At 63.8% G+C, this 55,419-nt stretch carries 55 protein-coding genes and 2 tRNA genes (2 of these 57 cut by a window edge); 20 read left to right on the top strand and 37 right to left on the bottom strand.

Going from position 1 to position 55,419, the window contains the following annotated elements; all coding sequences use genetic code 11:
• The 8 genes from sctU to sctN all read right to left on the bottom strand — a co-directional run.
• A protein-coding gene (sctU, locus tag DMX06_RS00255) for a type III secretion system export apparatus subunit SctU (protein ID WP_110733395.1) crosses the window boundary here: on the bottom strand, positions 1-1,015 show its 5' portion. Its footprint begins 32 nt before the window's first position; 1,015 of the gene's 1,047 nt are visible here — the first part of the coding sequence; it begins with the start codon at positions 1,013-1,015; the stop codon falls past the left edge of the window.
• On the bottom strand, positions 1,012-1,800 hold the full coding sequence (gene sctT / locus DMX06_RS00260; protein WP_110733397.1) for a type III secretion system export apparatus subunit SctT: 789 nt from the start codon (positions 1,798-1,800) through the stop codon (positions 1,012-1,014). Before sctT ends, sctU begins: the two co-directional genes overlap by 4 nt.
• A complete protein-coding gene (gene sctS, locus DMX06_RS00265) occupies positions 1,797-2,063 on the bottom strand; it encodes a type III secretion system export apparatus subunit SctS (RefSeq protein WP_110733399.1) in 267 nt (88 codons plus the stop codon). The genes sctT and sctS overlap by 4 nt, the downstream gene beginning before the upstream one ends.
• Position 2,064: 1 nt before the next feature.
• A complete protein-coding gene (gene sctR, locus DMX06_RS00270) occupies positions 2,065-2,718 on the bottom strand; it encodes a type III secretion system export apparatus subunit SctR (protein ID WP_110733402.1) in 654 nt (217 codons plus the stop codon).
• Positions 2,715-3,638 (bottom strand): type III secretion system cytoplasmic ring protein SctQ, encoded by a 924-nt coding sequence (sctQ, locus tag DMX06_RS00275; RefSeq protein WP_110733404.1) that lies wholly within the window; start codon positions 3,636-3,638, stop codon positions 2,715-2,717. The genes sctR and sctQ overlap by 4 nt, the downstream gene beginning before the upstream one ends.
• On the bottom strand, positions 3,635-4,390 hold the full coding sequence (locus DMX06_RS00280; RefSeq protein ID WP_181427752.1) for a type III secretion system needle length determinant: 756 nt from the start codon (positions 4,388-4,390) through the stop codon (positions 3,635-3,637). The genes sctQ and DMX06_RS00280 overlap by 4 nt, the downstream gene beginning before the upstream one ends.
• A gap of 80 nt (positions 4,391-4,470) precedes the next feature.
• A complete protein-coding gene (gene sctO, locus DMX06_RS00285; protein WP_181427753.1) occupies positions 4,471-4,941 on the bottom strand; it encodes a type III secretion system stalk subunit SctO in 471 nt (156 codons plus the stop codon).
• Entirely contained in the window at positions 4,932-6,260 is a 1,329-nt protein-coding gene (sctN, locus tag DMX06_RS00290; RefSeq protein WP_110733412.1) for a type III secretion system ATPase SctN, read from the bottom strand. Before sctN ends, sctO begins: the two co-directional genes overlap by 10 nt.
• 204 nt (positions 6,261-6,464) lie before the next feature.
• On the opposite strand from sctN, the gene DMX06_RS00295 reads away from it, so the two are divergent.
• The 11 genes from DMX06_RS00295 to DMX06_RS00345 all read left to right on the top strand — a co-directional run bounded on the left by DMX06_RS00295 (position 6,465) and on the right by DMX06_RS00345 (position 15,834).
• Positions 6,465-7,307 carry an HrpJ domain-containing protein gene (locus DMX06_RS00295; RefSeq protein ID WP_181427754.1) on the top strand — a complete coding sequence of 281 codons (843 nt, stop codon included), beginning with the start codon at positions 6,465-6,467 and terminating at the stop codon, positions 7,305-7,307.
• The gene (locus tag DMX06_RS00300; RefSeq protein WP_110733417.1) at positions 7,288-7,572 is read left to right on the top strand and encodes a TyeA family type III secretion system gatekeeper subunit; all 285 of its coding nucleotides are present in this window, start codon (positions 7,288-7,290) and stop codon (positions 7,570-7,572) included. The genes DMX06_RS00295 and DMX06_RS00300 overlap by 20 nt, the downstream gene beginning before the upstream one ends.
• Positions 7,573-7,574: 2 nt before the next feature.
• Positions 7,575-7,946 carry a type III secretion chaperone SycN gene (locus DMX06_RS00305; protein WP_110733419.1) on the top strand — a complete coding sequence of 124 codons (372 nt, stop codon included), beginning with the start codon at positions 7,575-7,577 and terminating at the stop codon, positions 7,944-7,946.
• Positions 7,943-8,308: a type III secretion apparatus assembly protein SctX gene (locus DMX06_RS00310; RefSeq protein WP_110733421.1), complete on the top strand. Its 366-nt coding sequence runs from the start codon at positions 7,943-7,945 to the stop codon at positions 8,306-8,308. Before DMX06_RS00305 ends, DMX06_RS00310 begins: the two co-directional genes overlap by 4 nt.
• A gap of 4 nt (positions 8,309-8,312) precedes the next feature.
• Entirely contained in the window at positions 8,313-8,642 is a 330-nt protein-coding gene (locus DMX06_RS00315) for a type III secretion apparatus assembly chaperone SctY (RefSeq protein WP_110733424.1), read from the top strand.
• Positions 8,639-10,738, top strand: a complete 2,100-nt coding sequence (gene sctV, locus DMX06_RS00320) for a type III secretion system export apparatus subunit SctV (RefSeq protein WP_110733427.1) — start codon at positions 8,639-8,641, stop codon at positions 10,736-10,738. The genes DMX06_RS00315 and sctV overlap by 4 nt, the downstream gene beginning before the upstream one ends.
• 257 nt (positions 10,739-10,995) lie before the next feature.
• A complete protein-coding gene (locus DMX06_RS00325; protein WP_181427755.1) occupies positions 10,996-11,844 on the top strand; it encodes a virulence-associated V antigen in 849 nt (282 codons plus the stop codon).
• An 8-nt stretch (positions 11,845-11,852) separates the two neighbouring features.
• The gene (locus DMX06_RS00330; RefSeq protein WP_110734036.1) at positions 11,853-12,359 is read left to right on the top strand and encodes a SycD/LcrH family type III secretion system chaperone; all 507 of its coding nucleotides are present in this window, start codon (positions 11,853-11,855) and stop codon (positions 12,357-12,359) included.
• Complete coding sequence (gene sctE / locus DMX06_RS00335; protein WP_181427756.1) at positions 12,349-13,509, top strand: type III secretion system translocon subunit SctE; 1,161 nt, start codon at positions 12,349-12,351, stop codon at positions 13,507-13,509. Before DMX06_RS00330 ends, sctE begins: the two co-directional genes overlap by 11 nt.
• Before the next feature lie 14 nt (positions 13,510-13,523).
• Positions 13,524-14,345 (top strand): hypothetical protein, encoded by an 822-nt coding sequence (locus DMX06_RS00340; RefSeq protein ID WP_110733435.1) that lies wholly within the window; start codon positions 13,524-13,526, stop codon positions 14,343-14,345.
• Between the two features lie 280 nt (positions 14,346-14,625).
• Positions 14,626-15,834 (top strand): hypothetical protein, encoded by a 1,209-nt coding sequence (locus DMX06_RS00345; protein WP_110733438.1) that lies wholly within the window; start codon positions 14,626-14,628, stop codon positions 15,832-15,834.
• Positions 15,835-15,890: 56 nt separating this feature from the next.
• On the opposite strand, the gene DMX06_RS00350 is transcribed toward DMX06_RS00345, so the two are convergent.
• From DMX06_RS00350 to trhP, 5 genes are all read right to left on the bottom strand, one after another.
• Positions 15,891-16,328 (bottom strand): YqaA family protein, encoded by a 438-nt coding sequence (locus tag DMX06_RS00350; protein ID WP_110733440.1) that lies wholly within the window; start codon positions 16,326-16,328, stop codon positions 15,891-15,893.
• On the bottom strand, positions 16,328-16,756 hold the full coding sequence (locus DMX06_RS00355) for a DUF411 domain-containing protein (protein ID WP_110733442.1): 429 nt from the start codon (positions 16,754-16,756) through the stop codon (positions 16,328-16,330). The genes DMX06_RS00350 and DMX06_RS00355 overlap by 1 nt, the downstream gene beginning before the upstream one ends.
• Before the next feature lie 238 nt (positions 16,757-16,994).
• Positions 16,995-17,864, bottom strand: coding sequence for a copper resistance protein B (locus DMX06_RS00360; protein WP_110733444.1), 870 nt, complete (start codon positions 17,862-17,864; stop codon positions 16,995-16,997).
• Positions 17,857-19,593, bottom strand: a complete 1,737-nt coding sequence (locus DMX06_RS00365) for a copper resistance system multicopper oxidase (protein ID WP_110733447.1) — start codon at positions 19,591-19,593, stop codon at positions 17,857-17,859. Before DMX06_RS00365 ends, DMX06_RS00360 begins: the two co-directional genes overlap by 8 nt.
• Positions 19,594-19,739: 146 nt before the next feature.
• On the bottom strand, positions 19,740-21,074 hold the full coding sequence (gene trhP / locus DMX06_RS00370; RefSeq protein WP_110733449.1) for a prephenate-dependent tRNA uridine(34) hydroxylase TrhP: 1,335 nt from the start codon (positions 21,072-21,074) through the stop codon (positions 19,740-19,742).
• A 124-nt stretch (positions 21,075-21,198) separates the two neighbouring features.
• On the opposite strand from trhP, the gene DMX06_RS00375 reads away from it, so the two are divergent.
• Positions 21,199-22,263 (top strand): AI-2E family transporter, encoded by a 1,065-nt coding sequence (locus DMX06_RS00375; protein ID WP_110733451.1) that lies wholly within the window; start codon positions 21,199-21,201, stop codon positions 22,261-22,263.
• A 99-nt stretch (positions 22,264-22,362) separates the two neighbouring features.
• Here the strand turns inward: DMX06_RS00375 and DMX06_RS00380 are convergent, their stop codons facing one another.
• The 17 genes from DMX06_RS00380 to DMX06_RS00465 all read right to left on the bottom strand — a co-directional run bounded on the left by DMX06_RS00380 (position 22,363) and on the right by DMX06_RS00465 (position 43,666).
• The gene (locus DMX06_RS00380) at positions 22,363-24,444 is read right to left on the bottom strand and encodes a TonB-dependent receptor family protein (RefSeq protein WP_110733453.1); all 2,082 of its coding nucleotides are present in this window, start codon (positions 24,442-24,444) and stop codon (positions 22,363-22,365) included.
• Between the two features lie 425 nt (positions 24,445-24,869).
• Positions 24,870-26,339, bottom strand: a complete 1,470-nt coding sequence (gene nuoN, locus DMX06_RS00390) for an NADH-quinone oxidoreductase subunit NuoN (RefSeq protein ID WP_038706426.1) — start codon at positions 26,337-26,339, stop codon at positions 24,870-24,872.
• A 7-nt stretch (positions 26,340-26,346) separates the two neighbouring features.
• Positions 26,347-27,879, bottom strand: a complete 1,533-nt coding sequence (nuoM, locus tag DMX06_RS00395) for an NADH-quinone oxidoreductase subunit M (RefSeq protein WP_110733457.1) — start codon at positions 27,877-27,879, stop codon at positions 26,347-26,349.
• 40 nt (positions 27,880-27,919) lie between these two features.
• A complete protein-coding gene (gene nuoL, locus DMX06_RS00400; RefSeq protein ID WP_062573488.1) occupies positions 27,920-29,773 on the bottom strand; it encodes an NADH-quinone oxidoreductase subunit L in 1,854 nt (617 codons plus the stop codon).
• A complete protein-coding gene (nuoK, locus tag DMX06_RS00405) occupies positions 29,770-30,078 on the bottom strand; it encodes an NADH-quinone oxidoreductase subunit NuoK (protein ID WP_008096201.1) in 309 nt (102 codons plus the stop codon). Before nuoK ends, nuoL begins: the two co-directional genes overlap by 4 nt.
• A 3-nt stretch (positions 30,079-30,081) precedes the next feature.
• Complete coding sequence (nuoJ, locus tag DMX06_RS00410; RefSeq protein ID WP_110733459.1) at positions 30,082-30,582, bottom strand: NADH-quinone oxidoreductase subunit J; 501 nt, start codon at positions 30,580-30,582, stop codon at positions 30,082-30,084.
• Between the two features lie 10 nt (positions 30,583-30,592).
• Entirely contained in the window at positions 30,593-31,141 is a 549-nt protein-coding gene (gene nuoI / locus DMX06_RS00415; protein ID WP_003251442.1) for an NADH-quinone oxidoreductase subunit NuoI, read from the bottom strand.
• A gap of 11 nt (positions 31,142-31,152) precedes the next feature.
• Positions 31,153-32,160, bottom strand: a complete 1,008-nt coding sequence (gene nuoH / locus DMX06_RS00420) for an NADH-quinone oxidoreductase subunit NuoH (RefSeq protein WP_050706494.1) — start codon at positions 32,158-32,160, stop codon at positions 31,153-31,155.
• Positions 32,157-34,871, bottom strand: coding sequence for an NADH-quinone oxidoreductase subunit NuoG (gene nuoG / locus DMX06_RS00425; protein WP_110733462.1), 2,715 nt, complete (start codon positions 34,869-34,871; stop codon positions 32,157-32,159). The genes nuoH and nuoG overlap by 4 nt, the downstream gene beginning before the upstream one ends.
• Positions 34,872-35,003: 132 nt before the next feature.
• Positions 35,004-36,371 (bottom strand): NADH-quinone oxidoreductase subunit NuoF, encoded by a 1,368-nt coding sequence (gene nuoF, locus DMX06_RS00430; protein ID WP_110733465.1) that lies wholly within the window; start codon positions 36,369-36,371, stop codon positions 35,004-35,006.
• Positions 36,368-36,865 (bottom strand): NADH-quinone oxidoreductase subunit NuoE, encoded by a 498-nt coding sequence (nuoE, locus tag DMX06_RS00435; protein ID WP_012313767.1) that lies wholly within the window; start codon positions 36,863-36,865, stop codon positions 36,368-36,370. Before nuoE ends, nuoF begins: the two co-directional genes overlap by 4 nt.
• 2 nt (positions 36,866-36,867) lie before the next feature.
• Positions 36,868-38,649, bottom strand: a complete 1,782-nt coding sequence (nuoC, locus tag DMX06_RS00440) for an NADH-quinone oxidoreductase subunit C/D (protein ID WP_110733467.1) — start codon at positions 38,647-38,649, stop codon at positions 36,868-36,870.
• Positions 38,650-38,728: 79 nt separating this feature from the next.
• Entirely contained in the window at positions 38,729-39,406 is a 678-nt protein-coding gene (locus DMX06_RS00445) for a NuoB/complex I 20 kDa subunit family protein (RefSeq protein ID WP_008096180.1), read from the bottom strand.
• Positions 39,407-39,415: 9 nt separating this feature from the next.
• Positions 39,416-39,829, bottom strand: a complete 414-nt coding sequence (locus DMX06_RS00450) for an NADH-quinone oxidoreductase subunit A (protein ID WP_028692461.1) — start codon at positions 39,827-39,829, stop codon at positions 39,416-39,418.
• Positions 39,830-40,211: 382 nt separating this feature from the next.
• On the bottom strand, positions 40,212-40,874 hold the full coding sequence (locus DMX06_RS00455) for a lysoplasmalogenase (RefSeq protein ID WP_110733469.1): 663 nt from the start codon (positions 40,872-40,874) through the stop codon (positions 40,212-40,214).
• Between the two features lie 207 nt (positions 40,875-41,081).
• On the bottom strand, positions 41,082-42,407 hold the full coding sequence (gene aceA / locus DMX06_RS00460; protein WP_110733471.1) for an isocitrate lyase: 1,326 nt from the start codon (positions 42,405-42,407) through the stop codon (positions 41,082-41,084).
• A gap of 494 nt (positions 42,408-42,901) precedes the next feature.
• The gene (locus DMX06_RS00465; RefSeq protein ID WP_258378755.1) at positions 42,902-43,666 is read right to left on the bottom strand and encodes a secretin N-terminal domain-containing protein; all 765 of its coding nucleotides are present in this window, start codon (positions 43,664-43,666) and stop codon (positions 42,902-42,904) included.
• A 227-nt stretch (positions 43,667-43,893) separates the two neighbouring features.
• On the opposite strand from DMX06_RS00465, the gene DMX06_RS00475 reads away from it, so the two are divergent.
• The 3 genes from DMX06_RS00475 (at position 43,894) to DMX06_RS00485 (ending at position 46,283) form a co-directional block, all read left to right on the top strand.
• Positions 43,894-45,336, top strand: coding sequence for a SulP family inorganic anion transporter (locus DMX06_RS00475; protein ID WP_110733477.1), 1,443 nt, complete (start codon positions 43,894-43,896; stop codon positions 45,334-45,336).
• A gap of 145 nt (positions 45,337-45,481) precedes the next feature.
• A tRNA-Val gene (locus tag DMX06_RS00480) sits at positions 45,482-45,558 on the top strand.
• 155 nt (positions 45,559-45,713) lie between these two features.
• Positions 45,714-46,283, top strand: a complete 570-nt coding sequence (locus DMX06_RS00485; RefSeq protein WP_110733479.1) for an SPOR domain-containing protein — start codon at positions 45,714-45,716, stop codon at positions 46,281-46,283.
• A gap of 29 nt (positions 46,284-46,312) precedes the next feature.
• On the opposite strand, the gene DMX06_RS00490 is transcribed toward DMX06_RS00485, so the two are convergent.
• Positions 46,313-47,365 (bottom strand): helix-turn-helix domain-containing protein, encoded by a 1,053-nt coding sequence (locus DMX06_RS00490; RefSeq protein ID WP_110733481.1) that lies wholly within the window; start codon positions 47,363-47,365, stop codon positions 46,313-46,315.
• Positions 47,366-47,501: 136 nt separating this feature from the next.
• Between DMX06_RS00490 and DMX06_RS00495 the strand changes: the two genes are divergently transcribed.
• The gene (locus DMX06_RS00495) at positions 47,502-48,323 is read left to right on the top strand and encodes a class I SAM-dependent methyltransferase (protein ID WP_110733484.1); all 822 of its coding nucleotides are present in this window, start codon (positions 47,502-47,504) and stop codon (positions 48,321-48,323) included.
• Between the two features lie 125 nt (positions 48,324-48,448).
• Here DMX06_RS00495 and DMX06_RS00500 read toward each other — a convergent pair whose 3' ends face one another.
• The 4 genes from DMX06_RS00500 to DMX06_RS00515 form a co-directional block, all read right to left on the bottom strand.
• Positions 48,449-49,216: an SDR family oxidoreductase gene (locus DMX06_RS00500; RefSeq protein ID WP_110733486.1), complete on the bottom strand. Its 768-nt coding sequence runs from the start codon at positions 49,214-49,216 to the stop codon at positions 48,449-48,451.
• A gap of 27 nt (positions 49,217-49,243) precedes the next feature.
• Positions 49,244-50,311 (bottom strand): phosphotransferase family protein, encoded by a 1,068-nt coding sequence (locus tag DMX06_RS00505; protein ID WP_110733487.1) that lies wholly within the window; start codon positions 50,309-50,311, stop codon positions 49,244-49,246.
• Positions 50,312-50,508: 197 nt separating this feature from the next.
• Positions 50,509-50,826, bottom strand: a complete 318-nt coding sequence (locus tag DMX06_RS00510; RefSeq protein WP_050706279.1) for an SCP2 sterol-binding domain-containing protein — start codon at positions 50,824-50,826, stop codon at positions 50,509-50,511.
• Positions 50,827-50,880: 54 nt separating this feature from the next.
• Positions 50,881-51,594: a histidine phosphatase family protein gene (locus tag DMX06_RS00515; RefSeq protein WP_110733488.1), complete on the bottom strand. Its 714-nt coding sequence runs from the start codon at positions 51,592-51,594 to the stop codon at positions 50,881-50,883.
• Positions 51,595-51,793: 199 nt separating this feature from the next.
• Here DMX06_RS00515 and sohB point away from each other — a divergent pair, with 199 nt between their 5' ends.
• From sohB to DMX06_RS26235, 3 genes are all read left to right on the top strand, one after another.
• Complete coding sequence (sohB, locus tag DMX06_RS00520; protein WP_110733489.1) at positions 51,794-52,810, top strand: protease SohB; 1,017 nt, start codon at positions 51,794-51,796, stop codon at positions 52,808-52,810.
• A gap of 144 nt (positions 52,811-52,954) precedes the next feature.
• Positions 52,955-53,028 (top strand) — tRNA-Cys (locus DMX06_RS00525).
• Between the two features lie 187 nt (positions 53,029-53,215).
• On the top strand, positions 53,216-53,620 hold the full coding sequence (locus tag DMX06_RS26235) for a hypothetical protein (RefSeq protein ID WP_181427757.1): 405 nt from the start codon (positions 53,216-53,218) through the stop codon (positions 53,618-53,620).
• 98 nt (positions 53,621-53,718) lie between these two features.
• Here the strand turns inward: DMX06_RS26235 and DMX06_RS00535 are convergent, their stop codons facing one another.
• Together DMX06_RS00535 and DMX06_RS00540 are read right to left on the bottom strand one after the other, a co-directional pair.
• Positions 53,719-53,925 carry a DUF6434 domain-containing protein gene (locus tag DMX06_RS00535; protein ID WP_110733492.1) on the bottom strand — a complete coding sequence of 69 codons (207 nt, stop codon included), beginning with the start codon at positions 53,923-53,925 and terminating at the stop codon, positions 53,719-53,721.
• Between the two features lie 91 nt (positions 53,926-54,016).
• The gene (locus DMX06_RS00540) at positions 54,017-54,910 is read right to left on the bottom strand and encodes a LysR family transcriptional regulator (protein WP_220037400.1); all 894 of its coding nucleotides are present in this window, start codon (positions 54,908-54,910) and stop codon (positions 54,017-54,019) included.
• A 112-nt stretch (positions 54,911-55,022) separates the two neighbouring features.
• On the opposite strand from DMX06_RS00540, the gene DMX06_RS00545 reads away from it, so the two are divergent.
• Positions 55,023-55,419 carry the 5' portion of a DsbA family protein gene (locus tag DMX06_RS00545; protein ID WP_110733498.1) on the top strand. The gene runs 254 nt beyond the window's last position, so only the first 397 of its 651 coding nucleotides appear in the window; it begins with the start codon at positions 55,023-55,025; the stop codon falls past the right edge of the window.

Consider the following 55,419-nt stretch of genomic DNA (forward strand, 5'->3'; position numbering starts at 1 on the left):
GGATCACCTCGGCGACCGGCTGGATCAGTTCGCCGGGAATGTACTGCTCCACCCGGCTACCCGCGAACAGCGCTCGGGCCAGGGGAATGCGCTCGAGTACCGGTATCCCTTCCTCTTCGGCAAGCCGCCGAACCAGCAGGGCCTGCTCGTCGGTGTATTTGAGGGTAACCAGCGGCAATGGTGTTTCCCCGGGGTTGTAGCGCAAGCCCACGGCGATATGGGTCGGATTGGCGATGATGACCGACGAGCGCCTGACGTCCGCGCGCAACGTGCCTTTCTGCATCTCGCGGTGACGCTTGCGACGCTCGCGCTTGAGCTCAGGGGCGCCTTCCATCTCCTTGTGTTCACGCTTGACCTCTTCCTTGCTCATGCGCAGCTGCTTGTGATGCTGCCAGCGCTCCAGGCCGTAGTCGGCCGCCGAGATCGCCAGGAAACCCACGGCGCAGACCCCGATCAGCTGGCCCATCAGGCTGCCCAGCAACGGCAGGATGCATTCGATGCCACATGACGACACCCGCAGCAGCGTGCCCAGGTGCTCGCTGAGCAGGCCAAGCACCAGGGCGCCGAGCAGCAGCACCTTGAGCGACGACTTGAAAAAATCGAGCAGGTTCCTGATCGAGAAGACCCGCGTCACGCCCTCCAGCGGGCTGACCTTCTTCAGGTCGGGTGCCAGCGATTGGCCGCTGAATACGAAACCGGTCTGCAGCAGATTGCCGACAATAGCGGCCAGCGCCGCGGTCAGCAGGAACGGCAGGGTGAGCCATAGCAACTCATGCAGCAGCTGTTCCAACATCAGTTCCAGTGCCTGGCGAAAGGGCAGGTGGAGCAGGGGGGCGGGAAGCATCATCAGCCCACGCAGATGCCCGAGAAAGTAGTCGGGAAATCCCATGGGCAACGCGACCAGGCTCAGGATGAGTACAGTGGAGACCAGCTCCTTGCTCCTGGCCACCTGGCCGTTGCGGCGCGCATCGCGCAATTTCGCCCGTGTGGGTTGTTCGGTCTTTTCGGTGCTCATGGCTGTTCCAGCAAAGGGCCGAGCAGGCGTACCTTGGCCAGTGCGATGAACACCTGGTCCTCGGCCTGGGTCATCAGCAGGAACAGGTACGGTACCAGCAGCGCACTGCAGACCAGGCTCTTGATCGGCATGGACAGGATGAACACGTTCAGCGTCGGCGCGAAGCGGCTGATCAGGGCCAGGCCGAATTCGGCGAGGAACATGGCGATCAGCAACGGCGCGGCGAACAGCACGCACAGGGCCAGCAGGTAATCGAACTGGGCCAGGAAGAACGCGTTCCACTGGCTGTCGATGTGCGGGTAGAAGCTTGCCACCGGCCAGCTGGCGTAGCTGCCCAGCAGTGCGCCCAACAGCCCCAGGAAGGCACCACCGGTGAAGAACAGGGTGACGAGCGTCTGGACCATCAGGGCACCGGTGGGGCTGGTCTGGCTGCCCAGCAGCGGGTTGAGGGTTGAAGCCAAGGTGGCCCCGCGCTGGTTGTCGATGAGAAAACCGCAGGCCTCCAGGGCCCAGAATGGAATGACCACCACGAAGCCCAGCAGCAGGCCGAGCAGCACTTCCTTGCCGATCAGCAGGCCCAGCTGCAACCCGTCCAGATCGGCGGGCAGGGTGTCGGCCACGCAGGGGTAGATGAACAGCGCCAGTGAACAGGCCACGCCGTTGCGCACCAGGGCGCCACCCAGCACTTGCTTGCCAAGAATCGGCAGGAGGAGGAAACAGCCGAACAGCCGGGGCAGGATCAGGCTGAAACTCAGCAGCACCTGTTCAAGCGTCTGGACCGTCATCGCACCGAAGGAATCCGATTGAGCACCAGGTCGGTGTAACGGTACAGCTCGCTGCCCATCCAGTCTGCGGTGACGAACAGGGTGACGATCACCGCCACCAGCTTGGCGACGAAGCCCAGGGTCTGCTCTTGCACCTGGGTCAACGCCTGTACCAGGGAGACCAGGGTGCCGACCAGCGCGGCTATCAATACCGTCGGCAGTGAAAGGACCAGCACCAGCCACAGCGACTGGCTGGCAAAGTGCAGGACTTCGGTACTGCCCATGTCAGCCTCCGTAGCTCAGCACCAGGCCATGGGAGAGTCGTCCCCAGCCGTCGAGCAGGACGAACAGCAGCAGCTTGAAGGGCAGTGAAATGGTTACGGGCGAGACCATCATCATGCCCATGGCCAGGAGGATGTTGGAGATGATCAGGTCGATGGCGATGAAGGGCAGGTAGATCAGAAAGCCGATCTCGAAGGCCCGGCTCAGCTCGCTGATGGTGAATGCCGGCAACAGCACCAGCAAGCTGTTGCCATCGACCCGCTCGGCGTACTTGCTGGGCCATAGCTGACGGGCGCTGTCGAGGAAGAAGGCGCGTTCACGCTCGTTGACCTGACGGTCGAGGAAGGCGCGAAACGGCGCCATGCCCTCGTCGAGAAAACGTTCGACCGAGCGGGCATCGCCGAGGGTGGTCTCATGGGCGTTCAGGTAGTCGTAGGTGGCCATGCCCACCGGGGCCATGACATAGATACTGAGGATGATCGCCAGGCCATACAGGGCCATGTTCGGCGGGATCTGTTGAACCCCCAGCGCATTGCGCAGCAACGAGAAGACCACGGCCATCTTCAGGAACGAGGTGGCCATGACCGCGATGAAGGGCGCCAGGGACAGCAGCGCCAGGCCGAGGATCAGGCTCAATTCGTCCGGCAGCTGGATCATGTCGATTGCTGCTCCAGCAGGCGGTTGACTCGCACCCCAAGGCGGCCGTCGATCTGCACCAGCAGACCGGTGCCGATACAACGCTGGTTGGCGAGGATGCGCACCTGGGCATCCAGCGGGCTGTGCAGCTCGATCAGCGCTCCAGGGTGCAGGGTCGACAGCGTGTGCAGGTCGAGGGTCTGGCGGCCGACTTCGAAACTGACCGGGATGGGTAGTTGCTCCAGAGCTTCCAGGGCGGTGTCGGTCACAGGTGGTGTTGCGTGCATGCGGACTAGCTCCAGATGTGTGTCGTCGAGTTGCAGTTCGGCCCAGGGGTGGCCATCGAGCATGCCCAGCAGCCTTGGGGAAACTGGCGTACCGGCGGGCAGCAGCAGGATATCGCCGGTGCCGAGGTCACACAGGTCGTGCAACGTCATTTCGAGGGGACGCCACTGCAGCGAGAGGTTCAGCAGTATGTTCAGGCGTTCACGCAGTGGGCGCCATGGCAAGGCTTCCAGCAGGCGCTCGCTGTCGCCTTGTACCCAGCAGGGCAGCAGGCTTTGTGCGTTTTTCAGCGTTACCTGCAGGCCAGGTGCGCGGTCGATGGCCCCTGCCGGCTCGATGCCCAGGCATTGCAGACCGGGTATGCGAGGGGTATCCCGTTGCAGCACCGCCAGCTGCAGCGCGGCGGGCAGGCTGGCAAAGTCGGCCTCCTGCAAATGCGGGGTCAGCCATTGCGCCAGGCGCTGCCGGCGGCACAGCAGGCGCGCCGGCACACCGCGCCAATCGATCAGCATGGCCAGATCCGGCTCATCGCCTGGAACGGTGATGCTCAGCGACGCTTGGCCTTCACCGTCGGCATAGTAACGTTGGCGATGGCTCAGTAACTGCTGCAAGCGCAGTTCCCAGGCATGGGCGGCAGGAAAGCTCGGTGCATTCATGGTTCAGGCCACCCCTCATCCTCTACATGACGCCTGTTGCGCGAGCCTTGCTGGTTGTCGCCATTTGCGCCAAAGCCGAGGCCGACCGGCTGCGCGGGATCGAGCCGCTGCAAGCGGTCAAGCAGGTCCATGCTGGCCATCTGCAATTGCCGCAGACTCGTCGGCGCGGCCTGGATCTCAACCTGCAGGCCAGCGCTTACATGATTCATGCGCACTTCCACATGACCCAACTGCGGCAGCTGCATTTGCAGCAAGGTCTGTTCGCGCGTACCAGTCCTGCTGCCGTACAGTTGCAATTGCAGGCGCTCCACAAGAGTCTGCAGATCCTGTGTGGGTCCAACGACCGTTGACGGCAATATCCTGTCAATCAGGGGGCGCTCACCCGATGTAGGGGAGGGCGCAGGTATTGGATCGGTATCGCTGGGTATCAGGCGAGACAGTTCGTTGCCGGTGCTGTCGTGGGCGGTTTGCGGACTTGCCTCGGTACGACTTGCCCCGGCTGATGGGGTTGGCTCTGCTTCATCCGGTAATGGTGACACGGACGCCGGAAGGGGGCGTTCAATGGCGTTCTCGATCCGCGCAGGCAGTTGCGGTGCGCAGGCGGCCGGGAATTGGCAGGTTGGAGCAGCCATGTTCAGGACCGCCTGGGCGACAGGGCGTCCTGGGTTGGCTGCGTCTTGAACGGGTCGATGTCCAGCATTCTGGGGGGCGCCGCGCTCGAGCTGCGGATTCTCCAGCAGCTGTTCGAACATCAGTCGTTGTTCATTGCGAGACACAAGGCCAGGCGTGTCAGGCGATGGAACTTCCGGCAGCGCAGGGACTGGCCGGGTGTTCAGCATTGCGGGCCTCCCTGGCCATGGCGCTCTTCCACTTCGAGTTCCTGGCTGTGCTCTGCCTGCTGAGCGGCTTGCCGGGAGGCCTGCTCGTGCAGCTGGTTCAAGTTGTCCAACTGTTGTCTGGCCTGAGTCAGTTTTGCTTGCGCCTGCTGGCACGCCGTATGCTGGCGTGCCAGCGCGTTTTCGCATGCCACGACTCGTTCACGCAGGCTCGCTTCTCGTTCACCGAGCAGGCCGACCTGTCGACGCCAATGCTCCAGGGCATGGAGGTTGGTCAGGCGGCCCACCTGCGTGTCGAACAGGCGCTGCTCTTGTTCGACGGACCAGCGTCGATACGCCAGATGCGCTTCGACCGACTGCTCCTTGTCTGCCTGTACCGCCTGCAGGTGAGCTTGTTGATTGCACGCTTCGCGTTCGGCCCGCTGCAGTCGGCGTCGCTTGATGGATATCAGGGCAGTCAGGGGCACCGGGCGATCTCCAGCAGTTGTTCGAGGCTCTGTTGCAGCGAACTGTGTTCGCGCGGGGCCTGGCACAGCCAATTGCGGATGGCGTCACGCTTGTCGATGGCCAGGTCAGCGGCCAGATCCTGGCCTCGGGTGTATTCGCCGACTCGCAGCAGCAACTCGACTTCCTCGTAGCGGGCCATCCATTCGCGCAACTGGCAGGCAGCGGCCCTGTGGGCAGGGCTGACTACCTGGTGCATGACCCGGCTGACCGAGCGCAGCACGTCGATGGCTGGGTAGTGGTTGGCTGCCCCCAACGCTTGTGACAGCACGATGTGGCCATCAAGGATAGAGCGGGTTTCCTCGGCGATCGGCTCGTTCAGGTCGTCGCCTTCCACCAGCACGGTGTAGATCGCGGTGATCGAGCCCTTGGCCGAGTGTCCGGCGCGTTCGAGCAGGCGTGGCAGCAGGGCGAACACCGAAGGCGGAAAGCCGCGTCGGGTCGGCGGCTCGCCCGCGGCCAGACCGATCTCCCGCTGGGCCCGGGCAAAGCGGGTCAGCGAGTCCGTCAGCATCAGGACCTTGCGGCCCTGGTCGCGGAAGTACTCGGCCACGGTGGTGGCGACGAAGGCCGCCCGGGCCCGCTCCATTGCGGGGCGGTCGGAGGTTGCGACCACCAGCACCGCTCGGCGCAGGCCGTGTTCGCCAAGCTCATGTTGAATGAACTCGCGCACCTCGCGGCCGCGCTCGCCGATCAGGGCGAGAACGATCACGTCCGCCTTCGCGTTGCGCAACAGCGAGGCCAGCAGCGTGCTCTTGCCACCACCGGCGGGCGCGAAGATGCCGACGCGTTGTCCTTCGGCGCAGGTGAGCAGGCCATCGATGCAACGGATGCCCAGGCTAAAGGGTGTATCGACCAGCTTGCGGCTCAAGGGCGCCGGCGCATCCCGATGCACCGGGTACCAGGCTTGTGGTGTGGCCGGCATGCTGCCGTCGAGCGGATTGCCGAGGCCGTCGAGCACCGTTCCCAGCAAGTGATCCCCTACGCCCACGCGATGCATGCTCCCGGTGGGGCAGACCTCGGTGCGCGTGCAGAGGCCTTGCATGTCGCCCAGCGGGGCGAGCAGAGCCTGGTCCTGCTGCAGGCCGATGACCTCTGCCAGCAGTACCTGCTCATGATTGGGCTTGCGCAGTCGGCACAGTTCGCCGACCTGTACTCCGGGTGCCAGTGCACGGATCAGGGTGCCGGAGACCTGGGTGACCTTGCCGTTGGCCTGGATCAGGGTGGCGTCGTTCACGGCAGACTTCAGGGCCTGGGGAATCTGGAGCAGCGATGGCGGCATGGGAACGATGCTGGTGCGTGAGTGAAGGGACCATTCTAGGAAGCCTGTCCGGGAACGGATTTCACTGTGGGTCGTATGTTTTTAGATTCCGGTCGCTGGGTGTTGGGCGCCGGTAGGCTAAAAAGAAGCGCCCGACGCTGACAGTACGGCTGTTGGCTTGCCTCTAGCATGCCGCCCATTCATGTATTTCGATGTGAGGTGGTGATGAGCGAAGGCATCGGCTTTGCCCCGGTTGACCCGATGGTGGCCATGGGGGGCGACTGGGAAGCACAGGCTACCCTCCAGGCGCGGCAGGTGACCCCGATGGGGCAGCAGGCCGAGATGGCGGAGGAGGTGTCGATGGCATTCTCGTCGTTGGCCAATGCCCGGCTCAGTGCCCGCAACCGAATTACCGATGCCCGCCAGCATGGGGTACAGGCGGGCCAGGCGGCCGAGGAGATGCTGGCCAAGGTGCCGGACATCCAGCGCCGTGCCCTGGATGAGCTGGCATCCTGGCTGCGTCAGCATCCCGATCTGACGCGGGGGGAGCTGGAGGCACGGCTGGATGGCTTCTCCAGCCAAGCCTGCCATCGTTACCTGGCCCTGGCATATGCCCGCGATGTGTTGGCCAGGACAGCAGATGACAGCGGTTTGCTCGGCAAGCTGGACCAGGCCATGGCGGGCATGGCGCAGGCGCAGGGCCAGGCGATCGAGTTGGGTATCGAGATCGGTCCGTTGGCCCAGGTGACCCAGGAACAAGGTGTCGCAGAGGTGGCCACGCTGCGCGAGGTCTATTGCGACTTCCTGTGCGGTTATCGCGGGCTCAGGCATGCCTGGGACGACTTGCGGTCGCGCTTCGGCGATGCAGCTATCAGCGAGGTTGCCCAGTTCATGCTCAACGGCCTGGCCAGCCATATCAGTGGGCCGTCCTCGCATCTGGACAGCAACCAACTGCAGCAGGTCATCAGCGACATGAAGCTGGTGCAGGCCCTCAAGAAACTGGAAAGCGATACCGCTGCGCTGTTCCGCCAGCTTGCCGGAGAGCCCAGTGGCGTACGGGCCTTCTGACCTGGTCAGCGACCTGTTGGCGCTGATCGACAAGCGCTGGGTCACCGAGCAGGACATCCTGCGCCTGCTTGCCGCGTTGCCGCTCGTACCGGGTGCTCAACGTGTGCATTGTCTGCGTGAACTGCAGCGGATCTTTCGCCTGCTGCCCGTGCAGGTGTTCAGCGAAGAGGCCCAGCGCGAACACCTGTTGGCGGTCTGTCAGTTGACCATGGACCAGCTCATCGACGATGAGGAAGCGTCGCTGCGTGGCGTGCGGGAGGAATGAGCATGGACGATTGTACCGAGGCCATCGTCCGGTTCTGTCGCGATCAGGGCGTGGTTCTGACGCATACGCCGGAAACGTTGCTACGCCTGGATCTCATGGATATCGGTGTCCTGCAGTTCGAGCGGCAGGGAGGGCAGTTGACGCTTTGGCTGAGCTTTACCGTGCAGGGCGCATTGTTCGAGCACGCCATGTCGAGTGCGCTCAGGCATGTCCATGACCAGCAGACGCCTGGCCTGCAATTGCGGTGTGGCCTGCTGCCTGACGAACGTCTGGTGTTGCTGGCCAGTCTCGATGAGCGCCGGGTGACCGAGCAGGTCCTGCATGAAGCTTTCCGGCTGCTGTCGCGGGTGCGCGCCGAAGTGCTCGCGGCATGAACGTGATCGAGCGAGCCGGGCAGTTCCATGACCTGTGGCTGTCATCATTGACAGCCGACACAGCGCTTGCTCGCTCGGCGGGCGAACCGTTGCCGATGCCGGGACAGCCCGTGCAGGCTCATCTGCGTGACCTCTACCCGCAGCAGCAGATGGCACGCCTGCGCCTGTCGTACGCCACTCCCGAACACGTGCTGCGAGCCCTGTATGACCCGCAGCGCTTCGCCACGACGCTGGGCTCCCTGGTGGAGCAACTCCTGAACACCCAGGTCTGCGAGGACCGCCAGGCGGCGGTACTGCTGCAAGCATTGCTGGCCGATCGGCGCACGCTGACGTGCTACGCGAACCTTCTGCTCAAGGTATGAATAGATGCAATTGACGATTGAACAGCGTGATGCCCTGCAGCTGTTGGCCTGGCTGCACCTGCGATGTGGCCGCCCCGAGGGTGCGCAAACGTTGCTGAAGGTGCTGTTGCGGGCTGACCCCGATCACCTCGCCGGGCGGCGAGCGTCGGTGGTGGCGGCGCTGGAACTGGGCGACTGGGCGCGAGCCGAACAGCAGTGCCTGGCACTGCGTGACGCTGGCGAACAGCGTGCGCCCCTGTGGCTGTGCCTGAGCCAGGCGCAGCAGATGGCGGGCCGGCTGGAGGTGGCGCAGGCCACCTTCGGCGAGTACCTGCAGCGCAAGGCCCGTCCATGAATGCCTTGACCCGCATGCTCGGCCATGTCGGTGCGCGCAAGGACCTGATGCTGGCCGTGATGCTGCTGGCGGTGGTGTTCATGATGATCCTGCCGTTGCCGACCCTGCTGCTTGACCTGCTGATCGCCATGAACATGGCGATCGCGGTGGTGCTGTTGATGATGTCGGTGTATGTCGTTTCGCCGTTGCACTTCTCGGTGTTCCCCTCGGTGCTGCTGGTCACCACGCTGTTTCGCCTGGCGCTGTCGATCAGCACCACGCGGATGATCCTGCTGGAAGCAGACGCCGGGCAGATCGTGCAGACCTTCGGCGACTTCGTGGTGGGCGGCAACCTGGTGGTGGGCTGCATCCTGTTCCTGATCATCACCATCGTGCAGTTCCTGGTCATCACCAAGGGCGCCGAGCGGGTGGCGGAAGTCAGCGCGCGGTTTTCCCTCGACGCCATGCCAGGCAAGCAGATGAGCATCGATGGCGACCTGCGCGCCGGGGTCATCGACGTCAACGAGGCCCGCGACCGCCGGGGCGAGGTGGAAAAGGCCAGCCAGATGTACGGGGCCATGGATGGGGCGATGAAATTCGTCAAGGGCGATGCCATTGCCGGGCTGGTGATCATCGTCGTCAACCTGCTGGCGGGCCTGGCCATCGGTGTGATGCAGAAGGGCATGTCGACGGCAGACGCCTTGCAGCTCTACGCGGTACTCACCGTGGGCGATGGCATGGTCAGCCAGGTGCCGGCGCTGCTGATCGCCATCACTGCGGGCATCATCGTCACCCGCGACGGCGAAGCTTCCCGCGACCTCGGGGCGAATATCGGCAACCAGGTGATGGCGCAACCCAAGGCCCTGATGATCGGCGGCGCATTGTTGGTGTTGTTCGGGCTTGTTCCTGGTTTCCCGACGGTCACTTTCCTTACCCTGGCGCTGCTGGTCGGGGGCGCAGGCTGGTGGGCGATCCGCCAACGGCGCATCGAGGAGGATGGCAGGCAGCAGAGTGGTGGCCTGCCGGCGTTGCTGGCCAATGGCGCTGGTGCACCCACGCTCAAGCCGTCCGGCAAGGTGAAGTCGGCCGTTGATGCGCAAGCCTTCGCCCTGACGGTGCCCTTGCTCATCGACGTGGACAGCGGCCTGCAAGCCGCCCTGGAGGCCGCCTCGCTGAACGACGAGTTGGCACAGGTACGCCAGGCGCTGTACCTGGACCATGGTGTGCCGTTTCCCGGCATCCGCCTGCGTTTCACCAGCGCGCTCGGTCCCGGCGAGTACCGCATCTTGTTGCAGGAAGTGCCGGTGGCGCGTGGCCGGCTGATGCCGGAGCGGCTGCTGGTCCATGAAAAACCCAGCCAGCTGGCGCTTGTCGGCGTGTCCTATGAGGAAGGTGAAGCCCTGCAGCCAGGGCGTGCGGCACTATGGGTGGAGCAGGCCCAGCGCGAGCGCCTGGAACGCGCCGGATGCGCCTTCCTGGCGATCGACCAGGTGCTTGCCTGGCACCTGTCCCAGGTGCTTTGCGAGTACGCCGGGGACTTCATTGGCATCCAGGAGACCCGCTACCTGCTGGAGCAGATGGAGCAGGGCTACGGGGAACTGGTCAAGGAGGTGCAGCGCATCCTGCCATTGCAGCGCATCACCGAGGTGTTCCAGCGGCTGGTGGGCGAGGGCATCTCGATCCGCAACATGCGCTCGATCCTCGAGGCCCTGGTGGAGTGGGGGCAGAAGGAAAAGGATGTGGTGCAGCTGGCCGAATACGTGCGCAGCAGCCTCAAGCGCTATATCTGCTACAAGTATGCCAGCGGCCATAACCTGCTGCCGGCCTATCTGCTGGATCCGGCGGTCGAGGAGATGATCCGCAACGGTATCCGCCAGACCAGCGCAGGCAGCTACCTGTCCCTGGACCCTGCGCAGAGCGATACCTTTCTCGCCCAGGTGAAAGCCGTGGTGGGCGACCTGCATGATGCCCAGGCCAGGCCCGTGCTGGTGGTGTCGATGGACATCCGCCGGTATGTGCGCAAGCTGGTCGAGGGCATCTATTTCGACCTGCCGGTGCTGTCGTTCCAGGAACTCACCACGCAGATCAATATCCAGCCATTGGGGCGCATCGGTTGACGCCGGCCAGGCGTCGGAAAGCGTACCCACAAACTACAAATTCGCGGCCGGATCTGACGGAGCGACCGCTTGCCCTTCAATAGACTTCATCTGCATGTACCCCAAGAGGGTACCTGGCCAACCGGATGCAGATGATGAGCAGTTCTATTGAAGCAAGTAGTCGCCCTGTCCCATTGCCGTACGTAGACCGTGTCGCACCGCCGGACACCTGGAGGGATATCAAGCGGCTGGAGGTGATCCAGGATGAGCACGGGATCGTGGCTGTGGACGGTCAAGGCCAGCCACTTAGCCCAGAGGCCCGGTCACAGGCCATCGAGACGTTGCTGGGTCCCGAGGGGCAGGTGCGTCTGGCACAGAGCCGGCCCTATTTCGAGGGCCTGCTGGGGCAACCGTTGCCCGAGCAGCATGTCGAGGCGCTATACCAATTGCTCGAGGCTTATGCCAGCTGGTTACCGGGTGCACCTTTGCAGCTGCACAACCTGGGCGAGCGCCTGCGCATGGACGAGTTGGTGATGGCAGCGATGGGCCTGCGCATGCGCAAGCAGAAGGCCGAGCGCACCGAGCTCAGCGAGCAGCTCAAGTGTCTCACGGCGGAGCTGAAGATCTTCAGCGTGATCCAGTCGAAGGTCAACGTGGTGATGGCCGACAAAGGCACCTTCAAGCTGGAAGACGGTGGTTTCAACCTCTTCGACCGCAAGCTCTACGATCTTGATGCGGACAGTTGGGAGAAGAGCTCCGAGCGCCGACTGCTCTCGAGCCTGGATACGTTCACGCCCGCCTTCAATGGCTCTGCGGTCGTCACGGTGCGGCATTTCCTCGAGGGCGTGCAGCCTGCCCCTACATCGGGTGAGAGCGAACGCCGCCTGCAAAAGGTCAGTGGACCGATGACCGACCTCAAAGCGCAGTACGCCTGGGACAAGGACAACAACCCGCTGGCCAATTTCTCCCAGGCCCTGAGTGATCGCACCCGCATCATCAACGACAAGGTGACCGAACAGACCACCCTGCTCAACGACGTGGGGTCGCGCTACACCACCTCCACCGAGGTGATGATGAAGTTCGTCGAGACCTGGTTCTCGATGCTGTCCAAGATTCTGCAGAACTGAGGTAGGTGATGACGACAGTACAACAGATGGCCGGCGACGATGCCGATGCCAACAACGTCGATGCGATCGAGCGCTTCTTTGGCGATGGTGGCACCTTCGCCATGCTGCGCGGGGTATGCGCGGCGCAACTGGAAACGCTTTACGCCCAGGCGTTCAACTTCTACCAGGCGGGACGGCTGGAGGATGCCTTGACAATGTTCAAGGGGCTCGCGGCACTTGACCATTACGATCCCCGGGCATTTCTGGGCGTGGCAGGTGCCTACCAAGCCCTTGAGCGCTATCAGGACGCGTTGCCGGCCTATGCCTATGGCGCGATGCTTGCGCCCCAGGATCCCCGTTTCAGCTTCCATGCCGCGCAATGCCACCAGCACCTGGGCGACCTGAAGTCGGCGCGAAGCGGCTACGAGCAGGCGCAGGTCCTGGCGATGGACAGCGAGCATGCCGGCCTGGCAGATCAGGCACAGGTGCTGCTTGAGGCCTTGCAGCAGAAGGAGGGGGCGGGTCATGCGAGCTGAACTTCTGTCCATGGAGCAGCCGCTCCTGATGCCCACTGACATCGAATCTGATACGTCACTTCCGGGCACGGCGATCCAGCTGCCAGGCGACTGCGCAACACCGGCAAGGGTCGCAACGGCCAGGCAGGACCTGAGTGTCCGGCTGGATCCGCCAGCGCTACTGGCGACGGGGCAGCAACAGGACCAGGTAATCGACAAGCTGATCGACCCTGAACGCCTCATGCAACCGGGGCTGGTTGTGATGCCTGATGTCGGTGCGTTGATACTCGGCCAACTCGCCGGGGACATCTCCGACGCCGAACTGGATATCCGCCTCACCGAACTGATGAGCCGGTTAGGTGCTCGCCAGACCGAGCTGAACCTGCAGCAGGTACGTCAGCTCACCGAGCAGAACCGCCAGCAGATGACGCTAAACGCGCAGAAGATGGAGGAGGTGGCCCAGCGACACCAGGACGCCGGCACCGCGAGCGTGTTCGCCAAGGTCTTTGGCTGGGCGGCGGCCATCGTGTCCATCGTGGTGGGAACCGTCATGGTCGCCACCGGCCTGGGCGCTGTCGCGGGCGCCTTGATGATCGCCGGGGGCGTCATGGGCGTGGTGTCCATGTCGCTGAACCAGGCGGCCGAAGACGGGCATATCTCCAAGGAGGTGATGAAGTACCTCGGGCCGGTGCTGATGGCGCTGGAAGTCGCCCTGGCGCTGGCCTCGGTGGTGCTGACCTGCGGTGGCAGCCTCACGGTGGTCGCCGCCAGGGTGGCCGGCAAGGTGAGTGGCAAGGTCGCGCAGACGGTCCTGTCGGTGGGCCAGAAGATCCAGGGCGTCGCCTCCACCAGTGTCACCTCGACTGCCAGCGCGGGCACCCGGGCCAACCTGCAGATGACCCTTGCCGGCGCCAGCATGGCGACCACCACGCTCTCCAGCGCCGGGCAGGCGGCCAGTTCGGTCATGCAGGGGCTGGCGCTGCGCAGCGAGGCCCAGCTGGCGGAAATGCGCCTGCTGCTGGACCAGGGACACAGCTATCTCGAACAGTTGGCCAGGGAGCTTGAACAGTTGCTTGCCAAGAAGCAGCAACGCTTCGAGCAAATGCTGGAGCTATTGAACAACCGCAGCAAAGCCTGCGCTGATATCGCCTGCCGAAACGTCATCGCTTGATCAAGGAGTCAATCATGAGTCTGTCCATTTCCAATATCGATCATTTGTCCCACGTGGATGCCCAGCTACCGGTCATCGAAGAGCAAAAGGCCGGGCAACCGCTGTGGGCGATGCTGGCCATGCCATGCGCAACAGCGAGCGCGGTATTTGCCGAGAAGCAAGGGCGGGTCAGCCTGGATTCGCCCCAGGCCACGCCCTGCAGCCAGGACCTGGAGAGTCTGCTGGCCATTCTCCGTGCCGCCATGCAGGTGCGTGACGGCCACGCGCAGGGGCGCAGGACCCAGGCCGAAGTCAGCGTGCTGGCGAGCAAGGAACAGATCAGTTGGATGAGAACGGCCAGCAACGCATTGTTCGCCTCGGCGGCCGTCAGTGGCGCACTGGGCATGTTCACCCTGGCCAGTGGCACCACCGGTATGCTCAAGAACCTGGGTGACGCGCGCACGATCAAGGGCCTGGAACAAGCCAGCCATGCTGCCGAATATGCCAAGCCCGGCGAGGTGGCGATGGCCTCGAAAAAACTGATCGCCGAGAACCGTATCGAGGTCAAGCACCTGCAGAATGCCATCGACACCCGCAATACCACGCTGCACACGCTCAATGGCGTGGCCCAGAGTGGCGCCGCCTTCGGCACGGGCATCGCCCATGCCATCAAGTCGCTGCAGGATGTGTGGGCAAAAGAACAGGAGCTCGAGGCAGCGGTTGCCGGCAACCAGAAGGAACTGTTCCAGCGCTACACCGACGACCTGGCGAAGATGATCGACCAGGTGCGTCAGCTCATCCAGGAGATCCTGCGCAACGACAACCAGGGCATCAGGGCTGCGGGCATCATGGCCTGAGCGCGTCTGTCTTCCTGACAGGATGTTCCAAGCCGCAAGGATCTGGGTTCTTGCGGCTTTTTCATGCTTGCGCATCCACGAACAGCGTGCCGGCCCAGCTATGCCGAAAAGTGCAAAAAAGGCGATAAGGGCTGATGGGGCCTGATGTGCAGCGTCGGTATCGTTCGCTCAGCTTCCACAATGTTGGAGGCAAGACACTTCGGAGAAGATCTCTGTTCTTGCTGGTGTGAGAGTGGTCTTTTCCCCAAGTCAAACGATGCTGCAAGAAGAGGTTTGCACAATGATCGAATCGGTTTCAACCAGTTGGGTGTGTGGCGCCGACCTGGACCCCGTCAACGAGAGCAGTGACTGCGCCCAGGTGAAAACCAGCGAGTCGGCGCAGCGCCTGGCGCGTCACGAGGAGCCGCAGAAGCATGGCATTCTGATGCGCCTGTTCATTACGATTGCCGAGTTCTTCGGCTTTCGTCCCTTTATGGCGGCGGGTGGTACACAGGCCGCGGCTTCGGCGCCGGACATGATGCGTACTTTGAACGAGCAGATGGCCAAGGGGCTGCCGGATGTCATGAGGTCACAGGCCAGTGGAATTCTGGCAAGGCAGAAAGACCTGCCAACCGAGCAGTTCATGGCCAGCTATACGGAACAGCTCACGGGCAGCAACATCATGCGTAACGCCAACTGCCTGTTGTCGAATGTCGTCAAGCTGGGCGATCTTGTGCCAGAGCTGAAGGTCGAGACGAGGATCAACGAGGTCGATATCGCCAAAGGATATTCTTTGAAGGAAGCCCAGTTCCCGAAAAATATCGAACTGATGCAGCAAGATCCGACGGCTGCCGCCAAGGTGCTCGATGCGGTGATTTTCCTGGCTTCGAGATTTGCCGAGTTTCCGGACCCCGAGCAAGTGGGACCTGAAGCGGTGGTGGAGTTTGTCAAAGAGGTCGATGCTGATTTCATTGAACTGTTCGCCCAGAAGCCTGATGCGGTGGTGGCGGTTGTCGTGGTGGATGCAAGCGACGATGCCCCTGCGCTGGTGAGTGGCACTTTGGCTGGAGCGAGCGCTGCACCGCCTGTGGAGCCTGAAGTGACCTACGACGCGACGACCTCCGGACAGCCTGATCCGGTAACGTCGCTGAAGACCGTCAAGCTCGGCTTTGTCAAGATTGACGACGAGGTCGCTATGCCGACGCGCAATGACTTCAACGCGACCGTGAGTTCGCTACAGCGGCCGACCAGTCCGCTCTCTCAGTCGTTCGAGCACCTGGAACGTCTTGCCGAACATGGCAGCACCGCCGAAAAGGCAATCGCCTCGATGGTGCTGGACCACACGGCGGTAGGTCAGACCCACTCCTACGGCGACCTCTTCGGTCAGCGTAAGTTGGAACCCTATCTGTTGCAGGCCCACTCCGCGCTCTCGTTCGTGGACACGCTGCAGAAGAAACTGGATATGGCCGGGCGTCTGCTCGGCAACCTGCAGGCTGCCGACGCGGCTTGAGCTTGAGACTGGCTGGGGCCTCAAGGCCCCCGGCCAGTTCTTCGCATTCTTTCAGCTCACCCGTTGTGAAACCAACCCAGGGTGATCATCGTCACCACGATGTAGCGCCCGCCCTTGGCCAGGGTGACCAGCAGCACGAAACGCCAGAACGGCTCGCGCATGATCCCGGCGATCAAGGTCAGCGGGTCGCCGATCACCGGCATCCAGCTCAGCAGCAATGACCACTGGCCCCAGCGCTGGTAGCGTTGCTGGGCGCGTTCCAGCTGGTTGGCGCTGAACGGGAACCAGCGGCGTTCGCGCAGGTGCTCGATTGCCCGGCCCAGCAGCCAGTTGACGATGGAGCCGAGCACGTTACCGAGCGTGGCCACCAGCAGCAGGGTCGCCCAGGCGCCTGGCTCGCGCAGCAGCAGCCCGACCAGCACGGCCTCGGACTGCAGCGGCAGCAGGGTGGCGGCGCCGAAGGCGCTGAGGAACAGCGCCCCAAGGCTGAGCATCAGTAGCTGGCGACCACGGTGTCCTGGCCATCCCGGGTCACACCGATGACCTGGTAGGCATCCTTGTGGTCACCCATTTCCATGCCCGGCGAGCCCATGGGCATGCCTGGCACCGCGAGGCCCTTGAGGTCGTCGCGCTTGGCCAGCAGGCGCACCTGTTCGGCCGGCACATGGCCTTCGACGAACTTGCCGTTGATCACCCCAGTGTGGCACGACGCCAGGCGTGGCTCGACGCCCAGGCGCTGCTTGACCGCGCTCATGTTCGGCTCAACGTGGTCATTGACGGTGAAGCCGTTGTCGCTCAGGTGCTTGATCCACTCCTTGCAGCAACCGCAGTTGGGGTCGCGGTAGACATCGATGGTCTCGGCGGCCTGAGCCAGGCCGGTGACGGCCAGCAGGCCGAGGGTGAGCAGGTGTTTGCGCAGCATGGTGGAGCTCCTGTGAAACAAAACACATTGAGTTGATCAGCGCCGGCTCTCAATGGAACATAGCGTAACTTATTGATTTAGCTTGACCCAGTGGGAGCGGCCTTGCGTCGCGAAAGGGGCGCGCAGCGGCCCCAGATTCCAAGTCACCATCGAAATTGCTGGGGGCTGCTGCGCAGCCCTTTCGCGACGCAAGGCCGCTCCCACAGGAGGGCAGCTCCTGCAGGGCCGGCAGCAAACGTCAGAATCGCAGGCGAACCCCGGCCACCAGCCGGGTCTGGCCGATGTCCTCGCCCTCTTCCCGGGCCTGGTCGGCGCGGCTGCCGTGCAGCCGATTGAAGCTGACCCCGACATAGGGCGCGAACGCACGGGTGATCTCGTAGCGCAGGCGCAGGCCCACTTCGCTTTCGGCCAGCCCCGAGCCCTGTTCGCGCCCGGCATCGTTGCGCCCGAAGAAGTTGGCTTCGACGGTCGGCTCGAGGATCCAGCGATTGGTCAGCAGCATAGCGTAACCGGCCTCCAGGCGCAGCGCGGTCTGCTGCCGCTCGCCGGCGTAGGCGGTGGCCTCCAGCTCCAGGCCGTAGAGCGGCGTGCCCTGGATGCCGAATGCGGCCCAGCTCTGGCCGCTGGCGGGCTTGAAGTCCTGGCGTACACCACCCACCAGCTCCCACCAGGGGCTGATGGCATGCCCCCAGAGGGCCTGCAGCTCGGCCTTGTGCGTCCTGCCCTGTTCGCGTTCACCCTCGGTGCGCAGCCACAGGCGATCAATATCGCCGCCGACCCAGGCCGTGGCGTTCCAGTTCAGGGCGCCGCTGCTTTCGAAGTTCTGATATTCCAGCTGGTCGACGATCACTGCCCAGTTGGTCGCCCGATCATGTACCTGATGCCCCGGCAGCGGAGGGAAGGCCGCGCGGCGGTCGGCGTCGGTGATCACCGGCAGCGGTGTGCGCGGCTGGCTGGGAGTTGCCGCCGCGTGGTTCATCTGGCTGTGGTCCATGGGCATGCTGCCATGGTTCATATGGTCCATACCCGCGGCCAGGACCCGTTCGCTGGCCAGCAAGGCCATCAGTGCGACACCGGTGACGATGTGGCGGTTGCGGTTCTCATTCATCGACCCGTACCTCGCGGAACATGCCGGTCTCCATGTGGTAGAGCAGGTGGCAGTGATAGGCCCAGCGGCCCAGGGCGTCGGCGGTGACGCGGTAGCTACGCCGGCTGCCGGGGGGCATGTCGATGGTGTGCTTGCGCACCAGGAAGCGCCCCTTTTCATCCTCCAGGTCGCTCCACATGCCGTGCAGGTGGATGGGATGGGTCATCATGGTGTCGTTGACCAGGGTGATGCGTACCCGCTCGCCGTACTTCAGGCGCAGCGGCTCGGCATCGCTGAACTTGATGCCGTCGAACGACCAGGCGAAGCGCTCCATGTGGCCGGTCAGGTGCAGTTCGATCTCCCGTGACGGCTCGCGCCCGTCCGGATCGGGGTAGGGACTGCGCAGGTCGGCGTAGGTCAGCACCCGGCGACCGTTGTCGCGCAGGCCGATGCCGGGGTCGGCCAGATTGGCGCGGGGGGCCATGGTCTGCATGTCCACCAACGGGTTGTCGGTCTCGCTGGCAGGGTGGTTTTGCATCATGGCCATGCCGGCCATGTTCGAGTGGTCCATGCCCGCCATGTTGCCGTGGTCCATCGCTGACATGTTCGAATGGTCCATCCCACCCATGCCGCCGTGGCCCATGTCGTCCATGCTCAGCACCGGACGCGGGTCCGGCTCGGGTACGGGGGCCTGCAAACCCGCCGCGCGGGCCAGGGTGCCACGGGCGAAGCCGGTGCGGTCCATGCTCTGGGCGTACAGCGTGTAGGCGGGCAGGTTGCCCATGGTGACCAGCACGTCATAGGTCTCGGCCACGGCGATGCGCAGCTCGTCCACGGTCACCGGGGTCACCGGCAGGCCGTCGGCGGCGATCACCGTGAGCTTCAGGCCCGGAATGCGGAAGTCGAAGTAGGTCATCGCCGAGGCGTTGATCAGGCGCAGGCGTACGGTCTCGCCGGGCTGGAACAGGCAGGTGAAGTTGCCGTCCGGGGGCTGGCCGTTGAGCAGGTAGGTGTAGCTGGCGGCGCTGATGTCGGCCAGGTCGGTGGGGCTCATGCGCATCTTCGCCCAGGCCCAGCGATTGTCGACGGCCTTGCCCCAGCCGTTCTCAGCAACATCATCGACGAAGTCGCCGACCGTGCGCTTGTGGTAGTTGAAGGCGTCTGACTGCTTCTTCAGGGTGGCCATCAGCGCTTCCGGCGCCTGGTCCGACCAGTCGCTGAACAACAGCACATGGTCGCGCTGGTACTTGTGCGGCTCGGGTTCGCGGGGCGCGATGACGATGGCGCCGTACACGCCGGCCTGCTCCTGCAGCCCTGAGTGGCTGTGGTACCAGTAGGTGCCGCTCTGGCGCAGGGTGAACTGATAGAGGTAGTCGCCGCCGGGCTCGATGCCGACGAAGCTCAGGCCCGGCACGCCGTCCATGTTGGCCGGCAGGATGATGCCATGCCAGTGGATCGAGGTGGGCTGGTCCAGGCGGTTGCGCACGCGCAGGGTCACGGTGTCGCCCTCGCGCCAGCGCAGCTGCGGGCCGGGCAGGCTGGCGTTGATGGTCTGCGCGGTACGTGGGCGCCCGGTGATGTTGACTGGGGTCTGGCCGATGAACAGGTCGAACTGCTGGCCGCTCAGGTCATGCAGCGGCAGGCGGCCCTCGGCGGCCTGGGCCAGCGGGCGCCAGAGGCCGAGGCCGGCCAGGGCGCTGGCGGCCCCCAGGCCCTTGACGAAGGTGCGGCGGGTTGGAGTCGGTGGCATGGGGTACTCTCGGTGCTGGCAAGGTCCATCCAATCGCGGGGCAAGCCCGCTCCCACAGTGGGAGTGGGTTTGCCCCGCGATCGGGAATGACACCGATGGTCGTCGCCAGCGCCTGTCAGCCACCTGAGGCGCGGATTACAGATTTGTCAGGCAACGGCCTCGCCACTCTCCAGGTCGCGCATCAGCAGGCCGAACTCCAGTGACACCTGCTCGGGAATCGGCAGGTACACCACATGGCCGTCGCCCGGCGCCACCTCGATGGCCTGCTGCTGGCGGTTGCACAGGCGGTGCAGGTCGAAGTGGTAGTTGCCGCGTGGGGTCATCAGCTCCAGGTGGTCGCCCACGGCGAAGCGGTTCTTCACCTTCACTTCGGCCAGGCCGTCCACGCGCACCCCGGTCAGCTCGCCGACGAACTGCTGGCGCTCGGACACCGAGTTGCCGCGCTGGTAGTTCTGGTACTCGTCGTGCACGTGGCGGCGCAGGAAACCTTCGGTGTAGCCGCGCTGGGCGAGGGACTCGAGGTTGCTCATCAGGCCACGGTCGAACGGCCGCCCGGCCGCGGCGTCGTCGATGGCCTGGCGGTAGGACTGCACGGCGCGGGCACAGTAGAAGTGCGACTTGGTACGGCCCTCGATCTTCAGCGAGTGCACGCCCATCCGGGCCAGGCGTTCGACATGCTGGATGGCGCGCAGGTCCTTGGCGTTCATGATGTAGGTGCCGTGCTCGTCCTCGAAGGCCGGCATCTCTTCGCCGGGGCGGTTGGACTCCTGAAGCAGGAACACCTGCTCGGTCGGCGCGCCGAGGCCCAGGGTCGGCTCGTATTCACGGACGATATCGCCGGTGGCGTTTTCGGTGGCCGGTGTGGCCTGGTACTTCCAGCGGCAGGCATTGGTGCAGGTGCCCTGGTTGGCGTCGCGCTTGTTCATGTAGCCCGACAGCAGGCAACGCCCGGAGTAGGCCATGCACAACGCGCCGTGCACGAAGACTTCCAGCTCCATCTCCGGCACCTGCTGGCGGATCTCTTCGATCTCTTCCAGCGAGAGCTCCCGCGACAGGATCACCCGGGTCAGCCCCATGCCTTGCCAGAACTGCACGCTGGCCCAGTTCACCGTGTTGGCCTGCACCGACAGGTGGATCGGCATCTGCGGGAAGTGTCGGCGCACCAGCATGATCAGCCCCGGGTCAGACATGATCAGCGCATCCGGGCCCATCTCGATCACCGGCGCCAGGTCCTTGAGGAAGGTCTTGAGCTTGGCGTTGTGCGGGGCGATGTTGACCACCACGTAGAAGCGCTTGCCCTGGCCCTGGGCCTCCTGGATGCCGAGGGCCAGGTTGGCGTGGTCGAACTCGTTGTTGCGCACCCGCAGGCTGTAGCGCGGCTGACCGGCGTAGACCGCGTCGGCGCCGTAGGCGAAGGCATAGCGCATGGTCTTGAGGGTGCCGGCGGGGGCGAGCAGTTCGGGCTTGGCAGGAGGGGTCATGGTGCGCACCGGGGACAAAAGGCGCGGATGCTAAGGCGGCGGCACTGCGCATGTATTGATCTGGATCAACGGCACTTTTGCCGATGCGCGAGGCACTAAATTGTTGAGCCCCCGAGGAATGCCCATGAACGAAGCCGTTTTGCAGAACAAAGCCCTGACCGTGCTGCTGGCACTGGTGACCATAGCCTTCATCTGGATCCTGCTGCCATATTCCGGCGCGATCTTCTGGGCGGTGATCCTCGGCATTCTTTTCTCTCCGCTGCAACGCCATCTGCTGCTGCGCCTGGGCGGGCGGCGCAACCTGGCCACGGCGACGGCGCTGGCTACCTGCCTGCTGGTCGCCGTGCTGCCGGTGATCATCATCAGCGCCTTGCTGGTGCAGGAGGGCGCGGCGCTGTACCAACGCATCGAAAGCGGCCAGCTGGACATTGCCGGCTATATCGAGCGTGGCAAGGATATGCTGCCTGTCTATGCCCAGCATTTCCTCGACCGCATGGGCATGGGCAACCTCGATGGCCTGCGCGACAAGATCACCAAGTGGGCCACCCAGGGCAGCCAGTTCCTCGCCGGCCAGGCGTTCAGCTTCGGCCAGGGCACCTTCGAGTTCCTGGTGAGCTTCGGCATCATGCTCTATCTGCTGTTCTTCTTCCTGCGCGAGGGCGCGGAGGTGGCGCGCAAGGTGCGCCAGGCGGTGCCGCTGCCCGAGCAGCAGAAGCGCCGCCTGCAGTTGAAGTTCAAGCGCGTGGTGCGGGCCACGGTCAAGGGCAACCTGCTGGTGGCGATCACTCAGGGGGCGCTGGGCGGGCTGATCTTCTGGGTGCTGGGCATTCCCAGCGTGCTGGTGTGGGCGGTGCTGATGGCGTTTTTGTCGTTGCTGCCGGCGGTGGGTGCGGGGATTGTCTGGGGGCCGGTGGCGCTGTACTTCCTGCTGACCGGGGCAATCTGGCAGGGGATCGTGCTGACCGCGTTCGGCGTGCTGGTGATCGGCCTGGTGGACAACCTGCTGCGGCCGATCCTGGTGGGCAAGGACACGCGGATGCCGGATTATCTGGTGCTGGTGTCGACTCTGGGCGGGCTGGCGGTGTTCGGGCTCAATGGCTTCGTGATCGGGCCGTTGATCGCGGCGTTGTTCATTTCCAGCTGGGCGATCTTTGCCTCGACCAAGCCGCAGGTGCAACTGCCATCCTGAAAGGGCCATTCGCGGGTAAACCCGCTCCCACAGGGCACTGCACGAAACCTGTGGGAGCGGGTTTACCCGCGAATGGGCTGCATAGCAGCCCCAAGCTGTTTATCGGAAGCTGTAGGAAACCCCCGCATACACCCCAAACCCTTCCCCCGGCGTCGAGCGGGCGATGTCCTGCCCGGCATCGTTGTACCCCGGCGTCACCGTCGCCGCATACCGCTTGTTGGTCAGGTTGCGAAGGTCCAGCCAGGTCTGCCAGTCCCGTGTCGGCGAATCCCAGCCCAGGCGCGCACCGAGCAGGGCATAGGCGTCGGCGTGGTAGCTGTTGGCGTAGTCCACCTGCACCTTGGAGGCCATCTGCGTGTTCACCCCTGCGTAGAAACCGCTCGGCCAGTCGTAGCGCAGTTCGGCCTGGTAGTAGTGCATGGGGATGCCGGGCAGGCGGTTGTCGCCGAACTTGTCGTCGTTGCGGTAGTGGAAGTCGCTGAAGGTGTAGGCCTGGCGCAGGCTGAGCTTGCCGGTGCCCGGTTGTTCCCAGAGCAGGCTGTCCAGGCCGGCCTCGATGCCCTGATGGATAGTCGGGCTGGCGTTGAACTCGCCCGTGACGGCCGGTTCGATTTCGACAGTCAGCAATTCATGTCGTACTTGCGAGTAGTACCAGGTCAAGTCCCAACGGCCGATCACCGAGTCGCCACGCGCGCCCAGCTCAAGCGTTGTGGCAGTCTGATTCTGCATTTCGATGGGCTGCGTCTGGAACTGTTGGCCTTTTACCTTTGGCGAGCTCCAGATAAGCGCCCAGGGATGAGGTGGTTCGACCGAACGACTCAGATTGCCGTAGACCTGCAAGTCAGGTCGGATGTCATAGCGCAGGCCGACCCGCGGCGCATAGTCCCAGTCATGCTGGCTGACCTTGCCGCCAACGGCAGGGTAGGTCACGTCGCTTTCGCGGCGGGTGTAGATCATTGCCAGACCGGTGGTCAACCAGAGATTTGGCACCAGTTCCAGATCGTTGCCCAGGTGCAGGACGGTATCGGAGCCCTGATAGCTGAAATCGCGGGTTCGTTCACCAACGACCAGTGGCGCGTTGCCGGCTTCCTGCACACGAACGAACTCCGATGCACCGCTGTTGGGAAGGTGCTTGGTGGTTCTCCAGCCAATGGTGGTTTTACTCTCGTGGCCGAACAACGTATCGCGGCGATGGTAATTGAGTGTGCCGCTCACATCGGTGTAGGCGACTTTAAGACGGTTGGCGCCTTCCCGAAGGTCCATGGGGTAGTCGTGATAGACCAAGCCGGATTCCAGGCGCGAGTCATCGTCCAGATAGAACGTGCTCTTGTTCGCCAGCCAGGTGCTGCCCGGCTGGGGGCGGCTGGCGTCGCGGCGCAGATACAGAGGATTGGCTGCGCGTGGATCGTGCTTGATCTGGTCCTTGGTCAGGCGCCCGGCCAGGTCGTTCTCGGTTTCCCGGTAGCGCAGGTAGAAGCGCGTCTCCAGGTTCGGGTTGAAGCGGTAGCCGACGTTGGCGGCGATGCCCTTGGCGCTGCCGCTGCTGTGGGCCTGGTAGCCGTCGTACTCGGCGTCGGTAAGGGCCACGTAGTAGTCGAGGTTGCCCAGCACCTGCCCGGAGCTGATGTGCCGACGCTGGTAGCCACGGCTGCCGACTTCGTAGCGCACCTGCAGGGGCGCGGCATCGTAGCCGGTGTGGGTCACGTAGTTGATCGCGCCGCCCAGGGCCAGCGAGCCCTGGTCGAAACCGTTGGCGCCGCGCTGCACTTCGGCGCGGCTCAGCCACAGCGGTTCGAACAGCTCGTAGGGCGTGCCGCCCGGGCCGGTCAGCGGCAGGCCGTCGAACATCGTGTACACACCCGAGCCATGGGCGCCCGGCGCGCGGTTGATGCCCGAACCGCGGATCGACAGCTTGATGCCGTCGTTGCCCGCCGACTGGGCGAATACGCCAGGCTGGTAGGCCAGCACGTCCTGGTTGCTGGCCACCCGGCCCTGGCCGACCTTGTCCATGTCCACCAGGTTGCTGGCGCCGGGGATCTCGCGCAGTCGGTCGGCGGCGGCTTCCAGTTCGGATTGCTGCCTGTCCTGGATCAGCACCTGGTCGAGTTCGACGCGGCCGGCGGCCTGGGCGGTGCCGGCGACGAACAGGGCCAGCAGGGAGTAGGGGAGGGTGGGGCGCATGGGGACGGGGTTCCAGATCGAGTGCGGGAGTCTGACGCTGCAAAGGGCAGACGAAGCACAGTGGTCGATCTGTAATACCGCAGTGGCTTCTTCGCGGGTAAACCCGCTCCCACAGGCATAGCGCGTGGCTTGAGGGCCGCGGGGTCGCTGTGGGAGCGGCTTCAGCCGCGAACACCGGCGCAGCCGGTGCCAGGCACCGCGTCGCCTGCTTCGCGGGTAAACCCGCTCCCACAGGGATCGCGCCAGATTCTAAAAATTGAGCAAGACAGTTGCTCCCACAGGTAAAGCGCTGACCGTTGGAAATGGTGGTGATCCTGTGGGAGCGGCGGTGCGCCGCTGCGATTTACCCGCGAAGAAGCCAGTGATTTCCTTCAGGCAAAAAGAAACCCCGCCGAGGCGGGGCTACTTTCACATCGTGCAGCCGATCAACCGATCAGTTGCAGGCCCGCCTGCTGCACCATCTCCAGCAACGGCTGCGGGTACACGCCGAGCACGAAGGCGAGGATGGCGATGGCCAGCAGCATCACGCCGCCGGTGCGCTGTTCCCACTTCAGCGGGGCGTCGTGGCGACGCAGGTTCGGCTCGACCAGGTACAGGGTGACCATGACGCGCAGGTAGTAGTACACGCCGATGGCGCTGCCGATCACCAGGGCGCCGACCAGCCACCACAGGTGCGACTCGACGCCGGTGGCGATGATGTAGAACTTGCCGATGAAGCCCGCGGTCAGCGGGATACCGGCCAGTGACAGCATCATCACGGTCAGTACCGCGGTCAGGTACGGACGGCGCCAGAACAGGCCGCGGTACTCGTACAGGGCGTCGGCGTCACGGCCGGCGTACGGCGAGGACATCAGGGTGATCACGCCGAAGGCACCGAGGCTGGTGATCACGTAGGTGACCAGGTACACGCCCATGGCTTCCAGGGCCAGGCCCTTGCTGGCGACCAGGGCGATGACCAGGTAGCCGAAGTGGGCGATGGACGAGTAACCAAGCAGACGCTTGAGGTTGCTCTGGGTCAGCGCCAGCAGGTTGCCGATGATGATCGAGGCAACCGCGATCACCGCCAGCACGGTGCTCAGCACGCCGCTGCTGGCGGCGGGGGAGAGCATGAACAGGCGTACCACGACGGCAAACACCGCGACCTTGCTGGCGGTGGCCAGGAACGCGGCGACCGGCGCCGGGGCGCCTTCGTACACGTCCGGGGTCCACAGGTGGAACGGCACCAGCGACAGCTTGAAGGCCAGGCCGACCAGCATCATGCCCAGGCCCAGCTGCGCCAGCAGGCTCGGCATGCTGGTGGCGGCCAGGGCCTTGCCCAGCTGGTCGAAGGTCAAGCTGCCTGCGTCAGCGTACAGCAGCGCCATGCCGAACAGCAGGAAGGCGGAGCCGGCAGCCGACAGCACCATGTACTTGATGCCGGCTTCCAGCGAGCGCTTGTTGAAGAAGGCGTACGCCACCAGGCCGTAGACCGGCACCGACAACAGCTCAAGGCCAATGAACAGGCCGGCCAGGTGGTTGGCGCTGACTAGCACCAGGCCACCCAGTGCCGACATCAGCAGCAGCAGGTACAGCTCTTCACGGTTGCCCGGGAAGCCCTTGGAGCCCTCGCCCAGATAGGCGTGGGCAAGGGTGACGCAGGCCAGGGTGGCCACCAGGATGATCGCCATGTACAGGCAGGCGAACTTGTCGATGGTCACAAGCGACGTGACCGCCAGCGGTGCGACTTTAAGTGCCGGCAGGATCGACAGCAGGGCCAGGTTCAGGCCCACGGTGGACAGCAGGAAGGTCTGCGAGTGGTTGCGCTTCCAGGCGATCGCCAGCATCACCACCACCGTGGTGATGGTGGTGATCAGCATCGGCGCCAATGCGATGAAGTGTTGAGTGGTGAATTCCATAGCGCTCTTACCGGGCCGAAGCGAGTTGAGTGAAAGCGGAACCGAGCCACTGCTGCACACCGCTCATGGTGGCGGCAGAGGTGTCCAGGAACGGCTGCGGATACACGCCCAGCAGGATCAAGAGGCCCGCCAGGCCCAGCACCATGATCAGCTCGCGACCGTCCATGCCGGCCAGCACGGTGTCGGCCTTGGCCGGACCGAAGTAGGCGCGGTGGATCATGATCAGCGAGTACACCGAACCGAAGACCAGGCCGGTGGTGGCGATCACGGTGATCCATGGGACGTGGGCGAAGCTGCCGATCAGGATCAGGAACTCGCCGACGAAGTTGCCGGTGCCCGGCAGGCCCAGCGACGCGGCGGCGAAGAACAGGCTGATGGCCGGAAGATAAGCGATGCGGTGCCACAGGCCACCCATCTCGCGCATGTCGCGGGTGTGCAGGCGCTCGTACAGCTGGCCGGCCAGGATGAACAGCGCGGCGGCCGACAGGCCGTGGGCCAGCATCTGGATCACCGCGCCCTGCAGGGCCTGCTGGCTGCCGGAGTAGATGCCGATCAGCACGAAGCCCATGTGCGAGACGCTGGAGAAGGCCACCAGGCGCTTGATGTCGGTTTGCGCGAAGGCCAGGAAGGCACCGTAGAAGATACCGATCAGGCCCAGGGTCATGGCGATCGGCGCGAACTCGGCCGAGGCGTTCGGGAACAGCGGCAAGGCGAAGCGCAGCAGGCCGTAGGCCGCGGTCTTCAGCAGGATGCCCGCCAGGTCCACGGAACCTGCGGTCGGCGCCTGGGCGTGAGCGTCAGGCAGCCAGGAGTGGAACGGCACCACCGGCAGCTTCACCGCGAAGGCGATGAAGAAGCCCAGCATCAGGATGTACTCGACGCCGGCCGGCAGCTCGGCCTTGAGCAGGTCGCTGTAGTTGAAGGTGATCACGCCGGTGCTGTTGTAGTTGACCAGCACCAGGCCGAGGATCGCCACCAGCATGATCAGGCCGCTGGCCTGGGTGAAGATGAAGAACTTGGTAGCCGCGTAGATCCGGGTCTTCTTGCCGTCGGAGGAGCTGTGACCCCAGAGCGCGATGAGGAAGTACATCGGCACCAGCATCATTTCCCAGAAGAAGAAGAACAGGAACAGGTCCAGGGCCAGGAACACGCCGACCACGCCGCCGAGGATCCACATCAGGTTGAGGTGGAAGAAGCCGACGTGGCGCTGGATCTCTTTCCACGAGCACAGCACCGACAGCACACCGAGCAGGCCGGTGAGCAGGATCATCAGCAGCGACAGGCCGTCGAGGGCCAGGTGGATGCTGATGCCGAAGCGCTTGATCCACTCGACTTTGTACTCGAGGGCCCAGGCGGGCTCCGCGCCAGGGGCGGGAGCCAGGGTGTAGTTGCCGTTCGCCCACAGCCACAGGCCGATGCCAAGCAGCAGGGACATGGTCAGCAGCGCGATCCAGCGCGGCAGGGTGGAGCCGAAGCGCTCACCCAGCCAGCACAGGAAGCCGCCGATGAAGGGGATCAGGATCAGCCAAGGCAAAATCATGACGGGTTGGTTTCCTTTGGCAAAGTCGCAAGATTCATAGTCATACCGCGGCCACTACCACGGCACCGAGCACCAGCACGGCGCCGACGGCGATCGAGGCGGTGTACCAGCGCAGCTGGCCGGTCTCGGTCTTGCTCATGGCGACGTGACCGCCGCGAGCCAGGCGAGGGATGAGGCCGATGCTGCGGTCAACCGGATCCTTGCGCAGGATGTGGCTGATCAGCAGGTAAGGTTTGACGAAGAGCTTGTCGTAGATCCAGTCGAAGCCCCAGGCGGCGAACCACCAGGCCGACAGGACGCGACCGATACCGCTGTTGGCGACCGCAGTGACGAAGCGACGCTTGCCCAGGAACAGCAGGGCCGACAGCAGGATACCGGCGATGGCGATGGCGCCCGAGGCGATCTCCAGCGAGTGCTTGGCTTCGCCACCGGCGTGGCCGGCGCTTTCAGGCAGCACGCCTGCCAGCGGCGGGTGGATCCAGGCGCCAATGAAGGTCGACAGCACGATCAGCACGCCCAGCGGCAGCCAGTGGCTGATGCCGTGGCCGGCGTGGGCTTCGGTCTTGGCTTCGCCGTGGAAGGCGATGAAGATCAGGCGGAAGGTGTACAGCGAGGTCATGAACGCGCCCACGAGGCCTGCGTACAGCAGGCCAGTGTTGCCGCTGGCGAAGGCTTCCCAGAGGATCTCGTCCTTGGAGTAGAAGCCCACGGTCAGGATCGGCAGGGCGGCCAGGGCGGCGCCACCGACCACGAAGCTGGCGTAGGCCAGCGGCAGTTTCTTCCACAGGCCGCCCATCTTGAAGATGTTCTGCTCGTGGTGGCAGGCGACGATCACCGCACCGGAGGCAAGGAACAGCAGGGCCTTGAAGAAGGCGTGGGTCATCAGGTGGAAGATCGCCGCGTCCCAGGCGCCGACGCCCAGGGCCAGGAACATGTAGCCGATCTGGCTCATGGTCGAGTAGGCGAGGATACGCTTGATGTCGGTCTGTACCAGGGCGGCGAAGCCGGCCAGGACCAGGGTCACGCCACCCACCACGCCGACCAGGTGCAGGACGTCCGGCGCCAGCAGGAACAGGCCGTTGGTACGGGCGATCAGGTACACGCCCGCGGTCACCATGGTAGCCGCGTGGATCAGCGCCGAAACCGGGGTCGGGCCGGCCATCGCGTCGGCCAGCCAGGTCTGCAGCGGCAGTTGGGCCGATTTACCGACCGCGCCACCCAGCAGCATCAGGGTCGCCAGGACCATCCAGGTGTCACCGGCCTGGAACTTCTGCGGTGCCAGCACCAGCAGTTCCTGCACGTTCAGGGTACCCAGCTGGACGAACAGGATGAACAGGCCGATGGCCATGAACACGTCGCCGATGCGGGTGACGATGAACGCCTTGAGCGCCGCGTTACCGTTGTTGCGGTTGCTGTAGTAGAAACCGATCAACAGGTACGAGCACAGGCCCACGCCTTCCCAGCCGAAGTAGATGAACAGCAGGTTGTCGCCCAGCACCAGGAACAGCATGCTGGCGATGAACAGGTTGGTGTACGAGAAGAAGCGCGAGTAACCGGCTTCGCCGCGCATGTACCAGGAGGCGAACAGGTGGATCAGGAAGCCGACGCCGGTGACCACGCCCAGCATGGTGACCGACAGGCCGTCCACGTACAGGGTGAAGTTCGGCGCGAAGCCGTCCACCGACATCCACTGCCACAGCAGCTGGCTGTACGCACCGCCCTCAGGCGGGGCGACGTTGAACTGCCAGATCACGTAGGCGGCGGTGGCCGCCGACAGACCGACCGAGCCGACACCGACCAGCGCCGACAGGTTCTCGGACCAGCGGCCGCGCGAGAACGACAGCAGCAGGAAGCCGATCAGGGGGAATACGAACGTCAGGAAGATAAGGTTCATCCGCGCATCTCACTGGCAGCATCGATGTCGAGAGTGTGGAAGCGGCGATACAGCTGCAGCAGGATCGCCAGGCCAATGCTGGCCTCGGCGGCTGCCAGGCTGATCACCAGGATGAACATCACCTGGCCGTCGGGCTGGACCCAACGGGCACCGGCGACGATGAACGCCAGGGCAGAGGCGTTCATCATGACTTCCAGGCTCATGAGCACGAAGAGAATGTTGCGGCGGACCATCAGGCCAACCAGACCTAAGCAGAACAGGATGCCGGCGACCGCCAGACCATGCTCGAGAGGGATAGCACCCATGATTTACTCCTTCGCCTCGTTGCGGCCCAGGTGGAAGGCGGTGACGGCTGCCGCGAGCAGCAGCATCGAGGCCAGTTCGACCACCAGCAGGTACGGCCCGAACAGGCTGATGCCGACGTCCTTGGCGCTGACGGTGGTACCGCTGATGGCGGCGCCCGACGGGGTGACGAACAGCACGTACAGCAGCTCCAGCAGCAGCAGGGCGGCGAGGATCACCGGCCCCGCCCAGATGCCGGGCTTGAGCCAGCCGCGCTCCTGGGCGACCGAGGCCGGCCCGAGGTTGAGCATCATCACCACGAACACGAACAGCACCATGATGGCGCCGGCGTAGGCGATCACTTCCAGGGCGCCGGCGAACGGCGCGCCGAGGGAGAAGAAGATCATCGCCACGGAAATCAGCGAGATGATCAGGTAGAGCAGGGCGTGCACCGGGTTGGTGCCGGTCACCACGCGAAGCGTGGAGACGACGGCGACACCGGATGCGAAGTAGAAAGCGAATTCCATCTTTCTGTCCTTATGGGAGCAAGCTCTTCACGTTGATCGGCTCGGCTTCGTTCTGCGCGGAGCCTTTCGGCTTGCCAGCGATCGCCATGCCCGCAACACGGTAGAAGTTGTAGTCAGGGTTCTTGCCGGGGCCGGAGATCAGCAGATCTTCTTTCTCGTACACCAGGTCCTGACGCTTGAACTCGGCCATTTCGAAATCCGGAGTCAGCTGGATCGCGGTGGTCGGGCACGCCTCTTCGCACAGGCCGCAGAAGATGCAGCGCGAGAAGTTGATGCGGAAGAACTCGGGGTACCAACGGCCGTCCTCGGTCTCGGCCTTCTGCAGCGAGATGCAGCCGACCGGGCAGGCCACCGCGCAGAGGTTGCACGCCACGCAGCGCTCCTCGCCATCGGGGTCGCGGGTGAGGACGATGCGGCCACGGTAGCGTGGCGGCAGGTACACGGGTTCTTCGGGGTACTGCAGGGTGTCGCGCTTGCGGAACCCGTGGGAGAACACCATGGCCAGGCTGCGCAGCTGTGTGCCGGTGCCCTTAACGATGTCGCCGATATACTTGAACATGGGTCAAATCCTCACTGGGCCGCGACGGCTGGCGTGTTGTAGAGCACGATCGCAGCGGTCACCAGCAAATTGATCAGGGTCAGCGGCAGGCAGAACTTCCAGCTGAAGTCCATCACCTGGTCATAGCGTGGGCGCGGGATCGAGGCGCGCAGCAGGATGAACAGCATGATGAAGAACGCGGTCTTCAGGGCGAACCACAGGAACGGTACTTGCGGCAGGATGCCGAACGGACCGTGCCAGCCACCGAAGAACAGGGTTACCAGCAGCGCCGAGATCAGGATGATGCCGATGTACTCACCGACGAAGAACATGCCCCATTTCATGCCGGCATATTCGATGTGGTAGCCGTCGGCCAGTTCCTGTTCCGCTTCCGGCTGGTCGAACGGGTGACGGTGAGTCACGGCGACGCCAGCGATGAAGAAGGTGCAGAAGCCGAAGAACTGCGGAATGATGAACCACAGGTTGTTGGCCTGGTATTCAACGATGTCGCGCATGTTGAACGAGCCCACCTGCACCACCACGCCCATCAGCGCCAGGCCCAGGAACACTTCGTACGACACGGTCTGCGCCGAGGCCCGCAGGCTGCCCAGCAGGGCGTACTTGTTGTTCGACGACCAGCCGGCGAACAGCACGGCGTAGACCGACAGGCCGGCCATGGCGAAGAAGAACAGCAGGCCGATGTTCAGGTCGGCCACGCCCCAGCCCGGGGTGATCGGGATGATCGAGAAGCCGATCAGCAGGGCGCTCATGGCCACTACCGGCGCCAGGGTGAAGATCATCTTGTCGACGAAGGGCGGGTTCCAGTCTTCCTTGAAGAACATCTTCAGCATGTCGGCGGCGATCTGGAACATACCGAACGGGCCGACCCGGTTCGGACCGTAGCGGTCCTGCCACCAGCCCAGCAGGCGACGCTCGACGAAGCTCAGCAGCGCGCCGCAGACCACCACGGCCAGCAGCACCACGATGGCCTTGACGACCTGAATGATCACATCGATCACTTCGGGGGTGAACCAGCTCATTGTGCTGCCTCCTGCAGGCCTTCGACGGCTGCACCGAAGATGGCGGGCGGAATGCCGGCCAGGCCTTTGGGCAACGCAACCAGGCCAGCGCCCAGTTCTTCATTGATACGCAGCGGCAGGCGCAGCGAAACACCGGCCACGTTCAGGCTCAGCAGCGCGCCGTCGTTGACGCCCAGGCGGTCGGCTTCGGACTTGGCCAGGCCCACGTAGGCAGCCGGGATACGCTCCTGCACCGGGGCAGCACGCGAAGAGGATTCTTCGCTGCCGAACAGGTGGAAGAACGGTACGGCGGTCCAGGTGCCGCGGGCCGGGTTGAACGCGCCCGGAATGGCGGTGAACCAGTTGAGCTTGTCGCCTTGCGACTCGATCAGGCGCACGCCCGGGTCACCGGCACGCAGGTGGCCACCCACTTCGTCCTGGAACTTGTTCCAGGCTTGCGGCGAGTTCCAGCCCGGCGACCAGGCGAACGGCACCTGCTGGCGCGGTTCGGCCGAGCCCGAGTAGCCTTCCATGGAGAAGGCGAACGCGGTGTCCTTGTCCTGCGGGGTACGTGGCTCGTGCACGCTGATGTTGGCGCGCATGGCGGTACGGCCCGAGTAGCGCAGCGGCTCGCGGGCCAGCTTCATGCCCTTGATGCGGAACGCGGCGGACGGCGCTGCGTTGACGATGCCGGCCAGTTGCGGCGCGGCTTCGGCGCAGGCGCTGGTGACGTGGTCCAGCTGGGTCCAGTCCACCGGCTTGTTGAGCAGGGTGGCACGCAGGGCGTGCATCCAGCGCCAGCCTTCGTGGATCTGGATGCTGCTGTCCAGGTACTGCGGGTCGAACACCTGGAAGAAGCGCTGGGCACGGCCTTCCTGGCTGACCAGGGTGCCGTCGCCTTCGGCGAAGGAGGCAGCCGGCAGCACCAGGTGGGCGCGGTCCAGGGTGGCGGTCTTGGAGTGGTCGGCGACGATCACCACCTTGGCCGCGGCCAGGGCAGCGTCGACCTTGGCGGCCGGTACGCGGGCGTACAGGTCGTTTTCCAGCACGACGATGGCGTCGGCCTTGCCGCTGATCACGGCGTCCAGGGCTGCATCGACGGACTCGCCGCCCAGCATCGCCATGCCGAGGCTGTTGGCCTCGGGCACGACCAGGCTCAGCGAACCGTTCTTCTCGCGCAGCTTGAGGGCCTTGGCGATGTTGGCGGCGGCTTCGATCAGCGCTGGATCCGCCAGGGAAGTGCCGGCGACCACCAGCGGGCGGTTGGCGGCGACCAGGGCGTCGGCGATGCGCTGGGCCAGAGCCTTGGCTTCATCGTCCAGGCCGGCGACGGCAGGCGCGCTCGGGTCGATGGCGTGGGCCACGGCGAAACCGATACGGGCGAGGTCAGCGGGAGCGGCGTGTACACACTCTTCGGCGACGTCGTCCAGCTTGGTTTCAGCCAAGGATGCGATGAACAGCGGGTACAGCGCGTGCTGGCCGATGTTCTTCACCGCGGCGTCCAGCCAAGGCTGCACGCGCATGGCGTCGGCCATGGCCTCGGCCTTGCCCTTGGTGGCCTGGCGCACGGCCAGGGCGACGCGGGCGGCGGTCTGGGTCAGGTCTTCACCGAGCACGAACACGGCGTCGTGGTCTTCGATGTCGCGCAGGGTCGGTACCGGCAGCGGGCTGTCGTTCAGCACGTTCAGCGCCAGGCGCACGCGGGCCAGTTCGCCAGCTTCCATACCGGAGTAGAAGTACTCGGCGCCGACCAGCTCACGCAGGCCATAGTTGCTCTCGAGGCTGGCGCGCGGCGAGCCGATGCCGACGATGGTGCGGCCGCGCAGCAGGTCGGCGGCCTTGTCCAGGGCGGCGTCCAGGCCTAGCTTGCTGCCATCGGCGAGGAACGGCTGGCGCGGACGGTCCTTGCGGTTGACGTAGCCATAGCCGAAGCGGCCACGGTCGCACAGGAAGTACTGGTTCACCGAGCCGTTGAAACGGTTCTCGATGCGGCGCAGTTCGCCGTAGCGCTCGCCGGGGCTGATGTTGCAGCCGCTGGAGCAGCCATGGCAGATGCTCGGGGCGAACTGCATGTCCCACTTGCGGTTGTAACGCTCGGAGTGGGTCTTGTCGGTGAACACACCGGTCGGGCAGACCTCGGTGAGGTTGCCGGAGAACTCGCTTTCCAGCACGCCGTCTTCGACGCGACCGAAGTACACGTTGTCGTGGGCGCCATACACGCCCAGGTCGGTGCCGCCGGCGTAGTCCTTGTAGTAGCGCACGCAGCGGTAGCAGGCGATGCAGCGGTTCATCTCATGGGCGATGAACGGGCCGAGGTCCTGGTTCTGGTGGGTACGCTTGGTGAAACGGTAGCGGCGCTCGTTGTGGCCGGTCATTACCGTCATGTCCTGCAGGTGGCAGTGACCGCCTTCCTCGCACACCGGGCAGTCGTGCGGGTGGTTGGTCATCAGCCATTCGACGACGCTGGCGCGGAACGCCTTGGACTCGTCATCGTCGATGGAGATCCAGGTGCCGTCGGAGGCAGGGGTCATGCAGGACATGACGATACGACCACGGGTGTCGTTCTCGTCGGTGTACTGCTTGACCGCGCACTGCCGGCAGGCGCCGACGCTACCGAGCGCCGGGTGCCAGCAGAAATAGGGGATGTCGAGGCCGAGCGACAGACAGGCCTGTAACAGGTTGTCCGCACCGTTGACTTCGAGCGCTTTGCCGTCTACGTGGATAGTGGCCATTGTTCAAAGTTCTTCGTTGGCCCGCGTGGGCGGGCGTGGCTAATGGAAATCGGTGAGCCTGCGGCCGGCCACGAATCGTTCGGGCCGGCCGGCGGGCTGGCGGATGGCACGGACCATCCGCTGTTCATCTTGTTATGCGCCGACCACGATCGGCTTCGCCAGGTTCGGGCGCAGGGCTTCGCTGCCAGCAGTGACTGGGGCTACACCGGCCTCGAACTCCGAGCGGAAATACTTGATGGCACTGCCCAGTGGCTCGACGGCACCCGGTGCGTGAGCACAGAAGGTGCGGCCTGGGCCGAGGAAGTTGACCAGACCCAGCAGGGTCTCGATGTCTTCGGCGCGGCCCTGGCCTTTCTCCAGGGCGCGCAGCATCTTCACGCTCCATGGCAGGCCGTCGCGGCACGGCGTGCACCAGCCGCAGGATTCGCGGGCGAAGAACTCTTCCATGTTGCGCAGCAGCGAGACCATGTTGACGCTGTCGTCGACCGCCATGGCCAGGCCCGTACCCATACGGGTGCCGACCTTGGCGATGCCACCGGCGTACATCTGCGCATCGAGGTGCTCGGGCAGCAGGAAGCCGGTACCGGCGCCGCCTGGCTGCCAGCACTTGAGCTTGAAGCCGTCGCGCATGCCACCGGCGTAGTCTTCGAACAGCTCGCGGGCGGTGACGCCGAACGGCAGCTCCCACAGGCCGGGGTTCTTCACCTTGCCGGAGAAGCCCATCAGCTTGGTGCCGTGGTCTTCGCTGCCTTCGCGGGCCAGCGACTTGTACCAGTCGTTGCCGTTGGCGACGATGGCCGGCACGTTGCACAGGGTCTCGACGTTGTTCACGCAGGTCGGCTTGCCCCACACGCCGACGGCGGCAGGGAAGGGCGGCTTGGAGCGAGGGTTGGCGCGGCGGCCTTCGAGCGAGTTGATCAGTGCGGTTTCTTCACCGCAGATGTAGCGCCCGGCACCGGTGTGGACGAACAGCTCGAAGTCGAAACCGGAACCGAGGATGTTCTTGCCCAAGAGGCCTGCGGCCTTGGCTTCGTCGATGGCGCGGTTGAGGTTCTTCGCCGCGGTGGTGTATTCGCCACGCAGGAAGATGTAGCCACGGTAGGCCTTCAGGGCGCGGGCGCTGATCAGCATGCCCTCGACCAGCAGATGGGGCTGTTGCTCCATCAGCATGCGGTCCTTCCAGGTGTTCGGCTCCATTTCGTCCGCATTGCACAGCAGGTAGCGGATGTTCATGGATTCGTCTTTGGGCATCAGGCCCCATTTCACACCCGTGGGGAAGCCTGCGCCGCCTCGGCCCTTGAGGCCGGAGTCCTTGACGGACTGGACGATATCGTCCTGGGACATCTCGGCCAGCGCCTTGCGGGCGGCGGCATAGCCGTTCTTGGCCTGGTACTCGGCCAGCCATACAGGCTCGCCGTCGTCGCGCAGGCGCCAGGTCAGCGGGTGGGTTTCAGCCGAACGCGCGATGCGGTTGGCCGGGCCGAAGGAAGTGATGGTCATACGTAACCCTCCAGCAGCTTGGAGACGCCGGCAGGCTGCACGTCGCCAAAGGTGTCGTCGTCGATCATCAGCGCCGGGGCCTTGTCACAGTTGCCCAGGCAGCACACCGGCAGCAGGGTGAAGCGCCCATCCGCGGTGGTCTGGCCCAGGCCGATGCCCAGCTCGCTCTGGATCTGGCTGACTACCGACTCATGACCGCCGATGTAGCAGACCATGCTGTCGCACACGCGGATGATGTGGCGGCCGACCGGCTGGCGGAAGATCTGGCTGTAGAAGGTGGCCACGCCCTCGACGTCGCTGGCGGGGATCCCCAGTACTTCGCCGATGGCGTAGATGGCGCCGTCCGGCACCCAGCCGCGCTCTTTCTGGACGATCTTCAGGGCTTCGATGGACGCCGCGCGCGGGTCCTCGTAGTGGTGCATCTCGTGCTCGATGGCCGAGCGCTCGGTTTCGCTCAGGGCGAAACGGTCGGTTTGGATAAGCGTGCTGTTCATGCTTAGCGGTCCACGTCAGCCATAACGAAGTCGATACTGCCCAGGTACGCGATGAGGTCCGCGACCATGCTGCCTTTGATCACCGAAGGGATCTGCTGCAGGTGCGGGTAGCTCGGGGTACGGATCCGGGTGCGGTAGCTCATGGTGCCGCCGTCGCTCGTCAGGTAGTAACTGTTGATGCCCTTGGTCGCCTCGATCATCTGGAACGACTCGTTGGCCGGCATGACCGGGCCCCACGAGACTTGCAGGAAGTGGGTGATCAAGGTCTCGATGTGCTGCAGGGTGCGCTCTTTCGGCGGCGGCGTGGTCAGCGGGTGATCCGCCTTGTACGGGCCTTCCGGCATGTTGCGCAGGCACTGGTCGATGATGCGGATACTCTGGCGCATCTCCTCGACGCGGACCATGCAGCGATCGTAGGCATCGCCGTTGTGGGCCAGCGGCACTTCGAACTCGAAGTTCTCGTAGCCGGAGTAAGGGCGCGCCTTACGCAGGTCGAAGTCGCAACCGGTGGAGCGCAGGCCGGCACCGGTGGTGCCCCACTCCAGCGCTTCCTTGGTGTTGTAGGCAGCGACGCCGATGGTCCGGCCCTTGAGGATGCTGTTCTGCAGGGCGGCCTTGGTGTACTCGTCGAGGCGCTTGGGCAGCCATTCGACGAAGTCCTTGACCAGCTTGTCCCAGCCGCGCGGCAGGTCGTGGGCGACACCACCGATGCGGTACCAGGCCGGGTGCAGGCGGAAACCGGTGATCGCCTCGATCACGGTGTAGGCGCGCTGGCGGTCGGTGAAGGTGAAGAACACCGGGGTCATGGCGCCGACGTCCTGGATGTAGGTGCCCAGGAACAGCAGGTGGCTGGTGATGCGGAAGAACTCGGCGAGCATGATGCGAATCACGTCGACTTTCTGCGGCACCTGGATGCCGGCCAGCTTTTCCACCGCCAGTACGTACGGCAGGTTGTTCATCACCCCGCCGAGGTAGTCGATACGGTCGGTGTAGGGAATGAAGCTGTGCCAGGACTGACGCTCGGCCATCTTCTCGGCGCCACGGTGGTGGTAGCCGATGTCCGGGACGCAGTCGACGATCTCTTCACCGTCCAGCTGCAGGACGATACGGAAGGCACCGTGGGCGGACGGGTGGTTCGGGCCGAGGTTGAGGAACATGTAGTCCTCGTTGGCGCCCTGGCGCTTCATGCCCCAGGCTTCCGGGTTGAAGCGCGCCGATTCCTCTTCAAGCTGCTGCTTGGCCAGGGTCAGGCTGTAGGGGTCGAACTCGGTGGCACGGGCCGGATAGTCCTTGCGCAGCGGATGACCTTCCCAGGTCGGCGGCATCATGATGCGGCTCAGGTGCGGGTGGCCGGCAAAGTCGATGCCGAACATGTCCCAGACTTCGCGCTCGTACCAGTTGGCGTTTGGCCAGATGCCGGTCACGGTCGGCAGGTTCAGGTCGCCTTCGCTGAGCGACACCTTGATCATCACGTCGCTGTTACGCTCGACCGACAGCAGGTGGTAGAACACGCTGAAATCGGCGGCCGGCAGGCCACGGCGCTGGGTGCGCAGGCGTTCGTCGACGCCGTGCAGGTCGTACAGCATGCTGTACGGTTTGGCGACGCCGCGCAGGAAGCTCAGCACTTCCTTGAGCTGGGCACGTTTTACCCACAGTACCGGCATGCCGGTGCGGGTTTCCTGGGCGACGAATGCGTCGGCGCCAAAACGGTTGTGCAGTTCGACGACCACATCCTGGTCGTCAGCCTTGTAGGGCGGAATATAAATAGCGTTGTCCGCTGTCATGGTCTCGGTCGCTTTGGGTCAGCGTTAAGAATGAAGCCAGGCCGCCGGCTCCTTCGGGAGCGGGCGGCAGGTCGCTGGATCAGACTTCGTCGGGGCTGCGCAGATTGGTTACCGCAATGCGCTGTTCGCGACGCAGGTCTTTCTGGGCGGGCATCTCGGCACGGTAGATGCCTTGATCACCAACCACCCAGGAAAGCGGGCGTCGTTCTTGGCCGATCGACTCCTGCAGCAGCATCAAGCCTTGCAGGAATGCCTCGGGGCGCGGCGGGCAGCCAGGCACATAGACGTCCACGGGGAGGAACTTGTCGACCCCCTGAACGACCGAGTAGATGTCGTACATGCCGCCGGAGTTGGCGCACGAACCCATGGAGATGACCCACTTGGGCTCGAGCATCTGCTCGTACAGGCGCTGGATGATCGGCGCCATCTTGACGAAGCAGGTACCGGCGATGACCATGAAGTCGGCCTGGCGCGGCGAGGCCCGGATGACTTCGGCGCCGAAGCGGGCGATGTCGTGGGGCGCCGTGAAGGCCGTGGTCATTTCCACGTAGCAGCAGGAAAGGCCGAAGTTGTACGGCCAGAGGGAGTTCTTGCGACCCCAGTTGACCGCGCCACGCAGCACATCTTCGAGTTTCCCCATGTAGATGTTCTTGTGGACCTGGTCTTCCAGCAGTTGATCGGTGACGGTTTCCCGCTCACCGACCGGATACTGCTCGTTGGGTGCGTCCGGATCGATTCTGGTGAGATTGTATTGCATGCCAAAGCCTCATTGTTTCAGCTTCGCTTGCCGCTTGCGGCGACCTTCGGGAGCCCAATCGAGCGCCCCGACGCGCCATAGGTAGACAAGACCTGCCAACAGAATTGCTATGAAAATGAGAGCTTCGACGAATCCGGTCCAGCCGCTTTCGCGGACGGACACAGACCATGCATACAGGAAGAGGGCTTCGATATCGAAGATCACGAACAGCATCGCGACCAGATAGAATTTGGCGGACAGGCGCAGGCGGGCGCTGCCGACGGGCAGCATGCCGGATTCGAAGGGTTCGTTCTTGGCGCGACCCCAGGCCTTGCTACCGAGCAGGCTGGACAGGCCGAGCATGAAGGCACACAGGCCGACGACACCCAGGAGGAAGATGGCAAAGCCCCAGTTGTGGGCGATGAGTCCTGCCGAATCGGACATGCTAGAAATCCTTATACAGAGACCCAGCTCTGCAGTCTGAAATAAAGTAGAGCGGCGACGTGGTGTCGCAGACGCAGTGACCAAATGTCGCAGCTGAATCAATCGCGCTGATTTTATGGGTAAACCCAGTGCAAGTAAAATTTCCGTTGCAAATTTATTCGTAGGTTTAAGAACAAAAATCTTTCGTAACTGGCTGAAAGCCTTGAGTTTCGGGCATTGCACGCGGATTTGTTAATTATGTTTCTTACCCCGCGTAACGACAGGCTAGTTGCGTAATGATAATTAATATCATTTAACCTGAGCTGTAATGTTTTAGCAGTTTTGGGCCTTGCAAAGTTCATCTGCCGAGCGCCCCCTCTTGCAAATGCGAAAAACTCTCGTTCTAGCAGCTTCTGGCATTGCTCGCACCGCTCTGGATCAATACTTTGTCGCTTGTGTCGCGGCTTACCGACGCAGCGATCAGCCACTGGCCGAGCCAGTAGAAGAGGATGATCAGGTACTCGGCGGTGGCGAACGGGCTGACGAAGCGGTCGATGCCGATCAGGCTGTCGGAGAATACAAATGCACAGGCGCCCAGCGCGGCCAGGCCACCACAGGCCAGGGCGCGCCAGAGCATGGCGCCGATGGTCAGGGCATACAGGGCCACCGGGATCAGCAGTGGGCCCAGGCCATGGCCGGCAAGCAGGCCGAACAGCGAACCGCCGATCAGTACGGCGCAGGCCAGGGCCGGGTAGGCCGGGCGTCGCGTGAGGCTGCAGTAGCCGCGCAGGTAGGCCAGGTGCGCGCAGAGGAATGCCCCAAGGCCGAACACGAACAGGTCTCGGGGGATCGCTAGGAGTATGTCGCCGAGCACCGAGAAGGCCAGGCCGAGGATGATCCAGCGGCGATAGGGTGTGGCGGGGGTGGTGCTCAGCCAGGCAATCAGTGCGAGCACCGGAATGGGTTTGACCAAAAGGCCAAGCAGGGCGTTGTCGCTGGCCAGCGCGTATAGATAGAAGGCGGCGGCTGCGACGGCGAGGGTGAGCAGGTGGCCAGGGCGGGGCATGGGCAGTCCTTGCTGTGGAGTAGCGACAAGCTTAGACCTGATCCCTGATTTTGCTCTGGCCTGTGCCGGCCCTTTCGCGGGTAAACCCGCTCCCACAGGTTTTGCGCTATGTCTGTGGGAGCGGGTTTACCCGCGAAGAGGTCGGTGCAGGCAAAAGAAAGCCCAGGCTCCTCACGGAACCTGGGCTTGCTGTTCAGCTCACCGAACTCAGTGGAACTGCTCTTCCTCGGTCGAGCCGGTCAGTGCGGTCACCGACGAGGCGCCACCCTGGATCACGGTGGTCATGTCGTCGAAGTAGCCAGTGCCCACTTCCTGCTGGTGCGCCACGAAGGTGTAGCCTTTGCTCGCATCGGCGAATTCCTGCTCCTGCAGCTTCACGTAGGCGGTCATGTCGTTGCGGGCGTAGTCGTGCGCCAGGTTGAACATGCCGTGCCACATGTTGTGGATGCCGGCCAGGGTGATGAACTGGTGCTTGTAGCCCATGGCCGACAGCTCGCGCTGGAACTTGGCGATGGTGGCGTCGTCCAGGTTCTTCTTCCAGTTGAAGGAAGGCGAGCAGTTGTACGACAGGATCTGGTCCGGGTATTCCTTCTTGATCGCCTCGGCGAAGCGGCGGGCCTCTTCCAGGTCCGGCTTGGCGGTTTCGCACCAGATCAGGTCGGCATACGGCGCGTAGGCCAGGCCGCGGGAGATGGCCTGGTCGAGGCCGGCACGGACTTTGTAGAAGCCTTCACGGGTGCGCTCGCCGATCACGAACGGCTGGTCGTACGGGTCGCAGTCGCTGGTGAGCAGGTCGGCGGCGTTGGCATCGGTACGGGCCAGGATGATGGTCGGTACACCGGCAACGTCGGCGGCCAGGCGGGCAGCCACCAGCTTCTGTACGGCTTCCTGGGTCGGTACCAGTACCTTGCCGCCCATGTGGCCGCATTTCTTGACCGAGGCCAGCTGGTCTTCGAAGTGCACGCCGGCGGCGCCTGCTTCGATCATGTTCTTCATCAGCTCGTAGGCGTTCAGCACGCCGCCGAAACCGGCTTCGGCGTCAGCCACGATCGGTGCGAAGTAGTCGATGTAGCCTTCGTCGCCTGGGTTCTTGCCGGCTTTCCACTGGATCTGGTCGGCGCGACGGAACGAGTTGTTGATGCGCTTGACCACGGTCGGTACCGAGTCGACCGGGTACAGCGACTGGTCGGGGTACATCGACTCGGCCGAGTTGTTGTCGGCGGCAACCTGCCAGCCGGACAGGTAGATGGCCTGGATGCCGGCTTTTACCTGCTGCACTGCCTGGCCACCGGTCAGGGCGCCCATGCAGTTGACGAAATCTTTTTCTGGGCGGAAGGACGGGTGGGCACCTTGGGTGACCAGCTTCCACAGTTTTTCTGCGCCTTGGCGAGCAAAGGTGTGCTCTGGCTGCAGCGAGCCACGCAGGCGAACGACATCAGCGGCGGTGTAGGTACGGGTCACGCCTTTCCAGCGCGGGTTTTCGGCCCAGTCTTTCTCGAGGGCTGCAATTTGCTGTTCGCGTGTCAGTGCCATGGAAATAAACCTCGTCGCATCGATCTTGAGTGTAATTGTGCTGATGCTCGGATACGCGGATCAGAAGCCGGGCGGCTGTCCTGTCCGGGGGAGTGCGGCGGCGAACGCAGAAGGCTCGAAGGGGAAGGGGTGTGCAGGCCAGGCGAAGGTGTGCCCTGCAGGTCGGCTCGTGGTTGCCTTGCTGCGGTGCGACGCGATTGCCAGAACTGCGGTGATGCGCTTCCGTCCCTCGGGACAACTTCTTCGTTGCAGTCGCAATCCCGTCGAACCGCCTTGTGGGCCGTATGGACACGAGGTGCCTCCACGGTGGGAGGAGCGCACCTCGAAGACCCTTGCCAGGGCCTCTGATTAGCGGGAGCGAGGCCATCATGCCCTTGCCGAAAAGAGCCTGTCAAATGTTTTGTAGTGCTTTTTTAGGCTTACTACATCCTTGGTCTAATGCGACTTGGCGGTCAGTTTCAAGGCCTTTGGTCGAGGCCTTGAATTGCCTGGGCTCAGTCGAGAAGGTCGACTTTGACCCGCAACGTCATGTTTTCACCGCGCTGGGTGCTGTAACTGAGGCTTGACGCGCTGCGTTCGGATTGGCTCTGCTGGTTGAACCCGGCCAGGGTGATCCACTCGCCGAGCTTGCCGGTGACGGTCGTGTCGGTGCTTTGCACTTTCACTACATCGGCACGTTCCTGGCTCATTCGATCATTATTGGTGCTGATTTGCAGGCGAACAGTGTCGCCGCTCAGGCGTGGCGTGACGTAGAAACCCTGGGTGACATTGCGGTATTCGGTGTTGCTCTGGATGCGCCCGTAACCGTCGGTGGCAGTGCTGGTGACGGGGATGCTCTGGCCCACCTGGATCAGTGCCGGCTGGCCGTCGCTGGCCTGTACCTGCTGCATGCCGCCTTCGCGGTTGGCGGTGCCGTAGCGGATCACGCGGGCGTTGCCGCGGTTATCCTGGAAGTTGCTGTCGTTGTTGTCGACGCTGATCAGCAGGCGCTTGGGTGCGGTGTCGAGCTGTTGCAGCAGGGCGCGCAGGTCGTCGATGCGTTCCTGGCTGGCGTTGACGATCAGCTTGTCCTCGAAGGTGCTGACGCTGCCGTCCTTGCCCAGGAACGACTGGGCGGCGGGCAGCAGCTCGGCGCTGCTGCGGTGTTGCAGGGGAATGACCTCGGTGGCGGCCTGGGCGGTGAGGCTGGCGGCCAGCAGCAGGGAGGCGAGCAGGGGGCGTAGCGGCATGTCCATGATCTCCGCGGGTGGAGTGGACATGATGGCAAATTTGTGTGCAACTTGCCCTGCGGATTGACGGTGGCTGCTGTCAGACAAATTCCGTACCATCGCGCCCCTCGATTTCCAGTCTCGCCCCCAAAAGGCAACGCATGTCCTGTGGGAGCGGGTTTACCCGCGAATGCGTCAGGGAATGCACCATCGCATTCGCGGGTAAACCCGCTCCCACAGGTAATGTGTGCTGCCATTGCTGTCTGTACAGGACCCTCATGAAACCCGCCCGACTTCGCGCCGACCTGCTCGCCGGCCTCACCACTTCCTTCGCCCTGGTGCCGGAGTGCATCGCCTTCGCCCTGGTGGCTCACCTCAACCCGCTCATGGGTCTGTATGGCGCCTTCATTATCTGTACCCTGACCGCCTTGTTCGGTGGCCGTCCCGGCATGATCTCCGGTGCCGCGGGTTCCATGGCGGTGGTGATCGTCGCCCTGGTGGTGCAGCACGGCGCCCAGTACCTGCTGGCCACGGTGCTGCTCGGCGGGGTGGTGATGATCCTGTTTGGCGCGCTACGCCTGGGCAAACTGGTACGCCTGGTGCCTTACCCGGTGATGCTCGGCTTCGTCAACGGCCTGGCCATCGTCATCGCCCTGGCCCAGTTGGAGCACTTCAAGGACGGCGAGCACTGGCTCGGCGGGATGCCCCTGTACCTGATGATCGGCCTGGTGGCGCTGACCATGCTGGTGGTCTACGTCCTGCCGAAGCTGACCCGGGCCGTGCCGCCGGCGCTTGTGGCAATCCTGGGCGTCGGCCTGCTGGTCTACCTGCTCGGCCTGCCGACCCGTACCCTCGGCGACATGGCTCATATCGCCGGCGGCCTACCGGCGCTGGCCCTGCCGCAGGTGCCCTGGAACCTGGAAACCCTGAAGATCATCGCCCCCTACGCGCTGCTGATGGCCATGGTCGGCCTGCTGGAAACCCTGCTGACCCTCAACCTCACCGACGAGATCACCGAGAGCCGCGGCTATCCGGACCGCGAATGCGTGGCCCTGGGCGCGGCCAACATGGTTTCGGGCCTGTGCGGCGGCATGGGCGGCTGCGCGATGATCGGCCAGACCGTGATCAACCTCAGCTCCAATGGCCGTGGACGCCTGTCGGGCGTGGTGGCCGGGGTGATGATCCTGCTGTTCATCCTGTTCCTGTCGCCGCTGATCGAGCGCATTCCGCTTGCGGCGCTGGTTGGGGTGATGTTCGTGGTGGCCCAGCAGACCTTCGCCTGGGCCTCCCTGCGGGTGCTGCACAAGGTGCCGGTCAGCGATGTGCTGGCGATCATCGCGGTGACCGTGGTCACGGTGTTCACCGATCTGGCCACGGCGGTACTGTTCGGCATCGTCATCGCCGCAATCAACTTCGCCTGGCAGCATGCGCGGGAGCTGTACGCCGACAGCCATGTGGACGATGAGGGCAGCAAGCATTACCAGGTGCATGGCACGCTGTTCTTCGCCTCGACCACGCCGTTTCTCAATCAGTTCGATGCGGCCAATGATCCGGCCAGGGTTATCCTGGATTGCCAGCACCTGAGCTTTGTCGACTATTCGGCGATTGCGGCGCTGAAGACGCTGCGCGAGCGTTACGCCAAGGCGGGCAAGCAGTTGCGCGTTGTGCATTTGTCAGGGCGGTGCAAGAAGCTGCTCAAGCGGGCGGGGGAGCAGCATTGAGTTCGTGCCTGTGAGCGCGATTGCTGCAGGAGGCCGTGTGCAGTCGGACAGAGGTCGCTCGAAGCTGTTTCGCAAAGTTTTTGATTTTTTTGAAAAAAAACCTTTACAGGTGCACATTCGATGACTAATATGCGCCCCACACGACAGGCACATAGCTCAGTTGGTTAGAGCACCACCTTGACATGGTGGGGGTCGTTGGTTCGAGTCCAATTGTGCCTACCAAACTTGAAAAGGGCGATCCGCAAGGATCGCCCTTTTTGCTTTGTGCCGTTCCACGGCTGCTGACACACGCTGCAACCTTCCACCTTCGCCTCATCCCTGCGGCCGAGCTGTCCGCTCATGCTAGAATCCGCCCCTTCGAATCTGGAGGTACAGGCGTGCGCAAACTGGCGGTGGTAATGGCGGTGTTGGCCCTGGCGGGCTGTAACAACGAGGTCGAAGGCGTGCACAAGCAGGTGGCCGAGCACCTGAACAACCCCAAGACGGCCAAGTTCGCCAACGTACGCTTCGACACCCAGGGCTCCATCTGCGGCCAGGTGCGCGGCAAGGATGACGCCGGGCAGTACGAGGCCTATCGCAGCTATGTGGCGATCAAGCATGACGGCCAGTACGAGATCCTCATCGACGAGACCGGCAACAACCTGCGCATCCGTGAAGTCTGCGGCGGCGCCGACCTGCAGCGCCGCGCCGAGGCCCTGGCCGACCAGCCGGCACCGGAGGGTTGGGATGTGGAGGTGATCCAGGGGCCGAACATGGGCGCCCTGACCGACATGACCGCGCGCCTGATCGAGAAGGGCATTCCGTCCTGGGTCGAATACCGTGACGGCAAGCCGGTGGTGCTGATGGGGCCGTTCCCGGCCAAGGCCGATGCCGATGCGCGCAAGGCCGAAGTGATGGCCAAGCTGGGCACTGACTCGATCGTCATCCAGCACGGCGTCAAACGCTGATTGTCGTCCGTGGGCTGAGGTGGCATTGATCACCCGGGGTGAGATGCTGCCCGCTTCGACTGCTGGCGATCAGCGCTGATGTCCTCGAACACGCTGATCAGATGCTGCGGTTGCCCATCCGCGCGCCGTTCCAGCGATGTGCGCGCCCGCACCCAGATATAGTGCCCGTCCTTGTGACGCACGCGCTTCTGCACCTCGTAACGGTCGATCTCGCCGGTCAGCATGCGCTGCAGTAGCGCCAGGTTGTCCGGCAGGTCGTCGGGATGGGTGATCTGCTGGAAGGTAGTGCCGTACAGTTCGTCCTCGCCGTAGCCCAGCAACTCGCAGAAACTGCCGTTGACCCGCTGCCAGCTGCCGTCCGGGTCGATGTAGGCCAGCGCGCCCCAGGCCAGTTCGAAGATGGTGCGAAAACGCGCCTCGCTCTGACGCAGCTCCTCTTCAGCCACCTTGCGTTCGGTGTTGTCCATGCTGATGCCGACCATCTTCACCGGGCGCCCGACGCTGTCGCGCAGCACCGTGGCGCGCGAGGCGATCCAGCGCTGGCCGCCGTCGGGGCGGGTGATGCGGAAATCGCACTCGCAACCGGTGCCGTCGGCCACCGCCTGGGCATACATGCCCTGCATGTGGCGGGCGTCATCGGCGTGGATGTGCTCCCAGAAGTCCTCGTTGCGGCGCAACGGCCAGCCGTACACCGCCTCGACGTTGGGCGAGTAGGTCACTTCGTCGGTGACCAGGTTCCATTCCCAGGTGACGATGCGCGCGCCTTCCTGGGCCAGCTTCATGCGCGTCTCGCTTTCCATGATCTCGGCGGTGTAGCGGCGGCGCACGTCGGTCATCGGCAGCTCGACCACCTCGGCCTGCTGCACGCTGTGCAGGGCCTCTTCCCCGTAGCGCAGCCAGATCCAGTTGACCTTGAGCAGGTCGGCCAGCCGACGCAGGTTGTCGTAGTCGATCTCGCCGCCGCGGGTCCACTTGTGCACCGCCGTGCGCGAGATCCCCAGCGCCGTGCCCACGGCCTGCAGGGTCAGCTTGTGGTGTTCGAGCAGTTCCTTGAGGCGAAAGGCGAAGCTGTTTTCGGTCATGGGCGCTGGATCCTTGGGCGGGCACGAAGGGGGCAGTATACCCGAGCTGTCAACTTGAGGTTGACGGGGTGGTTGCCGGGCCTGCCAGGGCCGGTTAACGTGGCGCCTGACTCACTCAGGACAGGGAAGCACCGCAATGAGCCGATCACTGGAACTCAACCGCGCCAGCTGGGACGAGCGCGCGCCACTGCACGCCGCCTCCGGGGATTACCAAGTCGAGCGCTTCGTCGCCGAGCCCGGGCACCTGTCCGAGGTGGTGCGCTTCGACCTGCCGCGCCTGGGTGATATCCACGGCCTGCGCGCGGTGCACCTGCAATGCCATATTGGCACCGACACCCTGTCGCTGGCGCGCCTGGGCGCTGAGGTCTGCGGCCTGGATTTCTCCGCGGCATCGCTGGCCCAGGCGCGGCAGTTGGCCGAGCGCTGTGGCGCGGGCATCGCCTATGTCGAGTCGGATGTCTATCAGGCCGCGCAGGTATTGCCGGCGGGGGCTTTCGACCTGGTCTACACCGGTATCGGCGCACTGTGCTGGCTGCCGAGCATCGAGCGCTGGGCGCAGACCGTGGCAACGTTGCTCAAGCCGGGCGGGCGGCTGTTCCTGCGCGACGGCCACCCGATGCTGATGGCCGTGAACGAGGATCATGAGGACTGCCTGCAACTGGAGTACCCGTACTTCGAGCGCGAGGCGCCGACGGTGTGGCACAGTGACGAGACTTATGTTGAAACCGACCAGGCACTGACCCAGACCGAAACCCATGAGTGGAACCACGGCCTGGGCGAGGTGATTACCGCGTTGCTGAACAACGGCCTGCGCATCACTGGCCTGGAGGAGCACCAGAGCATCCCCTGGGAAGCGCTGCCGGGGCAGATGAGGCTGGGCGATGACGGCGAGTGGCGCCTGATCGAGGCGCCGTGGAGGTTGCCGTTGAGCTATACGCTGCAGGCGGTGAAGGGGTAGAGGACGGGATTTGCGCGTACGCGATTCGTGGGAGCGGGCTTGCCCCGCGATAGGGCCGCCATTGCAATCGCGGGGCAAGCCCGCTCCCACGAAACCCGCGCCATTTCAGCCTGGGACCTGCTTCCTCAGGACAGGAACCCACCATCGACATTGAGCGCGGTGCCGGTGGTATAGCTGGAGGCATCGCTGGCCAGGTACAGCACCGCGCCGGCCATCTCGCTCGGGTCGGCCACACGCTTGAGCGGGATCTGCTGCAGCGCGGCGTTGCGGATGCTGTCGTTCTTCACCAGTGCCGAGGCGAACTTGGTGTCGGTAAGCCCCGGCAGCAGGGCGTTGCAGCGGATGCCGAACTGCGCGCACTCCTTGGCGAAGACCTTGGTCATGTTGATCACCGCCGCCTTGGTCACCGAGTAGATGCCCTGGAACAATCCGGGCGAGACGCCATTGATCGAGGCCACGTTGATGATGCTGCCGCCGCCGTGCACGCGCATTAGCTTGCCGGCTTCCACCGACATGAAGAAGTAGCCGCGGATGTTGACGTCAACGGTTTTCTGGAAGGCCCCCAGGTCGGTGTCCAGGACGTTGCAGAACTGCGGGTTGGTGGCGGCGTTGTTGACCAGGATGTCGAGGCGGCCGAACTGCTCGCGGATGCCGGCGAACACCTGCTGGATCTGTTCCATCTCGCCGATGTGGCAGGCCACCGCGGTGGCCTTGCCGCCGGCGGCGACAATCGCCTCGGCCACCTGCTGGCAGCCGTCGAGCTTGCGGCTGGAGACGATGACATGGGCACCCTGCTGGGCCAGCAGGTGGGCGATGGCTTCGCCGATGCCGCGGCTGGCGCCGGAAACGAAGGCGATCTTGCCGTCGAGGTCGAACAGGTGGGTCTTGGACATGCGCGTATTCCTTGTTGTCTGCCGGGATTACAGGCTGGATTTGCCGATCAGTTGCAGGCTCATCTGCTCCAGCAGCCGGTTCATGTGGATGAACTGGGCGAAGCGCTTGTCCTGGGTCTGGCCGTGGAAGAAGCGGTAGTAGATCTGCTGGACGATGCCGGCCAGGCGGAACAGGCCGTAGCAATAATAGAAGTCGAAGTTGTCGATGCGCATGCCGGCGCGCTCGGCGTAGTAGTCGACGAACTGCTGGCGAGTGAGCATGCCGGGGGCGTTGCTCGGCTGGCGGCGCATCAGTTGCACCGGCGCCGGGTCGCCGGCCTCGATCCAGTAGGCCAGGCTGTTGCCCAGGTCCATCAGCGGATCGCCGATGGTGGCCATCTCCCAGTCCAGCACACCGATGATGCGCATCGGGTTGGCGCTGTCGAGGATGACGTTGTCGAAGCGGTAGTCGTTGTGCACGATGCCTGGGCGCGGGTGGTCGGCAGGCATCTTCTCGCGCAGCCAGGCGATCACCTGCCCCCAGCGCGGCGCGTCGGGCGTCAGGGCTTTTTCGTAGCGGCTGGCCCAGCCTTCGACCTGGCGCTGCACATAGCCTTCCGGCTTGCCCAGGTCGGCCAGGCCGCAGGCCTGGTAGTCCACTTGGTGCAGCTCGACCAGGCGGTCGATGAAACTCTTGCACAGGGCTTCGGTGCGTCCGACATCCAGGTCCAGTTCGGCGGGGATGTCCGAGCGCAGGATGATGCCGTTGACCCGTTCCATCACATAGAACTCGCCGCCGACCAGTGACTCGTCGGTGCAGTGCACGTAGGCCTTGGGGCAGTAGGGGAAGCCGGCGTTGAGCTGGTTGAGGATGCGGAACTCACGGCCCATGTCGTGGGCCGACTTGGCCTTGTGGCCGAACGGCGGGCGGCGCAGCACGAACTCCCGGTCCGGGTAGCTGACCAGGTAGGTCAGGTTGGAGGCGCCGCCGGGGAACTGGCTGATGCTTGGCGTGCCCGCGAGACCGGGAATGTGATCCTTGAGGTACGGATCGATGACGGCCGCGTCGAGTTCTTCGCCGGGGCGTACCTGGGTGGACTGGTCGGTGAGCGTCATGCGATTTCCTTATGATCAGTAGCAAGGACTATTGGCTAATCTAATTTCCTGTCAAAGCTGGTACAAGCGTGCCAGACGTTTATTGGCCTGGGTGTTGCCGGGCGATCAATGGCCCTGATGGGCGGGCCTTGCGGCAGGCGAAAAAAAACCGAAGCACATGCGGCTTCGGTTTTTTCATTGGCGATTCGCCGCGCCGATCAGGCCGGGAACAGCTCGCTGAGCTTCATCGACAGCATCATGTCGCCTTCGACGCGCAGCTTGCCGCTCATGAAGGCCTGCATGCCGTCGGTGTCACCGCTGACGATGCCCTTGAGGGTGTCGCTGTCCAGTACCAGGGTGCAGTTGGCGTCGGCGTTCTCGCCTTCCTGGATCTCGCAGGTGCCATCCTTGACCAGCAGGGCGTAGTGCTTGTCTTCGTCGGTGATGTTGAAGCCGAACACCAGGTCCAGGCCGGCGGCAGCGGATGGGTTGAATTTTGCCTTCATCGCCTCGACGGCTTTAGCTACATCGCTCATGGTGTATTCCTTGTTAAGTGATTTTCGCGTCCGCAAGGACACAACAGACCGGGCTCATCGGTAGGTGACGAGCTCCGGCAACCGCAACAGCCGCACATGGGCTTGGCTGTTGAAGGAAGCCAGGGTGACGTCGCGGCCACGGAACTTCAGATGGCTGAGCGACGTATTGATGATCTGCCAGTTCAGGGCGAACGCCTGAGCCGGCGTGATTCCGCTTACCAGGTGGAGCAGGGCGGCGATGGTGCCGCCGGAGGTGAACAGGGCGATGTTGTCGCCGCTGGCCGCGCTGTCGAGCAGGCGCCGCAGGCCATCGCCGACCCGGCCGGTGAAGGCCTGCCAGGTTTCCAGGTGTTCGTCGTGGGCATGTTCGCCGTCGTGCCAGCGCTGCACCATCAAGGCGAACAGGCGCTGGAACTCGCCGCGGTGCTGGGTGCAGTTGCGCAGCACATGCAGGGCTTCGGGCTCTTCGGGCAGCAGGGCAGGGAGCAGGGCACGGATCACTCCGTCGGCGTCGAACTCGTTGAAGGCCGCGTCGGTCTCTATGGTCGGGACTGCCTCGCCATGGGCCTGCAGCGCGTCCAGGGCCAGGCGGGCGGTGTCCTGCTGGCGGCGCAGGGTACCAGCCACGCAACGGTCCAGGCGCAGGCCCAGTTGGGCGAGGTGCTCGCCCAGTGCCTGGCTCTGACGCTCGCCCACCGGCGAGAGGACGTCGTAGTCAGCGGCACCGAAGGAGGCTTGGCCATGTCGGATCAGGTAGAGATTGCCCACGTTGAAGTCCGGCCCGGTTGGAGGTTGCTGCGAGGTTAGGTTGCCCCAGGCGGGCTGTCAACGAAAAAACATACAAGCGTTTGAAAAGGTCGTTTGAACTGTGTTGCCAGCATTTTCACCGGCTGGCAGCGGCTTTGGCGCCCCGGTATGCTTGCATCCAGTTCGCGCCCTTGCGGCGCTGGTTTATCAAGGAGTCAATGTGGAGTTTCTTGCCGAATACGCAAGCTTTCTCGCCAAAACCGCCACCCTGGTGATCGCCATCCTGGTGGTGCTGTCGGCCATCGCCGGCCTGCGTGGCAAAGGGCGGCGCAAGCCGGGCGGGCAGTTGCAGGTTACCCGTCTCAACGAGTTCTACAAGGAACTGCGCGAGCGCCTGGAGTCGGGCCTGCTCGACAAGGCCCAGCTCAAGGCCCTGCGCAAGCAGCAGGCCAAGGCGGAAAAACAGCAGAAGAAAAAGCCCGAGGACAAGCGCCGCGTGTTCGTCCTCGACTTCGACGGCGACATCAAGGCCTCGGCCACCGAGAGCCTGCGCAACGAGATCACCGCGCTGCTGACCTTGGCCACCCCGCGTGACGAGGTGGTGTTGCGCCTGGAGAGCGGCGGCGGCCTGGTGCACAGCTATGGCCTGGCGGCTTCGCAGCTGGCGCGCATCCGCGAGGCCGGCATCCCGCTGACCATTTGCATCGACAAGGTCGCCGCCAGCGGCGGCTACATGATGGCCTGCATCGGCGAGAAAATCGTCAGTGCGCCGTTCGCGGTGCTGGGCTCGATCGGCGTGGTGGCGCAGATGCCCAACGTCAACCGCCTGCTGAAAAAGCACGACATCGATTTCGAGGTGCTGACCGCCGGCGAATACAAGCGCACCTTGACCGTGTTCGGCGAGAACACCGACAAGGGCCGGGAGAAGTTCCAGGAAGAGCTGGACATCACCCACCAGTTGTTCAAGGACTTTGTCGCCCGCTACCGTCCGCAGTTGCACATCGACGAAGTGGCGACCGGCGAGGTCTGGTTCGGCATTGCCGCGCTCAATCGCCAGCTGGCCGACGAGCTGGGCACCAGTGACGAGTATCTGAGCCGCAGCGCCCGCGAGGCCAATGTGTTCCACCTGCGCTTCGCCGAGCGCAAGAGCCTGCAGGAGCGCATTGGCGTGGCTGCCAGCGGGGCGGTGGAGAACACCCTGGTCGGCTTGTGGAGCAAACTCGGGCGTCTGCGCTAACACCTTGAACCCCTTGAAGATTTTTTTCTTCAAGGGGGTTGCAAGGTGCATCGAATGCCGACATAATGGCGTCCATCGAAACGCAGCTGGCTTGAAAAAGCGCAGCGGTTTCAAGGGGATAGCGAAAGCTGGCTCCAACTTTGAGGCCGAGTAGCAAAGTGGTTATGCTCCGGATTGCAAATCCGTCTACGCCGGTTCGATTCCGACCTCGGCCTCCACCATTCGAAACCCCGCAGATCTAGGTCTGCGGGGTTTTTCTTTGCGCGCAAGAAATGCCAGGAGTTCCGGAACAATGGGCATGGTGTTCTGAAAAGACCTTCGATAAAATACTGGTTGCATGTACAGTATTTTTATGTGAATATTGCTCCAGATTCGTCGTAGAGCGACGGGTTTTCTCCCAAGGCCATGAGCCTCGAATTATCGCCTTTGAGCGACATGAAAGCGGAATCCTCCGCGAAAAATCAGTCGACTCATAAAGGTGAAAGAATGGAAGTAGTAACTGTTGGTGCAAAGTCCTACGCTGCAGATGTCTATGGCGTCGACGCGATCATCAAGCCCGCTGACAACGTAGCGGGTGCTGTAATTCGTACTTGCTCGCTTACGGGTGCCAGCTGGGCTGGTCTTGTTACAGGGGCCGTGGCTCCTAAAAGTGCGACCGATACCGTCGGCAAGCCTGTACTTGTAACGCTTGGCCCTGGCGCTGTTCAGCAGCTTCCCTATCAGGTCCAGATTCCAGCTGGATATGGGCTGTGGATCACTGCAAACGGTGCCCCAAGTCGCGCTTGCGTGACTTACGACCTGCTGCCATAAGACGCAAAGGGCTGTGTTAACAGCCACTTGTTCTTGTCCTTTCCTCTTGTGAAAGGGCTCAGACCTCGGTATTCACCGAGGTCTTTTCTTTTTCGGCTTCAGCCGCGTCTACGCAGCCACTCATCCGCAACTTCCCCCATGGTGGCAGGCGCTCCGCTCTTGATCCAGGCCATGAAAGCGCGGTCGAACTTGAAGGACTCGCCACATTCACCGACCAGGAACCGCCGGACCTTCTGGGTGTTCCGGTAGTGCCTGTCCAGTGGGGTAGTGCGGGTGATCGGTCCAGCGTGCCAGTCGAAGCTCATCTTCATTCCCTTGGATGGCTGTCACCCCAGGAGCGTAGCATTGTCGGCAGCTGCGCGCGCGTGCCCTGACCTGATGGTCTGCGCGGTCTAATCAAGCCAGGCGGCTTGCCAGAAGCTCGATAAACGCCCGCACCTTGACCGGCCGAAAGCGAGCCGTTGGAAAGACCGCATGGATCTCGCCTCGGGGTAGCGACCACTGTGGCAGCACCTCGATTAGCCGGCCTGCTTGCAGGTCTGGTTCCGCCACATAGTCCGGGAGTACCGATAGCCCGGCCCCGAGCAGCGTGGCTTCGCGCACTGCCAAGGTGGCGTTGAGCGACAGGCTGGCTTTCATTTCCACCGTCTCGCGCTGTGAGCTGTCCTTGGCAAATACCCATCGGGTCGGTTCTCGCAGCGCCAGGTTCGCCACGATCGGCAACTCGGCCAGATCCGCCGGGGCCTGCAGTTTGCCTACCTGCGCTTGCCACTGAGGGGCGGCCACCAATCGTTGCGCAAACTGGCCGATTCGCCGGGCCTGCAGGTGTTGCTCGGTAATCCAGCCAACGCGAATGGAAAGGTCAAGATCGTTGGCGCCCAGATCCAGGGTCTGGTCGCTGAAATGGGCCTCGACCTTGCACTGCGGATAGCGCTGCGAGAATGCGGTGATGGCCGGCACCACGACACCGATGCCGTAATCGAAAGGGGCGGTCAGGCGCAGGGTGCCCGTCGGCTCGCTGGCGGCCTCGGACAACTCTTCGAAAGCCTCTTCAGCCTCTTTGAGGATCAGGGCGCAGCGGTGGTAGAACTGTTGGCCTGCCTCGGTGGTGCGGACTTTTCGCGTGCTGCGCACCAGCAGTGTGGTTCGACAGTCGTTTTCCAGCCGCGCCACCTGTTGGCTGACCACGGCCTTGGTGATGCCGAGGCGCTCTGCTGCTGCGGTGAAGGAGCCGGTTTCGACTACCGCGGTGAAGTACGCAAGCCTGTTCAGGCTGGAGGCGCCGGTCATTGATATACCCTTGAATGTCTGCATATAACATACAGTGTGTTTATTTTGTATGCGTTTAAATGTCAATGCGCGCACTATAAGATTCGAGGCATTCAATTCAAGGCGTTTCACTATGAACAAGACCCTGGTTTACCTCTTCGATCCACTGTGCGGCTGGTGCTACGGTGCAGCCGGACCGCTGCCTCAGGTTCTCGAATCCACGGGCCTTGCGTTGCGCCTGATACCGACGGGGCTGTTTTCCGGCAGCGGTGCTCGCGCCATGGACGATGACTTTGCGGCGTATGCCTGGAGCAACGACCAGCGTATCGAGCGGCTGACCGGGCAGGTCTTCAGTGAACGCTATCGCGACCAGGTGCTCGCCGACCGTCTTCAGGCGTTCGACAGTGGTCCGTCTACCCTGGCGCTCAGCGCAGTGAGCCTGACTTCGCCTGAGCGCGAGTTCGAAGCGCTCAAGGCGATTCAGGCGGCGCGCTATGTCGATGGCCTGGATGTGACCCGGCTGGAGACGT

The sequence above is a fragment of the Pseudomonas mosselii genome, assembly GCF_003205295.1.
Taxonomy (GTDB): Bacteria; Pseudomonadota; Gammaproteobacteria; order Pseudomonadales; family Pseudomonadaceae; genus Aquipseudomonas; species Aquipseudomonas mosselii_B.

Coding starts and splice junctions, on each gene's coding strand:
- DMX06_RS00535 (WP_110733492.1), bottom strand. CDS start 53,925: ATGAGCTTCGACTGGCACGCTGGACCGATCACCCGCACTACCCCACTG.
- DMX06_RS00455 (WP_110733469.1), bottom strand. CDS start 40,874: ATGCCCCGCCCTGGCCACCTGCTCACCCTCGCCGTCGCAGCCGCCGCC.
- DMX06_RS00500 (WP_110733486.1), bottom strand. CDS start 49,216: ATGTCCAAGACCCACCTGTTCGACCTCGACGGCAAGATCGCCTTCGTT.
- sctQ (WP_110733404.1), bottom strand. CDS start 3,638: ATGAATGCACCGAGCTTTCCTGCCGCCCATGCCTGGGAACTGCGCTTG.
- DMX06_RS00280 (WP_181427752.1), bottom strand. CDS start 4,390: ATGTTCGAACAGCTGCTGGAGAATCCGCAGCTCGAGCGCGGCGCCCCC.
- DMX06_RS00365 (WP_110733447.1), bottom strand. CDS start 19,593: ATGCCACCGACTCCAACCCGCCGCACCTTCGTCAAGGGCCTGGGGGCC.
- DMX06_RS00345 (WP_110733438.1), top strand. CDS start 14,626: ATGATCGAATCGGTTTCAACCAGTTGGGTGTGTGGCGCCGACCTGGAC.
- DMX06_RS00465 (WP_258378755.1), bottom strand. CDS start 43,666: ATGTCCACTCCACCCGCGGAGATCATGGACATGCCGCTACGCCCCCTG.
- DMX06_RS00540 (WP_220037400.1), bottom strand. CDS start 54,910: ATGACCGGCGCCTCCAGCCTGAACAGGCTTGCGTACTTCACCGCGGTA.
- DMX06_RS26235 (WP_181427757.1), top strand. CDS start 53,216: ATGAGCCTCGAATTATCGCCTTTGAGCGACATGAAAGCGGAATCCTCC.
- DMX06_RS00305 (WP_110733419.1), top strand. CDS start 7,575: ATGGACGATTGTACCGAGGCCATCGTCCGGTTCTGTCGCGATCAGGGC.
- nuoF (WP_110733465.1), bottom strand. CDS start 36,371: ATGACCATCACTTCCTTCGGCCCGGCCAACCGCATCGCGCGTTCGGCT.
- sctN (WP_110733412.1), bottom strand. CDS start 6,260: ATGCCGCCATCGCTGCTCCAGATTCCCCAGGCCCTGAAGTCTGCCGTG.
- DMX06_RS00380 (WP_110733453.1), bottom strand. CDS start 24,444: ATGCGCCCCACCCTCCCCTACTCCCTGCTGGCCCTGTTCGTCGCCGGC.
- DMX06_RS00315 (WP_110733424.1), top strand. CDS start 8,313: ATGCAATTGACGATTGAACAGCGTGATGCCCTGCAGCTGTTGGCCTGG.
- nuoI (WP_003251442.1), bottom strand. CDS start 31,141: ATGTTCAAGTATATCGGCGACATCGTTAAGGGCACCGGCACACAGCTG.
- DMX06_RS00445 (WP_008096180.1), bottom strand. CDS start 39,406: ATGCAATACAATCTCACCAGAATCGATCCGGACGCACCCAACGAGCAG.
- nuoG (WP_110733462.1), bottom strand. CDS start 34,871: ATGGCCACTATCCACGTAGACGGCAAAGCGCTCGAAGTCAACGGTGCG.
- nuoH (WP_050706494.1), bottom strand. CDS start 32,160: ATGAGCTGGTTCACCCCCGAAGTGATCGATGTGATCATTCAGGTCGTC.
- DMX06_RS00295 (WP_181427754.1), top strand. CDS start 6,465: ATGAGCGAAGGCATCGGCTTTGCCCCGGTTGACCCGATGGTGGCCATG.
- nuoM (WP_110733457.1), bottom strand. CDS start 27,879: ATGATTTTGCCTTGGCTGATCCTGATCCCCTTCATCGGCGGCTTCCTG.
- nuoC (WP_110733467.1), bottom strand. CDS start 38,649: ATGACAGCGGACAACGCTATTTATATTCCGCCCTACAAGGCTGACGAC.
- sctS (WP_110733399.1), bottom strand. CDS start 2,063: ATGGGCAGTACCGAAGTCCTGCACTTTGCCAGCCAGTCGCTGTGGCTG.
- nuoE (WP_012313767.1), bottom strand. CDS start 36,865: ATGAACAGCACGCTTATCCAAACCGACCGTTTCGCCCTGAGCGAAACC.
- trhP (WP_110733449.1), bottom strand. CDS start 21,074: ATGACCCCTCCTGCCAAGCCCGAACTGCTCGCCCCCGCCGGCACCCTC.
- nuoK (WP_008096201.1), bottom strand. CDS start 30,078: ATGGGTGCTATCCCTCTCGAGCATGGTCTGGCGGTCGCCGGCATCCTG.
- sctT (WP_110733397.1), bottom strand. CDS start 1,800: ATGACGGTCCAGACGCTTGAACAGGTGCTGCTGAGTTTCAGCCTGATC.
- DMX06_RS00505 (WP_110733487.1), bottom strand. CDS start 50,311: ATGACGCTCACCGACCAGTCCACCCAGGTACGCCCCGGCGAAGAACTC.
- sctV (WP_110733427.1), top strand. CDS start 8,639: ATGAATGCCTTGACCCGCATGCTCGGCCATGTCGGTGCGCGCAAGGAC.
- DMX06_RS00355 (WP_110733442.1), bottom strand. CDS start 16,756: ATGCTGCGCAAACACCTGCTCACCCTCGGCCTGCTGGCCGTCACCGGC.
- DMX06_RS00475 (WP_110733477.1), top strand. CDS start 43,894: ATGAAACCCGCCCGACTTCGCGCCGACCTGCTCGCCGGCCTCACCACT.
- DMX06_RS00375 (WP_110733451.1), top strand. CDS start 21,199: ATGAACGAAGCCGTTTTGCAGAACAAAGCCCTGACCGTGCTGCTGGCA.
- DMX06_RS00340 (WP_110733435.1), top strand. CDS start 13,524: ATGAGTCTGTCCATTTCCAATATCGATCATTTGTCCCACGTGGATGCC.
- aceA (WP_110733471.1), bottom strand. CDS start 42,407: ATGGCACTGACACGCGAACAGCAAATTGCAGCCCTCGAGAAAGACTGG.
- DMX06_RS00360 (WP_110733444.1), bottom strand. CDS start 17,864: ATGAATGAGAACCGCAACCGCCACATCGTCACCGGTGTCGCACTGATG.
- DMX06_RS00330 (WP_110734036.1), top strand. CDS start 11,853: ATGACGACAGTACAACAGATGGCCGGCGACGATGCCGATGCCAACAAC.
- DMX06_RS00450 (WP_028692461.1), bottom strand. CDS start 39,829: ATGTCCGATTCGGCAGGACTCATCGCCCACAACTGGGGCTTTGCCATC.
- DMX06_RS00510 (WP_050706279.1), bottom strand. CDS start 50,826: ATGAGCGATGTAGCTAAAGCCGTCGAGGCGATGAAGGCAAAATTCAAC.
- DMX06_RS00495 (WP_110733484.1), top strand. CDS start 47,502: ATGAGCCGATCACTGGAACTCAACCGCGCCAGCTGGGACGAGCGCGCG.
- DMX06_RS00490 (WP_110733481.1), bottom strand. CDS start 47,365: ATGACCGAAAACAGCTTCGCCTTTCGCCTCAAGGAACTGCTCGAACAC.
- sctR (WP_110733402.1), bottom strand. CDS start 2,718: ATGATCCAGCTGCCGGACGAATTGAGCCTGATCCTCGGCCTGGCGCTG.
- sctE (WP_181427756.1), top strand. CDS start 12,349: ATGCGAGCTGAACTTCTGTCCATGGAGCAGCCGCTCCTGATGCCCACT.
- nuoJ (WP_110733459.1), bottom strand. CDS start 30,582: ATGGAATTCGCTTTCTACTTCGCATCCGGTGTCGCCGTCGTCTCCACG.
- DMX06_RS00310 (WP_110733421.1), top strand. CDS start 7,943: ATGAACGTGATCGAGCGAGCCGGGCAGTTCCATGACCTGTGGCTGTCA.
- nuoL (WP_062573488.1), bottom strand. CDS start 29,773: ATGAACCTTATCTTCCTGACGTTCGTATTCCCCCTGATCGGCTTCCTG.
- nuoN (WP_038706426.1), bottom strand. CDS start 26,339: ATGGAATTCACCACTCAACACTTCATCGCATTGGCGCCGATGCTGATC.
- DMX06_RS00350 (WP_110733440.1), bottom strand. CDS start 16,328: ATGCTCAGCCTTGGGGCGCTGTTCCTCAGCGCCTTCGGCGCCGCCACC.